The following is a 56629-nucleotide window of genomic DNA, read 5'->3' as shown; positions in this document are numbered from 1 at the left end:
GCCCGCACGCCGGCGACGGCCGGGATTTCCGGTGCGCCGCCGTCGAAACGGACCGGGATGAGCACCGGCTCGGCCGAGCCGATGGCGGCGTCGAACAGGGCCAGGCCCTGCTCGGGGGTGAGGCCGGTGATGCCGGCGGCGGTGATGCGGCGGCGGGCCTGGGCGGAGAGCTGGCCGCCGAGGCCGACATCCCAGAGGCCCCAGGCCATCGAGACCGCCGGCCGGCCACGGGCCCGCCGGTGCGCGGCGAGGGCGTCGAGGTAGCGGTTGGCCGCCGCGTAGTTGGCCTGCCCGGCCTTGCCGAAGACGCCGGCGACGGAGGAGAACAGCACGAACGCCGTCAGCGGCAGGTGTTCGGTCGCCTCGTGCAGGTTCCAGGCCCCGTCGGCCTTCGGCCGCAACACAGTGTCCATTGTGGACGCAGTTTGGGCCGCGAGCACGGTGTCATCGAGCACCGCCGCCGCGTGGATGACCGCTGTGACCGGCGGATCGCATTCCCGCACCAGTCTCGCCACGAACTCCCGGTCCGCCACATCACCGGCCACCACCCGGGCCGGCACGTCGACCTCGCCCGGACTTCGGCTCACCAGCACCAGATTCCGGACGCCGTGCTCGTTCACCAGGTGCCGGGCGATCAGCAGCCCGATCCCGCCGGCGCCCCCGGTGATCAACACCGTGCCCGCCGGGTCGATCGGCTTTGTGGTCGACGGCACCGCCCGGGTCACCCGCATCGCGTGCGGCACTCCGGCCCGAATGGCCAGCTGCGGTTCTCGGCTGCCGCCGACCACTGGCAACACCCGATCCAGTGGGAACTCGGAGTCCAGGTCGACCATCGTGACCCGTCCCGGGTATTCTGCCGCCGCCGACAATCCCAGCCCCCACACCGCCGCCGCAGCGAGGTTCGGATCCGCCGCCGTGGCGTTCCTCGTCACGAGCACCAGCCGACTGTCGGTCTGCTGCCACCGATGCAGTTCGTCCAGCGCCTTGCTGGTCAGCGTCCGGACGTCCCCGCCGGTGATCTCGACGAGCATGGTGTCCTCGACGGCCGGAGTGCGAGGAACTTCGGTCCAGTGTGGACGGTAGAGCATGGTCTGCTGGGCCGGCAGCGGCCGGGTGAGCATCGAGGCCACCACGGCGATCGGCTCCCCGGCATCGTCGAAGAGCTCGACCCGAACAGCGTCAGAACCCGTTGGCGTGCAGCGCACCCGGGCCCGGCGAACCGTCGCGTAGCGGTCCACACCGGCCCAGAGGAACGGCATCCGGGCGGCGCCCGGTCCCTCGGCCAGCGCGGCCGAGTGCATAGCGGCGTCGAGCAGGACGGGGAAGGCGTCGGCCTCGACCTCGGCGAAGATCTCGTCGCCGCGCCGCCACAACGCCGTCACGGCGCGGAAAGCCGGGCCGTAGCCGAGAAGGTCGTAGGCGATATCGACCGCGGCGGCGCCGGCTGGCGGCCATTCTCCTTGGTGTGAAACAGGTTTCGGGGTTAGGGAGCCGACGCGGCCGGTGGCGTGGCGGACCCACTCGTCGCCGGCGAGGGCGTAGATGTCGATCCGTCGGTCGTCGAGCACAACCTGGAGCTGGATCTCGTCCCGCACGCGCAGCGGCCGCTCGATGGTCAGCTCCTCGACGGCCGAGCCGGCCTGGAGGGCGACCTCGATGAACATTGTGCCCGGCACCAGGGATTCGCCGCCGATGAGGTGATCGTCGAGCCAGGGCTGGGCGCGCCGGCCGATCGACCCGCCGTGCGTGATCCGTGGCGAGTCCGGGGCCCGCAGCGCCGGCCCGAGCAGGGCGGCGGCCGGTCGATGGGGTTGCGGGTCAAGCCAGTAGCGCGTGCGCTGGAACGGATAGGTTGGCACGTCGGCCAATCGGGCGCCGCTGCCGCGGAAGACCGCCCGCCAGTCCACGGCGATGCCGGCGGTGTGCAGCGCGCCGACGGCGTTGAGCAGCCCCTCGCCCGACTGTGTCGTCGAGACCGCCGGCGCGGCTAGTCGGCTCAGCACGGCATCGGGCCCGATTTCCAGGTAGATCGAAGCGTCCACGGTGGACAGTGCGTCGGCGAACCGGACCGTGTCACGGGCGTGCCGCACCCAGTAGTCGGCGTCGATCTCCGACGCGCCCAGCGGAATCTCCGGCCGGTGATAGGTCAGTTTCTCGGCGACGGCCCGGAATTCGTCCAGCATCGGCTCGATCAGCGGCGAGTGGAAGGCGTGGCTGACGGTGAGCCGGGTGCTGCGGCGGAACCGGCCGGCGAGCGCCGTCACCGCGGCCTCCTCGCCGGACAGCACCAGCGAGCGCGGGCCGTTGATCGCCGCGATGGACACCGGCCCGGCCAGCAGCGGCGTCACCTCGGCCTCGGTCGCGTCCACGGCGATCATGGCTCCACCGGACGGCAACGCGGCCATCAGCCGTCCCCGCACCGCCACCAGGGTTCCCGCGTCGGCCAACGACATCACACCGGCGACGTGGGCGGCGGCGATCTCGCCGATCGAGTGCCCCACCAGGAAATCCGGCCGCACGCCCCACGATGCCAACAGTCGGCACAACGCCACCTCGAACGCGAACAGGGCGCCCTGGGCATGGTCGGTCCGGTCGAGTTGTCCGCCGGTGAACGCCGCCTCCCGCACGGTGTCGCCGACCGCCGCGCATGCCTCGTCGAAGGCCTCGGCGAACACCGGGAACAGCCGGGAGAGCTCCTGGCCCATGCCCGCTCGTTGGGCGCCCTGGCCGCTGAACAGGAATGCGACCTTGGCCCCGGCACTCACGGTCCGGCCGACAGTCGCGCCGTCGGCGATGGCCCGCAGCGCGGCGCGATCTCCGGCCATCGCGCGGTGATCCAACGCCGTGCGGGTCGCGAGGGTGAAGGAGACGTGTGTTGTGTCCTCAATGGACAGCAGGTCGGCGGCGATGGCCCGCAGCGCGGCCGGATCAGCGGCGCTGAGCAGCCACGGCACCGGCGGGAATTCCTTGCCCGGAGCCGGTTCCACAGCCGGCGGTTCCTCGATGATCACGTGCGCGTTGGTGCCGCCGATACCGAAGGACGACACGCCGGCCCGGCGGATCCGGCCCCCGGCCGGCCACGGCTGGGCCTCGGCCAGCAACGACACCGAGCCGGCCGTCCAATCGACGCGAGGCGTTGGATCATCGGCGTACAGCGAGGGCGGCAACTGTCCGTGCTGCAGGGCCTCGACCATCTTGATCACACCGGCGACCCCGGCGGCCGCCTGGGTGTGCCCGAAGTTCGACTTCACGGAACCGAGCCACAGTGGACGATCGCGTCGTTGGCCGTAGGTGGCGATCAGTGCCTCGGCCTCGATCGGATCGCCCAGCGGGGTGGCGGTGCCGTGCCCGTCGACGGCATCGACGTCCGAAGTGGACAGACCGGCGTCGGCCAGGGCCGTGCGGATCACCGCCCGTTGGGCCCGGCCGCTCGGCGCGGTCAGCCCGTTCGACGCCCCGTCCGAGTTCACGGCCGAGCCGCGCAGCAGCGCCAGCACCGGATGGCCGTTCCGCTCGGCGTCGGACAGCCGCTCCAGCAACAGGATTCCGACGCCCTCGGACCACGCGGTGCCGTCGGCGCCGGCCGCATAGGACCGACAGCGGCCGTCCGGCGACAGGCCGCGTTGCCGGCCGAAGGCCAGAAACGCGCGGGGAGTGGACATCACCGTCGCCCCGCCGGCCACCGCCAGCGAGCATTCGCCGGAACGCAGCGCCCGGGCCGCCCAGTGCAGGGCCACCAGCGACGACGAGCACGCGGTGTCGACGGTGACCGCTGGCCCGTTCAGGCCGTAGGTGTAGGAGATCCGCCCCGAGGCGACCGCGTGCGAAGAGCCGATGCCCAGCCGTGCCTCCAACTCGTGTGAATCGAACCGGCTGGCGTAGTCCTCGTTCATCACGCCGACGAACACGCCCGTGTCGCTGCCGCGCAGCGAGGCGGTGTCGATGCCGGCCCGCTCGAACAGCTCCCATGACGTCTCCAACAGCAGCCTCTGTTGCGGATCGGTGGCCAGCGCCTCGCGTGGCGAGATCCGGAACAGGCCCGCGTCGAATTCGGCGGCGTCGTACAGGAATCCGCCACGACGCGTGACGGAACCGCCGATGTGGTCGGGATCCGGGTCGTAGAGGTCAGGATCCCAGCCGCGGTCGGTGGGGAAGTCCCCGGTCGCGTCGACGCCGTCAGCCACCAGCCGCCAGAGGCCTTCGGGCGAACGGACCCCGCCCGGATAGCGGCAGGCCATGGCCACGATGGCGATCGGCTCATCGGCGACCGGCCGGCGACCCGCCGGCTCCGAATCCTGTTGCCCGGCACGGATGCGGTCGACCTCGGCGATCACCTCGCCCGGCGTCGGAAAGTCGTAGACCAGGGCATGCGGCAGCTCGACACCGGTCAGGTCGGCGATCCGGTGTCGCAATTGGACACTCGCCATCGACGTCAGCCCGAGCTCGACGAACGGGCGGTCGCGCCACCAGTCGCCGCCGTCGTGACCGCACAGCGCGACGATCTCGGCCCGCACCACGGCCGCGACATCGGACGCCGGCGTGAACAGCCGGCGCAGCGGTTTCCCCGATGCCGTACGGGGAATCGCCTCCGCCGACTCGAACGCCACCGGCACCTTGTGCGGGGACAGCCGCCGCAGGCAGAGTTGGCGCAGCTGCTCGGGATCGAAGCCGCCTTCGGCCGGCACGATGTGCGCCACCGGCACCTGGCCCAGCAGATCGTCCGGCCGCCCGACCACCAGCGCGTCCCGCACCGAGGGCGATTCCAGCAGCACGGCCTCGATCTCCAGCGGGTGCACGTTCTGCCCGCCGCAGATGATCATGTCGTCGATCCGGCCGCGCACGGTGAGCTTGCCGTCGGCCAACTCGCCGGCGTCGCCGGTGTGGTACCAACCGTCCACAACGGACGTTGTCGGCTGGTTGTGGTAGCAGAGCATCAAACCCGGGCTGCGGACCTGGATCTCGCCGTCCACGATCCGGACGTCCACGCCCGGCAGGGGAGTCAGGGCCTCCTCGCCCGGCCGCTGCACGGCGATCTTGCCGCCGGTCTCGGTGCTGCCGTAGCCGTCGAGCAACGGCACGTCGCCGAACAGCTTCCGCGCCGCGGCCCGCATCGCCGGGGTGGTCGCCGCCCCGGTGGACAGACACAGCCTCGGCGACCCGCCGTGGCGCAACTGGAGATACGTCGTCGGCACCCCGGCCAGCACCGAACCGGGATGCTCGGCCAGCAGCCGCCCCAGATCGCCGTCGGCGATGCGGATGTGCGCACCGAGCGTGATCGAACCGACGAACGCCAGTGACAGCGCGTAGGCGTGGTGCAGCGGCAGCGGCCACAGGATGGTGTCCTGTTCGGACAGTCCGAACGTGGTGGCGTAACAGGCCGCCGTTGACCACAACATCGCCCGCTGCGTGGTCAGCACACCCTTGGGCCGACCGGTCGTGCCGGATGTGTAGAGCAGCCAGGCCGGTTCGTCCACCCCGAGGTCGTCCCGCGGCGGCCCGAACGCCGGCCCCTCCTCCACGATCACCGTGCGCAAGTTCATGTGCCGGGCCAACTCGGCGTTGCGGGCCTCGGTCACGATGAGTGTCGCGCCCGAATCCCGGGCGATGTACGCCAGTTCCGCTTCCGTTGCCCGCACGCTCACCGGCACGGCGATCGCCGCGGACCGCAGCGTCGCCAGCAGGTACTCTGCGAACTCCACGCGGTTTCCGATGTGGAGCAGGACCCGTTCGCCTCGTTCGACGTCGAGGCGGCCGGTGTTGTGCGACAAATCCCCGTAGGTCACCGTGCGCCGGCCGTCGCTGAACGCCGGCCGGTCCGGATCGTGGCCACGCAACGAGGTCAACAGCGGTCTGAGCAGGTCCGCACGCATGCTCCCCATCGTCCAGGTGTACCCGATCGCGGTGGGACAGGTGCGGCGTTTCAAGGGATTTCCCTCGTGGCGCCGTGATCGCCGCCGGCCGGGCCGGCCGTCCTGCCTACCGTCACGTGGATCCGACCCTGTTCATAGGGAGAGGCATCCATGACCGCCGTTGCCAACACCCCGTCCGACCTCCACCTGTTCGCCGGCGACCGCATAGTCGTCGGCGACGCGGTGGACGCGCTGATCATGCGCGCCGGCTTCGGGGCCGAGGTGAATGGCATCCTCACCCGCTGCATGCTGCGCGCGCCGATCATCCGGTCGGCCGGCCGGCAGCGGGAATGGATCTTCCTCACCCAGCCCCGGACCACGCTGCGCCAGGCCACCTGGACCGACCTGGTGCGGATCCAGGTCGGCTGGCTGCACATCGGGGCCGAGATCCCGCTGCCCGGGCCCGAGGACTGGATCCAGCGGCCCGAGGTCGGCCAGCCGCTGCCGCCGTGGACCGCCGTCGTGTCCGCCGCCCGGTCCGCGTCCTCGGTCTGCGGCCTATGGTGAGCCTTCCTGGTACAGCTCGGTGAGCAGGGCGATCGCCGCGTGCGTGGCCGGATGCGGATCATGGCTGCGCCACACCAGGTTCACCGGCACCGGCGGGGCGTCGCGCAGCCGCCGGTAGACGATTCCGTCGCGCTGGTACTGGGTGACCGTCGACTGCGGCGTGATGCCCACGCTGCGGCCGGTCGCGATCGCCGCCAGCCAGTCGTCGACGTCGTTGATCGGCTCCAGCCGGGGCTGGCGGCCCGGCGGCCACAGGTCGAGCGTGGTCGTGCCGGTGCGGTGATCGACCATCACGACCCGCTCGCCGACCTCGGCCAGGGTGATCGACCGCCGCCTGGCCCACGGATCGTCGGCCGCCAGCACGCAGTAGCGGGGCTCGCTGCCCACCGTCGCGTGGGAGAAGCGGTGGTGGTCGACCGGCGTGCGGACGATGGCCAGGTCGCACAGGCCCTCGGCCAGGCCGGCGGTCGCCGTGTTCGTGCGGACCAGCAACAGGTCCACGCCCGGATGGCGGGCCGCCCACCGCCGTTGGAACTCGGCGGTGTGGCGGCCGACCGCCGACCAGGCGTGCCCGATGCGCAGCCGGGTGTGGCCCGTCGTCGCCTCGCGGACCAGGTTGTCGGCCTCAGCCAGCAGTTGCCGGGCCCGGGCCAGCACCTGCACGCCGGCGGTCGTCGGCGTGACCGAACGGCTGGTGCGGTGCAGCAGGCGGACGCCAAGCACCCGCTCCAGCGCCGACAGCGTGCGCGACACCGCCGCCTGGGACACGCCCAGCTCGATGGCCGCGTCGGTGAACGTGCCGGTGTCCACGATCGCGACCAGGCAGCGGAGTTGCCGCAGTTCGAGATCCATGACCCCAGCGTATAGATGGCGTGTCGGATGCATTTTGCGTATGCGACGGCCCGGCGCAGGCTGCCGTCATGGCTGAACGCGTCGGTGGGATGGCGATGATGGTGGGCGGCGCCCTGTCCACTCAGGTCGGCGCCGCGACGGCGGCGCTGGCGTTCCCGGTGATCGGGCCGGCCGGCGTGGTCGCCGTGCGGCAATGGGTGGCCGGCGCCCTGTTACTCGCGGCCGGTCGCCCGCGGTTGCGGTCCTTCACCGCGCGCGAGTGGCGGCCCGTGCTGGCCCTGGCGTTCGTGTTCGCGACGATGAACCTGTCGCTCTACACCGCGATCGACCGGATCGGCCTGGGGCTGGCCGTGACCCTGGAATTCCTCGGCCCGGTCGCCATCGCGCTGGCCGGCTCGCGGCGTCTGATCGACATCGGGTGCGCCCTGGTCGCCGCCCCCGCCGCCATGGTGCTCGCCCGCCCGCAGCCCAGTGCCGACTACCTCGGCATCGCGCTCGCGCTGCTCGCCGCCGCCTGCTGGGCGTGCTACATCCTGCTGAACCGGACCGTCGGCCAGCGGCTGCCCGGTGCTCAGGGCTCCGCCGCCGCGGCCCTAGTGTCCGGGCTCGTGTACGTGCCGATCGGCCTGGTCGCGCTGGTTCTGCACCCGCCGACCTGGAACTCCCTCGGCGAGGCCCTCGCCGCCGGCGTGCTGTCCTCCGCCGTGCCGTTCCTCGTCGACCTGGTCGCTCTGCGGCGCGTGCCGACCCAGTTCTTCGGGCTGTTCATGAGCGTCAACCCCGTGCTGGCCGCCCTGGTCGGGCTGGTCGTGCTCGGACAGCGGCTGGCGTGGATCGACTGGCTGGCCATCGCCGCCATCGCCGGGGCCATGGTGGTCGCTAGTCTGGGGCCATGGGCGTTCGGCACACGATCACGGGCTCGCCCGTCGGCGACCTGACGCTCGTCGCCGACGGGGCCGCGCTGATCGGGCTGTACTTCGCGGGGCACAGCCGCAATCCCCGGCTGCCCAGCCTCGGGCCGCGCGACGACTCCGGCTTCTGCGACGTGATCACCCAGCTCGACGAGTACTTCGCCGGCGCCCGCACCACGTTCTCGGTCGAACTGGCCCCTCGCGGCTCCGCGTTCGAACTCGCCGTGTGGCACCAGCTGCTGGAAATCCCTTACGGCGCAACCCGAACCTACGGTCAGCTCGCCGTGGCCCTCGGCGACCCCGGCGGCGCGCAGGCCGTCGGCAACGCCAACGGCTGGAACCCCATCAGCATCATCGTCCCGTGCCACCGCGTCGTCGGCGCCGACGGCCGGCTCACCGGCTACGCCGGCGGCCTGTCCCGCAAACGCTTCCTGCTGGCCCTGGAAGAACCACCCGCCGAAGACCTCGGACGCCTCTTCTAGCCTCGCCGCTCGTGCCCGGATCCGCCGTGTGTTCTCGGCCCGGCTGTTTGTCTCTGGATCTGCCGTGTGCCTCTTGGCGGCTGCTTGTCGCTAGGCCTGCTGCTTGTCGGCGCAGGTCGCCGCGAACTGGGCCGCCAGCTGCGCCGCGTGGTCGGCGTACTGCTCGTAGAACTGGCTCACCAGACCGGCATCGATGCGGTTCACGTCGTCCTGGCACACCGTCGTCAACACCGGGAACAGTGACCGGTGCAGCTCGTCCATCTCCTTCTCCGCCGCCGCCACCGTCTGCACGTACCCGCGATCTCCGTAGTACAGCACGCATCCCGCCGACAACGTCATCTCCCGGGCGATGTCCCCCATGTTCGCGAACCGCTGCCGCAACGCCGTCGGCAACACCGGGCTCTCCCCGTGCATCCGCACGATCTTCGCGATGTGCCGGGCCAGGTCGTGCATCCGCTCCAGCTCCGTCACCGCCCTCGCCGCCGCGATCGCCTCCCGCAGCTCCCGATGCGCCAGCCGCCGCCGGCCCACCAGCACCGCGATCGTCTCCTCCTGCCAGTCCACCAACCGACTGGCCGGCGTCGCCGCGCTCAGCACCCGCCATGCTCCCACCGGATCCGCCCCCAACAACGCCGCCGTCGCCTGCTCGATCGTGTCCGCCACAACCTCGCACGCATCGGTCAGCTCAACGTCCGGTACCTGCCGCATCCCCGCACCGTAGAACCGCCCCCGCCCCCCTTCCGTCTCCCTTACGCCATCCCTCCCGCCCAGCCCCCGGATCCTGACGGGGCGCTAGCGCAGGCCGGCGAGCTTCTCCTTGACACGGGCCGCTTCCTCGGGCAGCCGCTGCGCTTTGTACAGCTTGGCCGCGCGATCCCACGCCTGGCTGGCCTTGGCCTGGTCGATGGCGGCCGCCGCGTCGCCGAGATGGTCGAGCACCTTCGCCTCGTTCTTGGCGTCGCCGAGCTCAAGCGAGATCGCCTGCGACTGCTCGTACAGGCGAATCGCCTCGACAGCGTCGCCAGTGAGGTTGGCGATGAAGCCGAGGGTCAGCAGCGCGGCCGCCTCGCCGCTGCGGTCATTGCGGTCCCGGCATTGTTCAAGGGCCTTGGCCGAGTGGCCGTGAGCGTCCTTGAGCCGGCCGAGTTTCGCCGTGTACCAGCCGATTTCGTTGAGCGCATGGGAACCGCTGAATGCCTTGCCCAGCTTCTCGTACAGCTCCAACGCGCGCGTGGTGTGGGCCAGCGCCTCCGCGTTGTCGCCCCGCCGCTCACAGGCCCGGGCCACGGCCCGACAAGTATGGGCCTCGCCCAGTTCGTCCCGGCACTCCTGGGCCCAAGCGAGTCCTTCAAACCCATAGCGGTACGCCTCTTCGTGCCGGTTGAGGTCGGAACAGGCGCGGCTGCACCCCAGCCATGGCGGCCAGTGTGCCCGATCGGGTGAACCCGCTTGTCAGTGAGGTCGTCAGCGCTGCCAGAAACCGGTGTGGGGGGAGAGCTTGACGGTGGGCGGGGTATGCCAGTCGGCTGAGCGGATGGCGCGGAGGGCGGCGCGGCGGCGGGTAGGGTCCATGCGGTCGATGAACAGGACGCCGTCGAGGTGGTCGGTCTCGTGTTGGAGGCAGCGGGCGAGGTCGCCGGCGCCGACTATTTGCAAAGGGTCGCCGTGCATGGTCCAGCCCTTGGCGACGACGTTGAGGCGGCGCTTGGCGTCGAAGTAGAGGCCGGGTATGGACAGGCAGCCCTCGGGGCCGTCCTGCTCCTGCTCGTCGGGGAAGCGCAGGGTGGGGTTGACCAGGTGGCCTCGGTGCTCGCCCATGTGGAAGACGAAGACGCGGCGGAGGATTCCCAGCTGCGGGGCGGCGAGACCGGCGCCCTGCTGATCGTCGAGTGTCTCGTGGAGGTCCCGGACGAGCTTGTGCAGTTCCCGGTCGAAGTCGGTCACGGGGGTGGCGGGCTGGGTGAGGGCGGGGTCGCCGAACAGGCGCACGGGCAGCACAGTCATGGCGGGAGGGTAGAGCGGTTGCCGAGTAGTTTGCAAACAAGTATCTTTGCAAACTATGGACGATCATCCGGTGCGGGAGGCGCTGCTGGAGCTGCTGCGCACGCGTGACGAGATCACCTCGACGGACGCGGCGCGGGAGCTGGGTGGTAACACCGGGCTGTACTCGTTCCACCTGCGCAAACTGGCGGAGCAGGGCCTGGTGGAGGACGTGCCGGGCGCCACCGGCCGGGCCCGCCCCTGGCGGCTGGCCCGGGGCGAGGCGCCGGCGGAGCTGGGTGAGCTGAACCGGCGGCTGGAGGACGAGAGCTACCAGCGCTGGCGGGACAACCGGGCGCAGGCCCCGGCGGCCTGGCGCAAGGACGAGGCGTTCAGCGAGATCGTCTACCTCACGCCGGACGAGATGACGGCCATGGGCGACGCGATCCGGTCGGTGATCGCCCTGTTCCGCCACCGCGAGACGGTCCCGGCCGCGCGGCCGGCCGACGCGGCGCCGGTGGCGGTGGTGGCGCGGCTGTTCCCGATGCTCGAACCGGAGTGAGACCCCGGCCGGCCGGGATGTCATGCTAGGAGTGGACGGCGGCGGTCGCGGTGGCGGTGCCGTTGTCCACGCCGGGACCGGCGTTCGACGCGTTGACGCTGGTCCCGGGCCCTACGCTCAGCCCACCGCGAGCCCGGCCAGCGCGGCCGTGACGCCGAGGGTGGCGGATCCGAGCAGTGCGGTGACGACCCCGCGGCGCAGCAAGAGGAGCCATGCGGCGGCGAGCGCGAGCACGATCGCCTGCCACGGATGGTGCAGGGTCAACCCGAGCGGCACGGCCGAGCCGGCAATGGCCCCGATCGCCGCCGGCCCAGCACCGTCCAAAAAGGACTGAACGGCGGCGCTGGCCCGCAGGCGGTCGAAGCGGGGGCCGCCCACCACGACAAAGAGCAGCGACGGCGTGAAGGCGAGCAGGGCGGCGAGCAGTCCGCCGGCCAGCCCGCCGGCGGCGTAGCCGACGACGGCGACGGTCTGCACGACCGGCCCGGGGGTGATCTGCCCGAGGGCGACGGCGTTGAGGAACTGCGCGCCGGTCATCCAGTGATAGTGATCGACGGCGTCGGCCTGCATCAGTGGGATGATCACGAATCCGCCGCCGTACGACAGGGCTCCGACCTTCAACGCCACCCACGGCAGCCCGCCGGCGACGCCTCCCAACAGCGGCAACGCCATCGTCCGGACAGTGTTGTCACGCAAGGAGATCTCGGCCAAGCCGCAGCCGGCCAGCACGAGCACGACCCATGGTCCGACCAGGACGGTGGCTCCCGCGCCCAGGGTCGCGTAGACGATCCACCGGACTCGATTCCGGGCTCGGCGCCAGCTGGCCGGGACGAGGCCGGCGGCCGCGTGCACGGCCACCGCGGCGACCGCCGCGCCGGCTCCGGCCGCCGCCCCGGTCAGCCACAGCGGCGGCTGGCCGCTCAGGAACAGCGCGGCCAGGGCGAGAATCACGGCGAGACCGGGGCAGATGAAGCCGATCGCCCCCAGCAGCGCGCCCGGCACGCCCCGTAGCCGCCACGCGCAGAAGATCGCCAACTGGGTCGATGCCGGCCCCGGCAGCAGGTTGGTGGCGGCGATGCCGTCCTCGAACTCCTCGGCGCTGAGCCAGCCCCGTTCGGTGACACACAGCTTGCGCAGCAACAGGATGTGCGTGGGTGGGCCGCCGAAGCCGATGCAGCCGATCCGCCCCCACTGCACCAGGATGGTGCCGAGCCCGACGCGTCGATCCACGCGCAACAGTATAGAGCACTATGGCTTCAGTGACGACCAAAAACAATCCACCGGCTCAAACCTTGCTCAAGTCCGTAGAAACCGCGCCAGGACCGGGGAACACTCCTGTCACAGGCCGCGCGGCCCGGGGTCGGGGGACCACGCAGCGGCGGCCGCGGGAGGTGTTGGCCATGATGGACGCGGTGTTCTTGATTGCGCTGGCCGGTGTTGTGCTCGGCGCCCTCGCGTGGGCGCTGCGCGGCGGCCGACGCGGCAACCACTTCAACGGCTTCTTCTCCGGCGACTCGGGCGACACGTCGTCAGACCACCACAACGGGGGCTCCGGCGGTCACCACCATCACCACGACGGCGGTGGCCACCACGGGGGCGGCTTCGGCGACGGCGGTGGCGGCCACCACGGCTGACCCCCGCCTTCGCGCTGACCTGATCGTGTGATCGGGCGGGTGGGGGTGGGGCGGCATGGCGTTAGATGGGGGAATGGCGCGATTCCGGCTGGTGCCCGTGGCGGCGGTGCTGGTGCTGATCTCCGCGTGCGGCGGCGCGCCGTCGCCGGGGCCCGCGCCGACGAGCACGACACCGGTGGTGCCGCCGGGCTCGGCGCTGGTGGTGAAGATCGACAACGTGGCGGCGGCCCGGCCCCAGACCGGGCTGGACGCCGCCGACGTGGTGTACGTGGAGCCGGTCGAGGGTGGCCTGACCCGGATCGCGGCCGTGTACCTGGGCAAGCTGCCGTCGGTGATCGGGCCGGTGCGCAGCGCCCGTGAGACGGACATCGACATGCTGGGCCAGTACGGCAAGCCGACGCTGGCCTGCTCGGGCTCGGCCCCGGAACTGGTGCCGCTGCTGCGCAGCGCCGGCATGGAAACCGGTTGCCAGAGCGCGGTTCCGGCGGCGTACTTCCGCGACAGCAAGCGGGCCGCGCCGCACGACCTGTACGTGCACCCGGACCAGTTGCCCAAGGGCGTCGGGCCGATCACCCAGGAGCTGACCGGCGCGGCCCCGGCCGGTGGCACGCCCGCGGCCAAGCAGCACGAGCAGGTGGCGTCGGTCGGCTTCGACTTCGAGTGGTCGGACCAGAAGTGGCTGATCTCCATGGACGGCACGCCGCTGACCACCACCGACGGCGGCCGACTGAGCGCGGCCACCGTCGTCGTGCAGCACGTGACGACCCGTGCCGGCACGGTTCCCGGTGACGTGGCGGGAAATCCGTCGCCGGTGGCCGTCACGGTCGGCAGCGGTCAGGCGACCGTGCTCCGCGACGGCCAGACCTTCCAGGCCACCTGGTCCCGAACCAGCCGCAGTGAGGCAACGATCTTCGCCGACGCGGCCGGCCACGCGGTGCCGATGGCCACCGGTCCACTGTGGATACTGCTCGCGCCGGCCGGATCCTGACATTCGGTCTGTCGGAGAACGCGACTCGCCGGGGTTTCAGGTGAGGCGGTTGACGGCGGACAGGACGGCGGCGGTGCCGTCCTCGTCGGCCAGTTTGGCCGACACGGCCTTGGCATTGGCGCGAAGGCGGGGGTCGGTCACGGCGGTGGTGATGGCCGCGGCGAGGGACTCGGCGGTCATCTTGCGCCGGGACAAGGTGCCGGCGCTGACGCCGAGCTCGTGCAGCCGCCGAGCCCAGAACCGTTGGTCGCCGGCGACATTCGGGATGGCGACTACCGGCACTCCGGCCCGCAGACCGGCGCCGGTGGTGCCCGCGCCGCAGCTGTGCACGACGGCCCCGACGTGGTCGAACAGCCAGTCGTGCGGGACCTCGCCGATGGTCATCACGTCGTCGGCGGTGACGGCGAGATTGGCCCAGCCGGCCTGCACGATGCCGCGAACCTTGGCCCGCCGCAAGGCATCGGCGATGATCCCGGACACCCGTTCGCTCTCCCCGCCGGGCATGGGCAGGCTGCCGAAGCCCACGTACACCGGCGGCGGACCGGCGGCCAGGAACCGCACCAACTCCTCGGGCGGCTCCCACCCCAGCGGCCGCGGCGGCCACCAGAAACCGACAACGTCCAGCCCGGGCCGCCAATCCGCCGGCCGAGGCGCGACGAGTGGCGAATACCCGTGCAGGATGGGCCATTCCGCCTCGGTGCGACGCCGACGTAACGCCTTGGCCGTGACCTTGGGCAGACCCAGTTGCCGTCGGAACGCGGCGACCGGCTTGCCGTAGACGTGATCGACGGCGGCCGCCCCGAACCGGCCGGCCAGGCGGTTGAGCGCCGGTCCCGCCGACCACCCGCCCAGGATGGACGGGGGATACGCCGCCGTGGTGGACATCGGCTGGAGTCGCACGCCGAGGCTCGGGATGCCGCGGGCCTCGGCCAGTGGGTGCCCGGCGAGTTCGGCGAACGGTGACAGCAGCAGGATGTCCGCCGGCTCGTCGGCCAGGGTCGCCAGCAGCGCCTCGCCGGACTCCTGGATTCCCTTGGGGGACAAGAACTGTTTCAACGCCGCGAGCGGATCGGGCACGTCGTTCTCGGCGACGCCCTCGTCGATGCTGAGATCGTGCGGGCGGAAGCGAAGTCCGCTCTCGGTGACGAGATCGCGAAAGATGGTGAACGCGGTCAGCACGACATCGTGCCCCGCATCTTGCAGTCGGGTTCCGATCGCGATCATCGGCGCGGTGTCCCCCCGCGAGCCGACGGCCGTGATCACAACTTTGGCCATGATCTACCCCCTTCTTGTTGCCCTGTCGAACAGAGCCACCAGTTCCTCTCCGTAGGCGTCCATGTCGAAACTCGGGTCGCGGGCGATGTCCAGCACCGCGCCGTTGATCGCGCCGGTGATCGCCATCGCGGTCCTGGCCACGTCGAACTCGGCGAACTCGCCGCTGTCCTGCCCTTGGCGCAGGATGGTCTTCAGGTCCAGTTTCGCGATGCCGGCCAACAGTTCCGGTGGCATTTCCAGACGGTCCATGAGCTGGCCGTCGGCCGTGCGGTAGCTCAGCGCGATGTCCAGCACCGCCGCGAACTGCGTGCGGTGCGACCGGATGAAGTCGGCGTTGGCGAGGATGTAGGCCCGCAGCTTGCCGGTCGCGGTCGGTTCCATCTCCACGGCCGGCACGACCGAGTCGATCGCCTCCGACCACGCGTGGCTGAGGATCTCCCGGACCAGTTCGTCCTTGTTGGCGAAGTGGTACAGCACCACGCTCATGGCCACGCCGACTCGGTCCGCGATCTTGCGGATCGAGGTCTGGGCGTAGCCGATCTCGGCGATGACCTCGATCGCGGCGAGAATGATCTGGGTCCGCCGGGCGTGTTCGGTGAAGGTCCGGTCGTTCGATCGCACGATCTAAGATTAGATCGGTCGATCGAACAGTGTCAACGGGCAGTAAAGGCGGCGATGTGGCCGTCGGGACGGACGAGCAGCGGCTCCCGTGCCTCTGGATCGAGGACGACCCGGATCGGCCACGGACTGTCGACTTCCCGAGGCTCGGCAGTGAAGAGGGTGAACCACTCGCCGACGGCGTCGAGCGTGGAACGGCCGTCGGGCAGCATGCGGTGCGGCATGCGGCTGCCGGGTTCGGTGCTGGGCACGTAGTCGGTGCCGGGCTCGGCCGAGGAGCCATAGGTGACGCCGAGAACCAGGCCGAGCTGCGCGAAGTACCTTTCCGACCAAGGAAGTTCGACCTCGTCCGGCGCTACATCCCCGGCCTGGAGCTGTTCCTGCCGCCGCTCCTGGGCGCTGCGCATGAGCTGGGTGTTGGCCACCGCCTGGCGCAGGGTCGTCTGGGCCACCGGCTGTCGTTCGGACTCGTACGAATCCAGCAGGTCGGGGGAGGCCCAGCCCCGCAGCGCGCCGGCCAACTTCCAGCACAGGTTGTGCACGGCCGCGATGCCGGTGTTCATGCCCAGCCCGCCGGCCCCGGGAACGGTGTGCGCGGCGTCGCCGGCGAGAAAGACTCGACCGCGCCGGAAGTGCTTGGCGACAAAGGCGTTCACCGTCCAGTGCTGCACCCGCAGCACCGTGGCGCCGACATCCGCGCCGATCGCCTTCGTCACGCGCCCGGCGTAGTCGGTGTCCTCGGTGGCGCCGCTGATCCACGCCCAGCCGCCCTCGGGATAGACCGGCGCGAACATGCCGTTGGCGGTGAAGTAGACGCCGGCCGGCTGATCGGCCGACCACTGGCGGAGGTCGGCGTCGAAGACGACCGTGGTCATCCTGGCCAGGGCGCCGGGACCGACCGTCTCGACGCCGAGTTGTTGCCGCACAGTGGAATTCGCGCCGTCGGCGGCGATCACGTACCGCGCCCGGACGGTCGGGCCGTCGACGAAGGCGGCGACCACGTCATCGTCCTGTTCGGACAGTTCCGCGCACTCGGCCCCGAATCGGATCGGCCCGTCGGCGGCGGCGACCAGGGTGGGCTCCAACCGGTCCTGCGAGGTGACCACGCCGAACTCGGGGCTGTCCGGGATCGGCCCGTTCACGCCGATCATGGCCGCGGTGGCGAAGTCCCGGTTCAGCAGCGTGTCCCGGAACCGGACCCGGCCGAACTCCGGCGCGAAGGCGCGGTCCCGGACCGTGTCGGCGATCCCGAGGCGCCGGAAGATCTCCATGGTGCGCACGTTGACCAGCCGTGAGCGGGGGAACGGCGACAGCTCGCGGTGCTTCTCCACCAGCAGCGTGCGCACACCCCAGCGGTCCAGCAGGGCCCTGGCGGTGAGCCCGACCGGCCCGCCGCCGACGATCAGCACCTCCGCCTCGGCCATGCCCTCCAACCTTGCCCATCCGGCGGCTGCGGGCAACGTCCGACAGGGCACCTGATCAGGCGGAACCGTGAAATAATCATACGTGCTACGGTTATTTCATGCGAGCCATTCAGTATGACCGCTTCGGCGATTACGACGTGCTCGGCCCGGCCGCCGCGCCCGAGCCGGCCGCGAGCGACGGCCAGGCCGTGGTTCGGGTGACCGTGGCCGGCGTCAGCCCGTCCGACAACGCCGCCCGGCTGGGCAAGCTTCTGACCGGCGCGGTCCGGCCGTTCCCGGTGATCCCCGGGTCCAGCGGCGCCTGATCGAGGGCGGCCCGTTCGGCCGCGTCCTGCTGTCCGTCTGAAAAGGAGTGTCGTCGATGCCTTCCGTCGAACGCGTCGTACATCGCCTGGACGTCCCCAGTGGACAGTCGTATGCCGAACTGCGGCAACGGTTCGAGGAGGCGGTGCCGGCCTATGACGTGCAGCTGTTCGCCGGCCTCGTCGCCGACCGGGTCGAGTGGAGCGCCATCGTCGAGGCGACCGATCGCCTTGCCACGTATGGGTTTCTGCGCTACTGGACCGTCGAGGCCGGTCCGGTGATGAGCCTGGCCGGCAACACCCTGGCCTGTGTCAGCTACCTGGTGGGCAACCACACCATCGCGCAGCGCATGTATCGCCATGATCCCGGCGTCATGCTCTACGCCCCGCTGCGGGTGGCCATCCACGAGGACGCCGACCGTCGGGCTTGGCTGTCCCTCGACCGTCCGAGCGACCAGTTCGGCAGCTTCGGGCTCCCGGACGTCGCCGCCGTCGGCGGCGAGCTCGACGGCAAGGTCGCAGCCCTGCTGCGTCACCTCGACCTGCCGGCGCCGCCGGAGTTGGGCTGAGGCGCAGGTCACTTGCGTGAGTGAACAGGTCTGTCTAGTCTCGGTGCAGTTGTACAGACCTGTCTACTCACCCCGGAGGGTGTCGTGAGCTCTCAGACCATCGCGCGGACCAGACGGGTCGACGACACCGTCGCCCGGTCGGGGACCAGGCCGGGCGGCGCCACCGCCCAGTTGCTGCTGCTGGCCTCGATGGTGATCGCGCTGCTGGCGGCGTCCAGCGCACCCACTCCGATCTACGCCATCTACCAGGCCGAATGGGGCTTCTCGCCGATCACTACGACCATCGTGTTCGGCATCTACGCGGTGTCCGTGCTGGCGGCGCTGCTCACCCTGGGCAAGCTGTCCGACCACGTCGGCCGCAAGCCCGTGCTGTTGGTGGCGCTGGGCGTGCAGGCCCTGACGATGATCATCTTCGCCACCGCCGGCGGCGTGCCGGCGCTGCTGGCCGGGCGGGTCGTGCAGGGCATCGCCACCGGTGCGGCCATCGGCGCGATCGGCGCGATGATGCTGGACGTCGACGCCAAACGCGGCCAGCTCACCAACGCCCTGGTCCCGGGTATCGGCACGGCCACCGGCGCGTTGTTGTCGGCGCTGCTGGTGACGTTCCTGCCGGCGCCCACCCATCTCGTCTACTACGTGCTGATGGTCGTCTTCCTGGCCCAGGCCGTGGGCGTGTTGTTCCTGCGCGAGACGGTGACTCGGGCGCCGGGCGCGCTGGCCAGCCTCAAGCCGGAGGTCATCCTGCCACGCACGGTCCGTGCACACGTGTTGGCCGCGGCCCCGGTGCTCTTCGCCGTCTGGGCGTTGGCCGGCCTGTACGGCGCGCTCGGTCCGGCCCTGGTCGGCAAGCTGGTGGGCGGCAACAACGCGGTGCTGGCCGGCGTGCTGCTGGTGGCCTTCGCCGGCGTGGCTAGCGGCGCGGTCCTGGCACTGCGCAACCTCGGCCCGGTCGCGGTGATGCTGACCGGCGCCGGCACGCTGTTCGTGGGCGTGGCCGTAACGCTGGTGGCGTTAGGTGTCGGTTCGCTGACGCTGTTCTTCGTGGGCACGGTCATCGCCGGCATCGGCTTCGGCGGCGGCTTCCAGGGCGGCATCCGCATCGTCGTCCCGCAGGTCGCCCCGCACGAGCGGGCCGGTGTGCTGTCCTTGCTGTACGTGGTGTCCTACCTGGGCATGGGCGTGCCCGCGGTGGCGGCCGGATTCCTCGTCGTCGACGGCCCCGGCCTGATCGGCGCGACGCGGATCTACGGCGTCGCGGTGATGGTGCTCTCGGTGCTGGCCCTGGCCGCGCTGGTCCGGGCGCAGCGGCGGTAAACTGAACAGACCTGTCTGTTGTGAGGGAGTGGATGTCAATGGCGACGGCCACGGGCAAGCTGTCCGCTCGGGAGCGCCTGCTGGCGGCGGCCGACGAGCTGTTCTACAACGAGGGCGTGCACACGGTCGGCATCGACCGGGTCATCGAGCACGCCGGCGTGGCCAAGGCCTCGCTGTACAACACGTTCGGCAGCAAGGACGAGCTGATCCGCGCCTACCTCCGGGGGCGGCACGACCGGATCGCCGGCCACATCATGGCGGCGGTCGACGACGCCCGGACGCCGCGGGAGAAGGTGCTGGCCGTCTTCGAGGGGCAGAACGCCGCGTACGCCGAATCCGGTTACCAGGGCTGCGCCTTCCATCGCGCCAGCGCCGAATCCCGGCCCGGTGACCGGATCGACCTGGCCACCAAGGACTATCGGGTCTGGATGCGGGGCCTGTTCACCGAGCTGGCCGAGCTGGCCGGCGCCCCGGACCCCGACGCGCTCGCGGCCCAGCTGCACCTGGTCTTCGACGGCAACGGCGTGGCCACCCGCAACGACCGCGGCCCGGGCAGCACCAAGATCGCCAGGGCCACCGCCGAGATTCTGCTCGACGCCGCGTTGGCGTGAACTACTCGAAATACCGGCGCGGGACGTCCACCAGCATGGTGTCGATCTGCTCCTGGGTGACGCCCCGCGCCAGCACCCATGGGATCACGTCGTCGTGCAGGTGCGTGTAGTTCCACTGCGGCAGCGCGATTTCCCTTACCCCGGCGGCGATCCAGTCGATGTAGCAGGAAGCGTCCTGGGACAACACCATCCGGTCCGCGTAACCGCGCCGAACCATCTCCACCAGAGTCTCGGCCCTGGCCTCGAACGTCGTCTCCAGGTTGATGCCGAAGCGGTCCATGCCCAGTGTGAAACCGGCGTCGGCCAGCTCGGCCAGATGATCGCAGTCGGTGGTGTCGCCGCTGTGCCCCAAGACGATTCGGCTCGGATCCACCCCCTCCTCGTCGCACATGACTCGCTTCACGTGCTGCCCGGTCCTGGCGCCGGGATGGGTGTGGACGGTGATCGGCACGCCCGTCTCCAGATGGGCCTTGGCCACCGCCCGCATCACCCGCTCCACACCGGGCGTGAGGCCGGGCTCGTCGATCGCGCACTTGAGCAGGCCGGCTCGGATTCCCGTGTCGGCCACGCCTTCCCGGATCTCCGTGACGAACATGTCGGCCATCGGATCCGGTTCCCGGTACCAGAAGTAGGTCGGCACGTCGCGGTAGGTGTAGACGCCCGTGGCCGCCACGATGTTCAGCGGCACCTGCTCGGCGATCCGCTTGATCCGCGGCAGGTAGCGGCCCAGGCCGATCACCGTCGGGTCGACGATCGTCCGCACTCCCGTGTCGTGCAAGGCTTTCAGCTTGGCGACCGCGTCCGCGACCCGCTGATCCTCGTCGCCCCACTCGCTCGGGAAGTTGGCCTGCACGTCTGCCGTGAGCACGAAGATGTGCTCGTGCATGAGGGTGACGCCGAGCTCCGCGCTGTCGACCGGGCCGCGGACGGTCTGCACCTGAGACATCGTCTCTCCTGTCTGGCTGGGACTGACCGCGTCCCAGCCTGCCAGCCGGACGGCGTCTCAGCACCCCGTCGCCACCAGCCACACCCCTTCCGCGTTGGCCCCCGGGACCGCGTTGTAGTTCCACCACTTCGCCATCCACAGCCGGCCCCCGTAGGCCACCACCGCGCCCCCGTCATACGCGGTGTCCCGCTGCCACTGCGCCACTGGGCACGTGGTCTGCGGTTGGGTCTGTCTCACCGGTGGATTGCTTGCCGCCTGTTGGCTACTGGTCGCCGGCCGGTTCGTGATCACCGTTGGCGCAACGTCTTTCGTCGTCGTTCCCGCCACGGTCGTCGTCGCCGAGGTTGTCTCCGTAGTCGACTCCTCGACCGGCGCGGCCGTCCTCGTCGTCGGCACCGGCTCCGCCACCGGATCAGGCTCCGACACGTTCGTCGCCAGGAAGATCAGCACCGAGCAGCCCAAGGCCCCGGCGGTGGCCGTCCACACCAGCACCCGGTCCAGTCGCCGGCCGTCGCCGCCCGGAGGCATGGGATCGAACGGGTCCATCGGGGGCGGAGCATACGCCCAGTGGATCATCCCCCGCCAGACCAGATCCGCAGCATTGGACCCGAAATCGGCACTTGCCGCACGGGGTTCGCCGGGGCGATCTCAGCTGTGGCCTTCGTGGTCGCTATCGACCGACTGCCGCTGTCCCGTCCAGTTCCCGGATCAGAGCCCGGGCCTCCTCCCGGCACACCGCACTCCACCGGGCCAGGTGACAGGCCGCCCGCCTTCGCACATGCCACCGCACGGCGTCGTCATTCGCCACAGCCCGTACCACCACCGCAGCCCGATCCCGGCAGTCCCGCCACAGCGCCACCGCTCCCTCGGCACACCGCATCCGCACCACCGCCCCGTGCCGCTCCTCGTCGGCCATCGCCAGCAGCTCCAACGCCGCCTCCTCCTGCCGGCACTCGCCGATCTCCAGCAGAACCTTCCGGCGTAGCAACGGCTTCTCGGTGTCGAGCATCGTATTGAGCAGCTCCAGCACCTCACCCCGCCGATTCGGCGAGATCTCGCTCAACACACTCGCCGCCCTCGCCCTTGCCCCCACCGGCAACCGCGTGTCCGTTGCCATCCCCCACAACAACTCCACCGCCCGCTTCCGCCCTTTTCGCCCCCTCTCACCCAAACTCTTCCCCGCCCGCCACCTCAACGCCGGCCGCTCCCTCGAATCCCCCGCAATACCCTCGAACAGCTCCGCCGCCCTAACCGAATCCTCAACCTGGTAATCCCTCAGCTCCGTCGCCGCATACCATCGCACCGACATCCCCGTCCCCTCGTCATCACGCATTGCCCGCAACCCCGCCAGCCCGTCGTACGCCCCCAACGCCAACAACGCCTCCGCCCGCTTACGCTCACCCCCCGCCTCCGCAATCTCCCTCAACACCACCACTAACCCCGGCGGCGTCCTCGGACTAGCCGCCACCAACACCTCCACCGCCCTCCGCCTCACCCTCAGCGCCAATCCCTCATCCACAGCCATCCGCTCCACCTCACGCCGCACCTCCCGCCCGCGCAACGTCCCCAGCCGTATCAATGCCTCCTTCCCTCGCCACGACCCCGGCGCCTCCAGCAACGCCGTAGCCTCCGCATTCGCCCTCATGTCCAACCGCGCCAACGCGGCCGCCGCCTCCACCCGCTCCTCCTTCGGAAACTCCGGCGCAGTCATCACCTCCCGAATCTCGGCCACAACCTCCGCCGCCAACGGAAGGTCATCCCAGACGTCAGGCTCAGGTAGCCGCTCCTTGATCGGCAATGCCCGGTCGGCCAGCAACGTGCGCTCGACGCGGGTACGCAGATCCCGCCGCAAGTGTCCGATCAGGGCCCTCCGCTGCCCGCCGGCGCCGCGGGCCAACGCGGCGCTGGCTATGAGGCCGTAGGGAGGTGCTGTCGTGGTATCGCGAATCGGCCACCGAGCCCAATAGGCTGCTTGTGCGCGTTCGTCCGCGGTACGGTCAGGTTCGTCGGCCATGCGACAGACGAACGCGAACAGGCGTGTGACGACGCACCGGTTGATAGCTGCGTAATGGCTGGCGCTCAAACAGCGGTCGTATACCGCCAAGCTCTGGTCGTCGACCAGATCGGTCAGGTGCTCGGCGGCTCGATCCCAGTCGACGGCGCCGACGGTTACGCACTCGGTCAGCACCTCGGCGAGATGGCCAGGGCGACGAAAGTCGGCCGCGAGCTGACACTCGAGCTCGGCTGTCGCTTCACCTTGGTGTGTGGGGAACGTGGTGAACAGATGCATCGCACTTTCCCAGCGTTTGTTCGCGGTCACGTCCGGATGGGACAGCAAAGCACACAGTGCCGGCCCAGTGGCCACACCGAGAGCCGCGAGCTTCCCCACCAGCTGTGGCCAGAGGAAGCTGGCGAAACCTCCGGCAGGAGACAGCGCCTCGGCCGCGATGTCCTGAACCGCCGTTTGATCGATTGTGGCCAGCATGCCTTGTCCGGCAAGTCGGTCGACAGGCGTGTCGGCATGTTCGATCAGGATACGCAGCGCCGTCTTCGTCTCGGCGGTATCGCTGAACCCTAGTAGCTCCAGCGCGTCTAGGATCGCTCGGATGCGGGCGATGCTGGCCTCCGGTGCTTGCGCCAGTGTGAACAGTGTCCGCACTACCTGTTCTCGTAGGCCGATTCCCACGATCGACAGCTGCATCGCGACATAGCGGAAGTCGAACACCATGGTGTGCACCGAATGAAGCATGACGCACAGCTCGCGGATCGCGTCGGCGTGAAAGCGAGGCCCCAGGCCGATCAGTCCGTTCAGCGCGCACATGCGCTCATGGAAGGACCTGTTGTCATCGCGGAGAGCTATCAGCATGGCGTCGGCGATCATTTCGCGATCGGCGTGGGATGCCGCGAAACCTTGTGCCTGGAAGAACCACGGGACCGGTTTGCTGCGAGCCTGAATGATGCTGAGCAGTGCAGCAAGCGCGTGACTGCGGAACTGTGGCCCCAGCTTCGCCAGCAGCCGCCAGGCTTCCAGGCATGCCTCGGTGCCGAGCTCGGTCTCCGCGATGCCCGCCAAGCGTCGAGTCACCTCGGCGTGAAGTTCGGGGCCTACGTCGATCAACGCTGATGCGGCCCGACACCTGGTCGTTGCCGGGGCACTGCCATCGGACAGGTGAGCCCGCAGTCGTCCCACGGCTGAGGCGCGGTGCTGCCCTCCCAGTTTGGAGAGGCGGCCGAGGAGCATCACATACGCGTCCAGATCGGATTCGACCTCGTTGAGCAGCATCCATAGTTGGTTGGCCAGCTCGGGTTCGCGGGTCGCGCCGCATTCCCGCAAGGCATCGAGTGCCGAGATCACTTGAATGGTGGGTACAGTAGGATCGACCACCTGCGCCTGAAGCCTGGGTACGGCGCACTCGCGAAAACTCGGGCCGAACCCGGCCAGCTTCACGGCGCAATTCGTCGTGTCTATCGCGTGCATCACGGGCTCGAGCAGCATGGCCTGCACACTCTCGCCGGCGATCTGACGGTACTGCGGTCCCAGCCTGGCCAGCACCTCTGCGGCTGTCAGGCGATAGGTGTAGGCGCGGTGACGATCATGTATGACCATCGTGAGCGCCTCGGCCGTTTCGAGCAGAAACTCCGGGCCGAGCGCAGCCAGGCCGAGTGCGGCGTCGTCACGACTGGAGAGGTTGTGCATGGGGTCGTGGAGGACCAGGCGGTAGGCCTCGGCGGCTCGTGCGTGGAATTCGGTGCCGATTTCTACCAAGCCGGTGGCGGCCTCGACCACGATGGAGGGGGCGGTGTTGCGGTCGTCTAGCCATCGCATCAAGGAAGCTACGGCGAAGGCGCGGGCTTCGGGGCCGAAGGCGGCGAGGATGACGGCGGCGGTGCGGTAGTCCTCGCCGGTGCCGGTGTTGTCGGCGAGAACCGAGCGGAGGCCGCGTTCGGCGGTGGTGCGTTCGGAGGCGCCGGTGTCGGAAAGGGCTTCGGCAGCGGTGAGGCGGTTTTCGATGGCGACCTGGGGATCGTCGATGAGGGAGCGGAGGAACCGAAGGGCCGAGGGCTGGTGATGGCCGCGGACGCGGACGGCGAGGGCGGCAGCGGCGGAGGTGCGGGAGGAGAGGGGGAGAGTCTGGTCCCGCATGAGGGCGGCGAGCCAGTCGGCGAGGGCGGGGTGCTGGGTGGCGCGGCAGGTGTGGGCGAGGATGTCGTCGGCGAGGTAGTGGGTGGTGGCGGCCCAACCCCTAACTGTGGCAAGGAAAGCGTCGATGGCGGGGCCGGTGGCGGGCATGCGTTTGGCAAGGAGGCGGGCGGCCAGGAGATGTTGGTCGGCGCCGCGGGCGTGGAGGGATTGCAGCAGGGGATCGGCCTGGTCGGGGTGCAGGCGGGTGTAGTGCAGGGCGACGGAGCGGGCGTAGCGGCCGCTTTCCTTGGGGGAGGCGGCATAGAGCAGGCGGACGAAGTCGTCGTGGTCGGCGGTGAATGTGGTGGGCAGACTGCGGGCCTTGGCGGTGGCGGCGAGGTGTTCGGCGAAACTGTGGTGCAGGAACGTCATGTCTTCGCCGCGACGAACGAGGGGGCCGGCGGCGACGAGGAACTCGGTGAGGCGTTCGGGCCAGCCTAGGGGCAGGGCAGTGGAGACTTTGGCGCGTATCCACTCGCGGGCGGCGGTCACCAGCGAGGTGTCGGACTCGACGCGGACGACGCCGAGGTGCTCCAGCAGAGGAACCCGGAAGGGCTCGAAGGTCTGGTCGGCGGGGCGAATCGAGCGCAGGTAAGAGGTGTACGCCTCGTACAGCTCATACTCGTTGTCCGGCAACGGAAGATCGACGTGGGTCTGGAAGACGATGGCGGCAATGGTGGCCAGCAGGGGAACGCGTACGAGGTCGTCGAGGTGGGCGGCGCGGATCTGGCGTAGGAAGCGTTCGGCCAGTTCGGATCCGTCGGTGGCGAACCAGTTCTCGGCGAACCGGCGCAGGGCCTCCTCGTCGAAAGGCTGGAGTTCGTAGCGCACAGCGCCAATCCGTTGCAGCGGGGCGAGCACGGTGCCCTCGATCGGCCGGGTGGTGAGCACGACTCGATAAGTGGATTCGGCGGCACACGAGGCGAGGACCTTAGCTAGGCGGTCACGGTCATCGCCGTCGGCGACCTCGTCGAGGCCGTCGACCAGCAGCAGCCACCGGCAGTTCCGGACGCGTTCGGACAGTGCGGCGGCTGAAACCGGCTTGCGGAGGAACGAGCCGTAGTCAGCGCGGACGCTGTCGGCCAGGGCATCGGCGAACGGCAGGTGGAGTCGGGCGGCCAGGGCACGCGCGGTCAAACGCAGTGGCACCAAGGGTTCGGTCAGGGCGGCCTCGCCGGTGCCGAGCCAATGCGCGGCAGCGTCGGCGGCGAGGCGAAGCGACAACGTGGATTTGCCTTGCCCGGCGCCGCCGGTGACGACCAGGTGATCGGCATCGTCGAGCGCCTGGCGCACAGTGCGGACCGGCGGCCGGATGGCGATCCGCGTCGGCGGCGGGCCCGGAACCTCGACGAGTTGGCCGTGGCCGTCCAGGATCGGCGTCGGCTGCGGCGGCTCGGACCGTGACGTGTCCACGCCGGTGCCGAGGTCCTGCCGGACGTAGACGTCGGCGAGGGCGGGGCGGCTGGCGCCGGGCAGGCGTTGCGGAAGGTCCTGGGCGGCCTGCACCTGGGCCCGCAGCAGGGAATCGATCTCGGGCGCGTGATCGACCGGGTTGGTGGCGTTGATGTAGACGCTGCCGTGCACGACGTTGGCCACGCTGGAGCCGTGCACGTCGCCCACGATGCGGTTGGCCAGCCGATCATCGTTGTCCGACACTCGGCGATGGTGCACCCGGCGGCCGCGGCAGACCGGCCAGCGGGCCGGGGAGCAACCCGAAAGGACCAATCAGCCCCTGATATCAGGGATTCCGTGCCGGACCTGGGTGACGGCGGCGTCGATGACCCGGCGGTTGGCCAGTTCGTCGGCGCCGAGCAGGGGGCTGGCGGCGGTGACGACGCCCTGGATGAGACGGGCCCGCAGCTCGGGGTGGTCGACGCCGAGATCGGTGAGGGCCTCGACGAGCGGGGCGAACAGACGGGAGTGCTCGGCCATGACGCGTTCCTGGGCGGCCGGGCCGAGGGCGTGGCCGGCGAGCACGACCAGGGCGGTGTGCCGGCCGTCGGTGAGCATGCGCAGCTGGGCGCGCACGAAGGCGGAAATGCGGTCGGCGGGGGAGGAATGGCGCCGGACCTCGGCGTCGAGCTCGGCGATCCAGCGCGGCAGCTCGTCCTCGACCATGGCCGCGACGAGGTCGTCCCGCGAGCGGAAGTATTCGTAGAGGCTGGGCCGGGACAGGCCGACCTGCGCGGCGAGGGCGGACAGCGTCAGCGCGTCGGGCCCCTGCTCGGCGACCAGGACCCGGGCGGCCTCGAGCAGCGTGCGCAGCCGCTGCGCGCGGTGTTCGGCGACGGTGGGGGCGCTGATCTTCGGCACGACCCCGAGTCTACCCGGTGTTGCCGACGTCACGTCGGAAAAGCGGGCACGGGTTCCCGACGTCGTGTTGGAATAGTTCCCGACAAGGTGTCGGAAAGAGGTGTGGGATGGGGTTTCTCGCCTGGCGGGAGATGCGCCACGCGCCGGTCAGGTTCGGCCTGATCGCCGGCCTGGTGGCGCTGACGGCGTTCCTGGTGTTCGTCCTGACCGGACTGACGGTCGGCCTGGGCGCGGCCGATGTGTCGGGCCTGCAACGGTTGTCGGCCGACGGCATCGTGTACGCGAAGGGCTCGGCCGACGATCTGTCACGGAGCCGGCTGCCGGCGACCGATGAGCAGCTGATCGCCGGCGTGCCGGGGGTGACCGACGTGCGGCCGATCGGATTCACCATGGCGGCGCTGACCAAGGGGCAGGCCAGCGTGCCGACGGCACTGCTGGCGATGAACGGCGTCGACGGCGGCGTGGTGCTGGACAATCAGGCCCGGGGTAAGGGGATTGACGTCGGCGACACCGTCACGGTCCAGCCGGGCGACGTGCCGCTGAGGATCGCCGGCTACGCCGACCTGGGCAGTATCCAGCATTCGGCCGTGGCCTACCTGCCGTTGGCCGACTGGCAGCGCCTGCACAACACCGAAGGCGTCAGCGCCTACGCAGTGTCCACATCGGACGATGCCGCGCTGGCGGCGATCGCCCGCGTGGCAACGGACACCGACCCCGTGACGAAGGCGGTGGCGATCGACGCGGTTCCGGGCTACCAGGCGGAAACCGGGACGATCGGCCTGATCCGGTCCTTCCTGTACGCCGGTGCGGCGCTGCTGATCGGCGTGGTGTTCTGGATCCTGACGCTCCAGAAGGAGGGCCCGCTCGCCGTCCTGCGGGCGACCGGGGCGTCCCGACGGCTGCTGATCGGCGCGTACGTCACCCAGGTGCTGGCCACCGCCGTCGCGGGCGTCCTCGTCGGCGCCTTGGCCGGCGTGGCGATGGGGCTGGCCATGCCGCCGGCGGTGTTCGTGCTGCCGCCGAGCGAGGTGGTAACGGCTGGCGCGTTACTACTGGTCGTGGCGCTGGTCGGGGCGGCGGCCTCGGTCCGCCGGCTGTTCACCGTGGACCCGTTGTTGAGCCTGGGAAGGACCGCCTGATGGTGACCGCCGCATTGCACGACATCCGCCACGGCTACGGCGACGTCAATGTGCTCCATGGCGTCGACCTCGAACTGATGGCCGGCGAACTGGTCGCGTTGCTGGGCCCGAGCGGTTCCGGGAAAACCACCCTGCTGGCGATCGCCGGCGGTTTGCTCACCCCGACCGCCGGCACCGTGCGAATCAACGAAGCGCCACTGTATGTGCACGGAAAGGTGGACCGCAAGGCCGCCGCTGACACCGCGTACATTCTCCAGGCGTCGTCGCTGATCGGTTTTCTCACGGTCATGGACAATCTTCTCGTTCGTGACATCACAGCCGGCAAACGCACCTCCAGCGCCGACCGGAAAAGGGCTCGTGAACTGCTTGATGCCGTCGATCTCGCCCCCAAGGCCGGCCGTTATCCGGCGCAGCTGTCCGGCGGCGAACGCCAGCGTGCCGCGGTCGCGGCGGCCCTCTACACCCAGGCTCCCGTCATTCTCGCCGACGAACCGACAGCGGCGCTGGACCGCGAACGGGGCCGGGCCGTGATGGCCCTGCTGGCCGAGCACGCCCATCGGCGCGAGGCCGCGGTGCTGGCCTGCACCCACGACGAGCGGGCCCTCGACCTGGCCGATCGGGTGCTGCGCATCGAGGACGGGCGGATCGGCTGAATCCGGATTGTTCGGCTTCGCTGCTGATTTGCCAGACAAACGCCTCCTGTTCGACGATCGTGGACGACGAACAGTGGGGGGTGTCAGCGCATGCCACGAAGCGAGCGGCCGCTCGACCCGGGCGACACGCCGCTGCTGCGGTTCGCGGCCGACCTCCGGCGGCTGCGGGAAAGCGCCGGGAGCCCGGTCTATCGAGAACTCAGCGTCAAAGCCCACTATTCGGTGGCGGTCCTGTCGGAGGCGGCCGGCGGACGAAAACTGCCGTCTCTGGCCGTGACCATCGCCTATGTGGACGCCTGTGGCGGCGACACCCAGGAATGGGAGCGTCGATGGCGTGACGTGGCGGACACGCAGGAAGTCCCCTCGATCGAGGACCACGGCCTGGCGCCCTATCCGGGTTTGTCGGCGTTTCAGGTCGAGGACGCCGGTCGATTCCACGGCCGCGGCGCGCTGCTGGCCCATTTGTCGAACCAGATCCTGAATCGGCGTCTGGTCGTCGTGTTCGGCGCTTCGGGAGCCGGAAAGTCCTCGCTGCTGCGGGCCGGTCTCGCGGCGGCGAGCCTTCGGGACGGCGTCGACGGCCTTGGCCCGCAGCGCACGGTCGTTTTCACGCCCGGCGCGCACCCCGTTGAGGAGTGCGCGCTGTGGCTGGCCGACCTCGTCGATGCCACGGCGACCACCCTCCGGGCCGAGCTGCGCGCGGATCCCACCGCCCTGCACCTGTGGCTGCGGCAGGCCGTCGTCGAGGACACGCGGGAAGTGCTCGTCATCGTCGACCAGTTCGAGGAGGTCTTCACCCTCTGCGCCGACGAGGACGAGCGGCTGGCGTTCATCACCGCCCTGATGCACCTCGCCACCGTCCCGACCAGCGTCGTCCGCCTGGTGCTCGGCGTCCGGGCCGACTTCTTCGGCCACTGCCTGCAATACCCGCAGCTGCGCCAGGTTCTCGGCGAGGGGCCCGTGCTCGTCGGCGCCATGACCGCCGACGAGCTGCGGCTGGCCATCACCAAGCCCGCCGTCGATCTCGGCTACGCCGTCGAGACCGCGCTGGTCACTCGGCTCGTGTCCGAGGCCACCAACCAACCCGGCGTGCTGCCGCTGATGTCGCATGCCCTGCTGGAGACGTGGCGGCGTCGGCAGGGCATGACCCTCACCGCCGCCGGCTACGACGCTGCCGGCGGCATCAGCCACGCCATCGGCCGCACCGCCGAGACCGTCTACACTGGACTGGAGCCGCTCCAGCAATCCGTTGCCCGCCAGGTCTTTCTGCGTCTCACCGCCCTCGGCGACGGCACCGAGGACACCCGCCGCCACGTCACCAGGGCCGAGCTCGACCACGTCGAGGGCCTCTCCGAAGTCCTCGCCGCCCTGGTCGACGCCCGCCTCATCACCGTCGACCAGGACGGCGTCGACATCGCCCACGAGGCCCTCATCAGCCACTGGCCCCGGCTGCGGGAGTGGCTCACCGAGGACCGCGACAGCCTCCGCACCCAACGCCAACTCACCGAGGCCGCGGAGATCTGGGACTCCCTCAACCGCGACGATGGAGCTCTCTATCGGGGCGCTCGCCTGGAGATGACCCGCGAGTGGGTCAAGTCCAGCAGGCCGTCCCTGTCCCATCGCGAGCAGGCCTACTTCAACCGCAGCGTCGAGGTCTGCGTGCTGGAAGCCATGGCCGCCAAACGCCGAACCCGACGCCTCAAGCAGTTGGTGGCGCTGCTGGTCGTGCTCCTGGTGGCCCTGACGGGAACGACGACATACTCGCTGATCACGCAGCAGACCGTGGCCGACCAGCGGGATCGGGCGACCGTCCAGAACCTTGTCGACCAGCTTCCCGCCATAGGACGGGACAACCCGGACCTCGCGAGCGAATTGGCGCTCGCCCTGTACCGGCTCGATCCCACCGCTCGGACGCGTGGGTTGGTGCTGGCCGGTCAGGCCAACACCAGTCAGCTTCTGATGGCGCCCGAGGACTTGGCGTCGACGGCCCAACAGGGCCAGCCCCTGAACGCGACCTCGACGCTGTATGTGCACCAGGTCATGGGCGGCGCGATCGAGGTGGCGCCGGTGAAATCCGGAGACTCCTGGGCGCACCTGCCGGTGCCGGCGATCGGTGATCTTGCGCACTACCCCGTGCCGGGTGCGTTCGCACTGTCGGGGGACGGATTGCGCCTCGCGGTGGTCCGTCAGGGCGTCGACTACGACAACACGGTGGATCTGTGGGACATCGCCGACCGTGATCACCCGAAACTGGTGCGGACCTATCTGACCGACACCGAGGTCGTCGCGGCCTTCACCCCGGACAGCAGGACACTGGTGATCAGCTATGCCGGCACCGAGTCCACCGGCACCGATGGCAACGGCAAGACCACCACCAGCAATATCGACGCGCGCACATGGCTGTGGGACATCGCCGATCCGAACGCCACCCAGCCGGTCGCCGTGCTGCCGGAAACCATGCGGGCGCTGACGTTCTCCGCGGACGGCGGCACGATGATCACGCCGCCGATCGCCATCGTTTACCAGTCCAGTGACGTGATCACGAGTACTGCCGGGCCGTGGCAGATCTGGGACCTCGACGCCGTGCGGGCCGGAAAGCCGACGCAGCCGCTGAAGACAAAGGCCTTCCCGCTCAACTCACAGGTCAGCGTGTCCCCTGACGGTCGACAGTTCGCGGTCATCTCCACCACCGACGGCGCCAGTGTTCTGACGCTCTGGCAGCGCGGCGCGCACAGCGACCTGACGAAGGTGGATGAACTGCCGCTGGGCACGTACGCCGATGGCCCGGTGTTCAGCCCCGACGGCCGGCATGTCGCCGGCCTGGAGGGCGACATGGCGGTCGTGTGGGATGTCGGAAACCCGGCGGCGCCGGCTGAGTTCGCACGGATGCCGGGTGTGACCACATCGTCCAGGTTGTTCGCGTTCACCGCGGACGGGCGGCTCACCAACATCGAATCGGCGGACGTGCTGACCCGAGGGCTGGACCCGGAGGCCGCCGCGGCGAAGATCTGCGCTGCGGTGAAGAAGTCGACCGTGCCGAAGGAGAAGTGGCCGGCGTGGGGTTCGTTCTTCCCGTCGATGGACGTGCCGGAGCCCTGTTCGCGCTGAGGCTAGCCCTCCCAGTCCCAGGAAAGGCGGGGCGCATCCATCGGCCCCGGCGAGGTCGCAGCATTGGAAACTGCGAGGCCGCAGGGAGCGGCCGAAACGGGAGGCAGGAACCATGGTGGCTGGTGGCACGATCACGCCGGCGGAGGGGCTGACGCTCACCCGGATCGGGTACGGCGCGATGCAGCTGGCGGGGCCGAACGTGTTCGGGCCGCCGAGGGATCGGGGCGAGGCGGTGGCGGTGCTGCGGGCGGTGGTGGAGGCCGGCGTGACGCACATCGACACGGCGGACTTCTACGGCCCGGCGGTGACGAACGAGCTGATCAGGGAGGCGCTGCACCCGTACCCGGGGCAGCTGCACATCGTGACGAAGGTGGGGGCCAGGCGAGGGGCGGACGGGGCGTGGCTGCCGTCGCTGCACCCGGCGGACCTGAAGGCGCAGGTGCACGACAACCTGCGCAACCTGGGCCTGGACGTGCTGGACGTGGTGAACCTGAGGGTGGCGGGCCACGACGTCTCCGACGACGAGCCGGTCTCGGAGCAGTTCGGGGCGCTGGCGGAGCTGCGGGAGCAGGGCCTGATCCGGCACCTCGGCCTCAGCGGCGTCAACACCCGGCAGTTCGACGAGGCGCAGGCGATCGCCCCGGTGGTGACGGTGCAGAACCTCTACAACATCGCCAACCGCACCCACGAGGACCTGTTGGCCCGCTGCGAGAAGGAGAACATCGCCTTCGTGCCGTTCTTCCCGCTCGGCGGTTTCAGCCCGCTCCAGTCGGACGCGCTGACGGCGGTGGCGGACAAGGTCGGGGCCTCGCGCCAGCAGGTGGCGCTGGCCTGGCTGTTGCGGCGGTCCCCGGCGATCGCGCTGATCCCGGGCACGTCCTCGGTGGCGCACCTGCGGGACAACCTGGCCGTGGCCGATCTTCAGCTGCCGGCCGACGCGGTGGCCGAGCTCGACGCGATCGGGGCCTGACGTGACCACGGTGGGCTTTGTGGGACTGGGTGACCAGGGCGCGCCGATCGCGCGGGCCGTCGCCGAGGGCGGCTTCGAGCTGCACGTGTGGGCCCGGCGGCCGGCGTCGCTGGCCGTGCTGGAGGGTGTTTCCGTTGTGGCGCACGAATCCCTGACCGATCTGGGCGCATGCGACATCGTGGCGCTGTGCCTGCGGGAGGATCCGGACGCGTTCGAGGTGGCGGTCGACGGCGGCCTGTTGGCGGCGATGCGGCCGGGGTCGGTGCTGGTGCAGCACGCCACCGGATTGCCGCAGCGGGCCCGGGAATTGGCCGGGCACGCGGCCCGGCACGGGGTCGAGTTCGTCGACGCCCCGGTCAGCGGCGGCCACGCCGCGGCCGTGGCCAAGCAGCTCACCACGATCGTCGGCGGTGTGGACACCGTGGTCGAGCGGTGCCGGCCGGTGTTCGAGACGTTCTCCAAGCAGATCGTCCACATGGGACAGATCGGGACCGGCCAGTTCGGCAAGCTGTTCAACAACACACTGATGATGATGAACCACAAGAACGTCATCGACGTGCTGGCGCTGGCCGTGGACCTGGAGCTGCCGCTGCCGCGGCTGTTGGACGTGCTGCGCTCCGGCTCGGCGTCCAGCACGGCGCTGATGGCCTTCGGGCCGGCGATCACCATGGACAACGCCGAACACCTGCGCACCCTGGAGCTGATCGACATGGATCTGTTCGCCGGCGCGGTGGAGTCGTTGGGGGACAAGGCGAAGGAGGTCGTCCGGCAGGCCGTCGCGGGGGCCGAGGGCCTGCCGGAACTAACCAGGGTGATCGGTTAGCGCTGCACGGTGAACTGGTCGACGGCCGTGCCGTCCTCGGTCAGCGACCGAACCGTCATCCGGGCCGGTGTGGTTCCCTTGGCGGGGGCGACATCCACGGCGACCAGGCAGTAGCCGGTGTAGCGGACACGGGACCAGGTGACCTTGACGGTCTTGTCGTGACCGCCCTCATCGGACACCTTCATCGGCTGCGTGCCGTCGTTGCTGGTCTCGTGGCCCATGTACGTGTCGGTGCCGGGGAAGGAGTAGATGCCGCCGCCCCCGCCGCCGGCCACCACGTAGGTGGTGCCGTCCTTGGCCGGGGTCACGGTGTCCCCGGAGGGGAGCTTGCGGGTGGCCTTGCCGGCGCGGATCGGGTCGGTGCGCTCGTAGATGTGGTTGTGCCCGTTGAGGACCAGGTCCACTGTGTACTGATCGAACAGCGGGCCCCACTTCTGCTGCGCGCCGAGCTCGGCGCCGTTGTCCTGGCACGTCGAGTAGACGCACTGGTGGAAGTAGACGACGATGAAGTCCAGCGTCGGGTCGGCGCGCATCGCGGCCAGCGTCGACTTCAGCCAGGCCAGCTGCTTTCCCTTGGTGTAGTCCAGGTTGGCCGGCGTGTTGTAGCAGATGTCGTTGCCGTCCAGGCTGATCAGGCCGACGTTCTGGTACCGCCACGAGTAGATGCCGGTCGACCCGCTCCAGGCGTTGTCCGGCATGGTGAACCGGGCCCGGACGCCGCCGTAGCCGTCGGCGGCGTACCACGGCTCCATCTCGTGGTTGCCGACCGCGATCATCCACGGGATCTGGGCGGCCGCCGGCTCGTTCTGCCGGAAGAACCCGTCCCACACCCGGGCGTCGTACTTGTTGTCGGTGCCGCCGTCGCCGTCGGTGTTGGCGTAGCTGAGATCGCCCATGTGCAGGTGGAAGGCGGGGGACAGGCCGGAGATCAGGTTGGCGGTGGCGATCGCGTTGTAGCCGACGCCCTGGTCGCCGAAGGCGGTGAAGCCGAAGCCGGCGCCACGGCCGGCGGCCGGCGCGGTGCGGAAGGTGGCCACGCCGTCCAGCCGGCCGGCCGGGTCGTAACCCTGGTGGCCCACCACGTAGTAGTAGGTGGTGTCCGGCACCAGGCGGTCCAGGCGGGCGTGCAGGTATTGCTGCACCACGGTTTTCGGCTTGACCAGCGGCTCGTCCTCGACCGGGTGCTGCCAGGACAGCTGGCTGGTCAGGGTGCGGACCTCGGCGGCGATGGGGGAGCCGAGGTCGGTGGGGCTGGTGCCGATCCGGATGAACGGCCCGGTCACGGCCGCCGGCGCCTGCCACGACACGACGACCTGTTGGGACGGGTCCGCGCCGAAGGCCAGGTGCCGGCCGAACGGCCGTAGCGCCGATCCGGAGACCCTCTCGGTGGCCGCGCTCGCCATGGGCAGCGCCCCGCCCACCGCCAGCGCCGCCCCGCCCACCACGCCGGCGCGGAACAGCGCCCGACGCGTGTAGCGAGCCGTGTAGCGCTCATGTTGCTCGGCCAACGTCAGGTTGCGTCCAGGTGTGTTCCGCATGAACGAAAAAGTTAGGAAACTTTCCTATTTAGTGTCAAGGGTCACACCGGCGGCGTCAACCGCCTGGAGCAGGCCGGAACCGGTGCCGAAAAAGTCACGGTCCTCTGTTGGCGGTGAATCGGATCGCGGAGAAAGTCCTTGTCGGGTGCTTGACAGGCTGAGTCTTATTACGCAACTGTGGTGGGATGGGCGAGTGGCACAAGACCGCGTGCAGCCTCTGCTACGTCAACTGCGGCATCGAGGTGCAGACCGAGGGCAGGGCGATCACGCGCGTGCGCGGGGATCGGGAGAACCCGCGGTCGCGGGGGTACCTGTGCCAGAAGGCGCAACGGCTGACGTGGTACGGGGACCACGGGGACCGGCTGATGACGCCGCTGCGGCGGCGGGAAGACGGCACGCATGAGCCGGTGAGCTGGGAGAGCGCTCTCCGAGAGATCGCGGCGAAGCTGGCGGCGGTCCGGGACGAGGACCTGGCGGCGGGGCGGCCGGGGTCGATGGCGTACGTGGGCGGCGGCGGGCAGGGCAACCACTCGGGTGGGGGCTACGGCCTCGCGCTGCGGAGGTGGATGAACTCCAGCCGGTTCTTCGGGGCGCTGTCGCAGGAGAAGACCGGCGACTTCTGGGTCAACGGCAAGATGTTCGGCGGCCAGACCACCCACACCGCCGAGGGTGTGGAGGAATGCGACCTGCTGCTGGTGATCGGCTGCAACCCCTGGCTGGCCAACGGGTTCACCCGGGCCCGCAGCGCGGTGAACGACATCAAGAACGACCCGGCCCGCCGGATGATCGTGATCGACCCGCGCCGCACGGAGACGGCTGAGGTGGCGGACGTGCACCTGCCGCTGCGCCCGGGCACGGACGCCTACCTGCTCGGCGCGATGCTGGCGCTGATCATCGAGCGGGGCGGGGTGGACGCCGAGTTCCTCAACGCCCGCACCGAAGGCTTCGCGCAGGTGAAGGCGACGCTGGAGAAGATCACGGTGGGCCAGTGGATCGCGCACGCGGAGGTCGAGCGGGCCGACGTCGACCGGGCGGTGGACCTGATCCTGGCGGCCGAGGCCATGACGGTCCGGGTGGAGCTGGGCATCCAGCAGGGCCGAAACTCCACATTGAACAGTTACCTGGAGAAGCTGCTCTACCTGCTCACCGGCAACTTCGGCCGGCCCGGCACCAACGCCCTGCACACCTGGCTGATGCCGCTGTGGAGCGAATCCCGGGGCGAGCGCTCGGAGATCACCGGCTTCGAGTACATCGGCGGCATGCTGCCGCTGAACACCCTGGCCGAGGAGATCCTGGCCGACCACCCGAACCGGGCCCGGGTGCTGTGGGTGGAGTCCTCGAACCCGGCCAACACGGCGGCGGACACGGCGGGCATCGAGCGGGCGATCCGCGCGGCCGAGTTGTCGGTGGTGATCGACGTGGCCTTCACCGAGACGGCGGCGCTGGCCGACTACGTGCTGCCGGCGGCCTCCCAGCACGAGAAGTGGGAGTTCACGTTCTTCGACTTCGAGTTCCCCGTCAACTACTTCCACCTGCGGCCGCCGCTGTTCGAGCCGCTGCCGGGCACGCTGGTGGAGGCCGAGATCTACGCCCGGCTGTTCGAGGAGCTCGGCCTGCTGCCGGAGCAGTCCACAATGGACGATCTGGCCGCGCTGCCGAGAACGGAGCTGATCAAGGCGGCGGGCCCGGTGTTGCAGGAAAATCCGGCGATCGCGCCGTTGTTGCTGTATCGGACGCTCGGGCCGAGCTTGCCCAACGGCGCGGCGTCTGCGGCGGTGCTGTGGCCGGGCTGCCTGACACTGGCCAAACGGATGCCCGTTGCCGTGCAACGAGCTTTGGACACCGACCTGGAAGGGCCGGCGCTGGCGTCGGAGCTGTTCGACCGGATCCTGGCCAGCCCCAGCGGACTGGCCTTCAGCAAGCACGAGTACGACGAGGTCTGGCAGCTGATGCGGCACGACCGCGTGCACCTGGCCGTGCCGGAACTGCTGACCTGGCTGGAAAGTCTCGACCCGGAGCGGGACCGCCCCGACCCGGAGTACCCGCTGTCGTTGAGCAACGGCCAACGCCGGCGACACAACGCCAACCAGATCCTGCGCCCGCCGAGCTGGCGCCGCACCGACCCGGACGGCGCACTGCACGTCCGGACCGACGACCTGGCGGCGATCGACGCCGCCGAGGGCGACTGGGTGGCGATCGTCAGCCGGGTCGGCCGGATCGTGGTCCGGGCGGAGATCGACGACTCGCTGCGCAAGGGCCAACTGGCGCTGCCACACGGGTTCGGCATGTCCGTGCCGGACGGCCGTGGCGGGCGGGTCGTGCACGGCCCGCGGATCAATGTGATCACCGACGCTCAGGACCGGGACCCGATCGCCGGCACCCCGCACCACAAGGACATGCCGGTACGGCTGGAGCGGGCCACCGCCGCCGAGACCGAGGCGGCGGAGCGGGACGCGGAAGTGGTGCACGCCCTCATCTCCGCCGGCTCCTGAGCATTCACCTGTCCTGCACGGTGACCCCCATGGACCGAGCGGTGCCGGCGACGATGCGCATGGCCACATCGAGGTCCGTCGTGTTCAGGTCGGGCAGCTTGCGCTGGGCGACCGCCCGCAGCTGAGCAACACTCAGCTGGCCGGCTGAGCGGTGCCCGGGCCGATCGGATCCCTTGCCAACCAGGGCCTTGCGGATCAAGTGCGAGGTCGGCGGCGTCTTCAGGCGTAGCTCGAACGACCGGTCGTCGGCGACACTGATCACCACCGGCACGACGTCGCCACGCTGGTCGGCGGTCGCCTTGTCGTAACTTCGCTTGACCTCGACCAGGTTGACGCCGGTCTGGCCGAGCATCTTGCCGAGGTCGGCCATGGCGGCGTTGCCCGCCTCCAGGTGCAGGGTGATCTTTTTCTTCACGGATGCCATGGCGGCGGACGCTAGGGGCTGACGTAGCTGGAGAGTCAACGCGAATTGCGCGAGCCCGGCTCTTGTGTCAGCATTGTGTCGACCCTTTGATACAAAGTTGGGGTGGACATGAACCACATCCTGCTGCTCGTCGGCGTCACCGTGGTGTTCGCCGCGGTGGTGCTGCTGGTGCTCTGGCCGACCGTCCGCAGTGGACCGCGGCTGCTGCGCAACTGGGGTGTGGCCGAGTCCACCCCGGAACAGGGCCGCATCGCCCGGCTCTACCTGCTCCACCGGCGTGTGCTCTACGTGGTGCTCATCATCGTGGCCGGCCTGATCGGCGGGCTCACCGACGAGAGTCAACGCCAAGCGGCGTTTCCCAGCGCGTACTTCCCCTACATCGGGTGGCTGCTGGCGGCGCTGCTGCTGGGCGAGCTGATCGCGATGCTGCGGCCGGTCAACGGCCCGGTTCGGGTGGCCACGTTGGAGCGTCGCACCATCCGTGACGTGCTGCCGATGTGGATGATCATCGTGCACCTGGCCACGGTCGTGCTCTCGGTGGCCGGCATCCTGTGGGCCGACGTGGACGACCGCACGGGGGCCGGCCTTCCGCCGGTCTGGGGCCAGGTGCTGCTGGTGATCGCCAGCGCGGCGGCGGTGTACGCCGTGGCCTGGCTGACGGTGGCCCGCCCGGCCGCGGGCGACGCTGTGGTCGACCGGGCGCTCCGGCTGCGCAGCGCCCGGGTCGTGATCGGCATCGGCACGATGTTCGCGGCCACCATGCTGGCCGGCGCGCTCTACATGATCGGCAGGTGGCACCAGACGGCAGCCACCGTTGGCGCCGTTGCGCTGCTGTACGGACTGGTCATGTGGGGCGTGATGGCCAGTGCCTTCGCGTTCTGGAGCGGGTTGCGCGGACAGGTGCCGGCGCGCAATGGCTGACCTGGTCCAGATCGCGGTGGAGCCGGACAACGGCGTCGCCCCATGGCGGCAGGTGCGGGACCAGATCGCGGCCCGGATCGGCTCGGGCGAGTTGCCCGTCGGGGCGAAGCTGCCGACGATCCGGCAGCTCGCCCGGGACCTGGGCCTGGCCGCCGGCACGGTGGCCAGGGCCTATCGGGAGCTGGAGGCGGCCGGCGTGTTGCAGACCGCCCGCCGGCAGGGAACCGTTGTGGCGCAACGGGTCGTGCCGGACGAGGCAGCGCGGCAATTGCGGGCGGCGGCCGCGGGTTTCGTGACCAGCGCCCAGGCCCTGGGCTTCGGCGAGGAAGCGGCGTTGGCCGCCGTGCGAGCGCAGTATCAGTCGACGCAGGGGATGTCGCCGCCCATCACCGCGCCGCCCTGAGGGCCTTCGGTCGGGATGGGCACGGAGGTCGGCGTCGACGCCGTCGCGCCGCCGGAAAGCGTTGCCGGCCATGTGAAGTCGGCGCCGAGATAGAGGGCGACGTGGTGCGCGGCGGCGGCGCTGCTGGCCACCAGCTTGGCGTTGCCGAGCAGCGCCGCCAACGCGGTGGCGTCCTCCTTGGCGGCGCTGCCGTAGTAGACCGTGGTGGTGGCCTGCCTGGCGGTGGGGGTGACCTCGCCGGCCTTGAAGCCGTTGGCGGCCAACGCGTCCGACAGCTTCTTGCCGGTGCCGTCGGGCGCGCCGGCGTTGCGGATGTCCACAGTGGAGCCCTGGCCCTTGATCGCCGGTGGCGCCGAGGTCGTGGTGGTCGGGGCCGGGGCGCCGGTGGTGGCGGCCGGGGGAGCGAACAGGGTGTGCACGACCGCCCGCACGGTGGGAACGTCGATGTTGTTGATGTCCTGGCCGTTGGCGTCCTTGCCGTAACCCAGGATCGGCAGCGTGTGGAACTCGATGTTGCCCGAGGTCAGCGCGGTGGCCTGCTGGGCGAAGGCGAGCAGGTCCCAGTCCTTGTCCATCACCACGTCCTTGGACGCGACGGTGAGCAGGTCCTGCATCTTGCCCAGGCTGCCGAACACGCCCTGGCCCTTGAGCTTGGTGGTGACGGAGGCCAGGAAGGCCTGCTGCCGGTGGGTGCGGTCGAGGTCGTTGTTGGGCAGGTTGTCCCGCTGCCGCACGAAGGCCAGCGCCTGCGCGCCGTCCAGATGTTGCCGCCCCTGCTTGAAGTTGGCCCCGGCGTTGGTGTCGGAGGTGGCGTGGTTGAGGCAGACGTCGATGCCGCCGAGCTGGGTGGCCAGGTCGTAGAAGCCGGCCAGGCTGATCTCGGCGAAGTGGTCGATGGGGATGTCCAGCAGGTGCTCGATGTTGGCGATGGTGGCCGCGCGGCCGGCCTCCCGGCTGTCCCGCTCCAGCTGGGGGCCGCGCTCGCCCTTGGCGTAGAGCTCCTCCTGCTTCTGCGCCTTGGCCAGGCCGTAGGCCTCCTTGATCTTGCCGGTGCGCTCGCCGTACAGAGTGTCCACAAAGGTCACTTCGTCGTCGCGGGGCACCGACACCGCCGTCGCCTTGCTGCCGTCGTTGGGCACGTGCACGACGATCATCGTGTTGGTGTTGTAGCCGCCGCGCGAGCCGTCGCCGGCGTGCAGGGCGGCCTCCACGGCCGGCGGCAGCGGGTTGCCGTCCAGGTCGAGGCGGGTGGTCAGGCCCATGACCAGGATGTTCTGCGCCCCGTCCTTGGACTTCGGGCTGTCCGGGTTGATCGCCGAGGACGACCCGAGGCCCTGCAGCTGCTCGTAGGTGCCGTACGCGACGCCGAAGGTGGCCAACACCGCGACCGATGCGGTGGCCGCCACCACCTTGCCGGCCAGCACGGCCGCACGCTTCCCCATGGCGTCCCTACGCCGAAGTGGCGTCCCGGGTTGCACGTGTGGCCGGAGTCATAGCTCAGAGCCGAGGCGGCCCGCACCAGTTCGGTGGCTACGGTGTCTTGGCGGCCAGCAGATGCCGCGCGGCGTCGACCAACACCCGCCCGTGCAAGGCGAACAGCGCCCCCAGGTCGACGGAATCGCCGCCGATCTCGACCGCCACGAAGAAGCCGTCCACCGCCGCCATGGCGTACACCGCCAACAGCTCGTTCTCACGGTCGCCGAGCTCCGGCGCGTACTCCCGCACCAACTCCCGGATCCGCGTCAGGGTCTTGGCCCGCACCTCCAGGAACACCCGCCGGGCGCTGGCTTCCCGGGGCCGCCGCTCCAGGGTCAGCATGAGGCCCAGGCGGAGGAAGTCGGGGGTCTCGACCAGGGCCCTGCCGATGCGCACGACCAGGTCGACGATGTCGTCGCCCTCGAGCTCGAAGGCCGTCATCCACTCGGCGAAGCTGCGCTCGATCACCGCGGCGATGAGCTCGTCCTTGTCCTTGAAGTGCCAGTAGATGGAGCTGGCCGGCAGCCCGGCCCGGGTGCTGACCTGGGCGATGCTGGTCCCGTCGTAGCCGCGTTCGCCGGCCACCTCGGCCGCCGCGTCCAGGATGCGCCGCCGCGACTCCTCGCCGTTGGCCCGCCGCCTGCGTCCCTCGGTCACCGCGACCACCTCCTTGACAACGCAGCTTACTGTAGCGACCATTCCAGTAATTACCGTAGTGATCGCTACAGGAACGAGGTCCGGTGTCCCACTACGACGTCGCCGTCGTCGGTTACGGCCCGACCGGCGTCACCGCCGCCAACCTGCTCGGCGCGCTCGGCGTGTCGACGCTGGTCGTCGAGCGCGATCCCGAGGTCTACGGCCGCGCCCGGGCGATCTCCACCGACGAGGAGATAGTCCGGATCTGGCAACGGATCGGGCTGGCCGACGAGCTCACCCGCGACATGGTGCCCGACCTGCCGATCAGCTTCGTCGACCAGCGCGGCCGCTCGTTCTACGACGCCGCGTTCACTTCTCGCGGCCACGGCTACCCGCCGCAGCTGTTCATCTACCAGCCCGCCCTGGAAACCACGCTCCGCCAGGGCGTGAAACGACATCCGAACGTCACCGTGCGGCTCGGCGCCGCCTGCCAGGCGATTCGCCAGCGTCCCGACGCCGTCGAGTTGGACCTGTCCGACGGCGCCGAGACCGCGCGGTACGTGATCGCCGCCGACGGCGGCTCCAGCCCGATCCGCGGCCAGTTGGGCGTCCGCTTCGACGGCCGCACCTACGAGGACCGCTGGGTGGTCGTCGACACCAAGGTCAAGCGGGACTGGCCCGGCCACGACCGGCTCCGGTTCCACTGCGACCCGGCCCGCCCGGCCGTCGACTGTCCGACCCCGCTCGGCCACCACCGCTGGGAATTCCCCGTGTTGCCAGGGGAAAGCGAGCAGCAGCTGACCCAGGACGTCTGGCGGCTGCTGGCCCGCTACGGTATCACCGACGAGCACGTCGACATCCTGCGGGCCGTCGTCTACAGCCACCACGTGCGGGTGGCCGAACGCTGGCGCGTGGGCCGGGTGTTCCTGGCCGGCGACGCCGCGCACGCGATGCCGCCGTGGATCGGCCAGGGCATGGCTGCCGGGGTTCGGGACGTGGCCAACCTCTGCTGGAAGCTGGCCGGCGTGCTGAGCGGGGAGCTGTCCGACAGCGTTCTCGACTCGTACGAGGTCGAACGGAAACCGCACGTCCGGGCGACCATGAACCGGGCAGCACAGGTCGGCCGGCTGATCACCGAACGCCGGCCGGCCGTCACCAGGACCCGGGACGCGCTGCTTCACCGCTTCGGCCGCAGCACCTGGTCGCAGCGGCTCGTGATGAGCCGGAGCTGGGTCCCGGAGGCCCACTACACCAAGGGTTTTGTCGAACGCGGCCGGGCCGCCGGCCGCAAGATCCCGCAGCCGTGGGTGCTCGACGCCCGTGGCGACCGCCGCCGCCTCGACGATGTCATCGGGCCGGGTTGGGCGGTCCTCAGCCTCCGTGACGAAGCTGGCGCGGTCACCGTGCTGCCGCCCGGCTCCGCCGCCCGAGCCGGCTGCGTCGTCGACATCGCTGGCACGCTCATCGCCTGGCTCCGCCGGCACCGCGCCGAGACGATCACCCTCCGCCCGGACGGCTTCGTCCACTCCTCCCGGAAGCGAACCCCATGAACGAACGTGTTGTGCAAGCCGGCCGCCACCGGATCTTCCTGACCGAGACCGGCGCCGGCCCGGCCGTCCTGCTGCTGCACGGCGGCGGTCCGGGCGCCTCCGGCATGCCGACCTACAGCGCCAACATCGACGCCCTGGCCAAGCAGTTCCGGGTGATCGTGCCCGATCTGCCCGGCTACGGCCGCTCCAGCAAGACCATCGACCAGAGCGACCCGTTCGGTTCGCTGGCCGAGGCCGTGCGCGGCGTGCTCGACGCGCTGAGCCTGGAATCCGCCAGCCTGGTCGGCAATTCCTACGGCGGCTCGGCCGCGCTGCGGCTGGCCCTGGACACTCCGTCCCGTGTGGACCGACTCGTTCTGATGGGGCCGGGCGGCATCGGCACCGCCAAGTCGTTGCCCACCCGGGGCTTGCGTCGGCTGCTCGGCTACTACCCCGAGCCCAGTCGGGAGAAGCTCGCCACCTTCATCCGTGAGTACCTGGTGTTCGACGGTTCTTCGGTGTCGGACGCGATGCTGGACGAGCGGTACCGCGCCAGCCTCGACCCCGAGGTGATCGCCAATCCGCCGCTGCGCCGGCCGTCCAGCCTGAAGACGTTGCGGCGCATGGACTTCACGCTCGACCGCCGGCTGCGCACGCTCGACGTGCCGACGCTTGTGTTGTGGGGCGTCAAGGATCGGGTCAACCGTCCGTCCGGTGGGACGACATTGGCCCGGACCATGCCCAACTGCGACCTGATGCTGTTCGGCAACACCGGCCACTGGGTGCAATGGGAGTGCGCCGACCGGTTCAACAGCATGGTCGCCGAGTTCATCGGGAGCGCCGCGTGAACGACGTCTTCGGCAATGTGCACCTGGGGTACGTGGTCGTCGAGACGCGGAAGTTCGCCGACTGGCGGCGATTCGGCGTCGACGCCATCGGCATGCCGGTCGAGCACCTGGATCACGGGACCATGCGGTTCCGGCTCGACGACCGCGAATGCCGGTTCCTGCTGCACTACGGCCCGGCCGAGGACGCCGTGGCCATCGGCTGGCACATCGACGACCACGAGACGTTCGACCGGATCCTGGCCCGGGTCGTCGACCGGGGCGTGCCGGTCACCGAGGGCACCGCCGAGGAGGCCGCCCACCGCGGCGTCGAACGCCTCTGGCGCTTCCCCGGGCCCAAGGGCCTGGCCCAGGAGATCTTCACCACGCCGGTCGTGAACCCCGTACCGGTCAAGGGTTTTGTCACCGGCGAGGGCGGCATGGGCCACATCGCCGTCACCTCGGTCGAGCCGCACAAGGTGCGTGGCTACTACAACACGGTGTTCGACGCCCGGCTCACCGACTACGTCGACGAGACCATCAGCGGCGTCAAGCTCAAGATCCGCTTCCTGCGGGTGAACAGCCGGCACCACTCCGTCGCCGTCGCGGCCATCGGCGGCCTGCGGCTGGACCCCATCCGCACCCGGATCCAGCACCTCAACATCCAGGTCGCCGACCTCGACGACATGACCCAGGCCTACCTTCGGGTTCACCAACTGGGCTTCGGCATGGCCCTGTCGGTCGGCCAGCACACCAACGACCGCGAGCTCTCCTTCTACGCCCGCAGCCCGTCCGGCTTCGAGTGGGAGGTCGGCTGGAACCCGGTCGCCATCGACGAGTCCACCTGGGAGCCCGCCACCTACCAGGGCATCAGCATCTGGGGCCACACGCCCGTCGGCCAGACCGTGCTGGACCGCCTGGCCCAGTTCAAGCGCGCCGCCCAGTCCCTGCGGGCACGAGAGGAAACCGTCCCCGCCCTCAGTGGCCCCGGCATCCCCGACGACTGACCACGCCAGCCCCGTACTGGCGCGGCCTTTCCTGGCGTTAGGTGGGGTCCGCTGGGCGCATCGACCACAGTTCTGGGAACGGCAGGTCGGTAAGTGAGGCCGCCAGCCAGTCCGCGGCGGGTTTGCCGTAGTAGCCGGGGCGGTTGCCGAAGGTGCGGCGGGTGGCCAGCAGGTGCAGGTGGCGGTATTCGGCGTAGCCCTCGGCGACGGCCAGCAACGCGTCGGCGAGGGCGGCCAGGTCGGGGTGGTCGCCGGCGAGCGCGCGGCCCCAGGAGAGCTCGGTCGAGGGCCCGTCGGAGACGTCGAAACCACGGCCCCGCAACACATCCAGCACGGCATCGTAGACGCCGGGCTCGCGCAGGGTGTCGAGCAGGTCCCGGTGCTGCTCCGGCATGGCGGCGACGGGCTCGGCCAGGGCGGCCGACTTGAGGCCGAGCAGGTAGGAGAGCTCGCGAAACTTCCACGACTGTAAGGAGGACGACTTGCCGTGGGTGCTGGACATGCCCTGCTTGATCGGCAGGAAGTCGTGCGCCTTCATCCAGGTCAGCGACTGCCAGGAGGCGTTGAGGCCGGTGAAATGGCTGTCGGCGCGGCGAAGGGTGGAGGTGGCGGTTACTAGGTCGCCGGTGCGGAGGTGGTCGATGGCGTAACGGAGTTCCTGGGCGATGAGGGAGAAGTACAGCTCCTGGACCTGGCACACGACCAGGAACGAGAGCTCGCCCTCGGTGCCGCTGACCGGCTGCTGAAGGGAATGCAGTTCGCGGGCGCGTAGATACGAGTTGTAGGCGGTCACTTGAGGAACTCCAGGGCGTTGCCGCCGAGGATCTTGGCCTTGTCGGCCTCGCTGAGGAAGTCGGACTTCTGCACCACCCGACCGACCGGCCGTTCGCCCAGCGGATACGGATAGTCGCTGCCCAGCATGACGTTGTCCACGCCCAGGGTGTCGACCAGCAGCCGCAGCGCGGCCGGCTCGAACACGACGCTGTCCACTCTGAATCGACCGACGTAGCCCGACGGCGGCAGCGAGGAGGTGCCGAGAATGTCGTGCCGCTGGTGCCACGCGTTCTCCAGCCGCCCCAACCAGAACGCGAACGAACCGCCGCCGTGGGCGAAGCAGATCCGCAGGCTGTCGGGCACCCGGTCGAACACGCCGCCGAGCACCATCGCCACCAGCGACAGGTGGGTCTCGGCCGGCATGCCGGTGATCCACTGCGCCATCCACCGGTTCAGCCGGGGCGAGGACGGCATGTCCCACGGGTGCACGAAAACCGGCACACCCCGAGTGGCGCAGTGGTGCAGGAACTCGACGATGCCGGCGTCGTCCAGGTCGCGGTCGCCGACGTGGTTGCCGATCTCCACGCCGCGATGCCCGTTGTCCAGGCACCGATCCAGCTCCCGGCAGGCCAGATCCGCGACCTGCAGGGGAACTTGGCAGAACGGGATGAGCCGGCCGTTGGACGGCTCGGTCAGTGCCAGCGAGGCGTCGTTGAACACCGACGAGATGCGCAGCGCCTCGCGCGGGGACCGCTCGTAGGAGAAGAACACCGGCGTCGGCGACACGACCTGAGCGTCCACGCCGTCGGATCCCATGTCCGCCAGGCGTTCCGCCTGGTCCCAGCTGTTGGCCTGGATGCGCCGGAACTCCCGCGACCCGACCATGATCGTGGCCTCGCGCTCGCTGTCCACCCGCAGCCACGGGGCGTCGTCCCAGCCCAGCGCCGGCCACCGCGCCGGCACATTGTGGGTGTGGATGTCGATGACGGTCATCGGGCGGACTTCCCAGGGTGCACGACGCCGCAGTTGGCGCACTTGCGGAGGTTCTCGTCGGCGTAGAACTGCTCGAACACCGGCGGCAGGTCGGCCACGATGTCCCGCACCTGGAGCTCGATCTCGTGCACGAGCGCGTTGCAGTCCAGGCAGTACCACTGGAACTTCTCCAGCGTGCCCTCCTCGCGGATGCGCTCCAGCACGATGCCGACCGAGCCGGGGTTGGGGCGCTGCGGCGAGTGCGGGGTGTTCCTGGGCAGCAGCCACATCTCGCCCTCGCGGACATGCTGGGTGACCACGCCCTCGTCGGTCTGGAGGTTGATGTGCATGTCCCCGCGGAACTGGAAGAACCATTCCTCGTACGGGTCGACGTGGAAGTCGGTGCGCTCGTTGGGGCCGCCGACCACCTGCACGATGAAGTCGCCCTGCGGGGCCCACATCTCCCTGTTGCTCACCGGCGGCGTGAGCAGATGCTGGTTCTCCTCGACCCACCGGGCGAAGTTGAACGCCGGGTTCAGCGTGGTCATTGCTGGCCGCCTTTCAGCAGGGCAACTGCCTGGATCTCGATGAGCAGGTGCGGGTGGGGGAGCTGGTGCACGGCCACGGTGGTGCGGGCCGGGCCGTTCTCGTCGAAGAACCGGCCGTAGACCTCGTTGTAGCCGACGAAGTCGTTCATGGTCACCAGGTAGCTGGTGACCTGTACGACGTCGGACAGTTCGGCCCCGACCGACCCGAGGATGTCCCGGATGTTCTCGATCACCGCCGTGGTCTGTTCGCGGATGTCGAGCGTGGTGGCGCCGAAGGCGTCCACCTCGGCCCCGGCGATGGTGTTGTCGGCGCGGCGGCTGCTGGTGCCGGACACGAAGGCGAAGCCGCCGGCGATCCGGACGTGCGGGAACCGCCCGCGCGGGGTGGCCTTGCCGGCCACTGTCTTGGCGTTCACAGTTTCACGCACACATTCGTCGGCTCGGTGTAGAAGTGGAGGGAGTGAAGGCCGCCTTCGCGGCCGATGCCGGACAGGCCGGAGCCGCCGAACGGGGAACGCAGGTCCCGCAGGTACCAGGTGTTGAGCCAGGACATGCCGACCCGCATCGCCCCGGCGACCCGGTGCCCGCGTTGGAGGTCGGTCGTCCAGACGGCGGCGGCCAGACCGTACGGGCTGTCGTTGGCCAGGCGGATCGCCTCCCGTTCGGTGTCGAACGGCATCAGGGCGGCGACCGGGCCGAAGATCTCCTCCTGCACGATCCGCGCCGAGTTGGCGACCCCGGTCCACAGCGCCGGCTCAACCCACGCTCCGCCGGCCAGCTCCCGGCCGACGTCGGGAATCCCGCCCCCGGTGAGGAGTTGCGCGCCCTCCTGCTCGGCGATCGCGTAGTAGGACAGCACCTTCTCCCGGTGCCCCTGGGAGATCAGCGGACCGGTGGTCGTGCGTGGGTCGTCGGGACGGCCGAAGCGCAGCTCCTGGGCCCGCTTGACCAGCCCGGCGGCGACCTGGTCGAAGATCCCGCGCTGCACGTAGATCCGTTCCGTGCACAGGCAGACCTGTCCGGTGTTGGTGAACACCGACCGGGCCAGGCCGTCCACGGTGGAGTCGATGTCGGCGTCCTCGAACACGATCGCCGCGTTCTTGCCGCCGAGCTCGAACGAGACCGGCAGCACCCGCGGCGCGACCGCCTTCATGATCGCGGCGCCGGTGCGGGACTCGCCGGTGAAGGTGATGCCGTCGACGTCCGGGTGCGTGGTCAGGAACTCGCCGGCCGATCCGGGGCCGAAGCCGTGCACCACGTTGAACGCGCCGGCCGGGGCCCCGGCCTCGGTGATGATCTCGGCCAGCACGGTGGCGCTGGCCGGCGTCTCCTCCGACGGCTTGACCACCACGGCGTTGCCGGTGGCCAGCGCCGGCGCGACCTTCCAGGTCAGCAGCAACAGCGGCAGGTTCCAGGGCACGATCACCCCGACCACGCCCAGCGGGCGGCGAACCGCGTAGTTCAGGGCCGTCTCGGTGAGGAAGGAGTCGACGCCCAGCCCGGCCACCAGGTCGGCGGCGGCGCGGAAGTTGGCCGCCGCCCGCGTGACGTCGAGCTCGCGGGCCAGCGGCAGCGGCTTGCCGGTGTCGGCGACCTCGGCGGCCAGCAGGTCGTCGAACCGGGCCTCGATCCGGTCGGCGATGCGGCGCAGCAGCGCGACCCGGTCGGCCGCGGTGAACCGGCCCCACGCGCCGTCCAGCGCGGCCCGGGCGGCGCGGACCGCGCGGTCCACCACCTCGCGATCGGCCGCCTGGACGCGGGCCACGAGCGAGCCGTCCACCGGGTTGACGTCGTCGAACTCCTCGCCGCCGTCCACGAAACTTCCCCCGACGAAGTTCTGCAACAGGCGTGTCATGGCATTGATCGTGGCCGCCGGGAGCTATGCCTGACCAATGCTTGAACCAGCCGGAGATATGCTCGTATCGACATAACCGCGGATCTCCGCGCCGACTGCCTCCAGATGCCCCACGAACGCGTCCAGGCTCGGGCTGCGGCCACGGCCGGCGGCCAGGGTGAGGCCGACCAGCCGGTGCACGTTGGGCAGCTCCACCGGCAGCACCGCCAGCGCCGGGTCGTCGCGGGCCAGCAAGGCGGGAAGCGTGGCGATCATGTCCGCGTCGATCAGCAGCGTGCGCAGCGTCGGCAGGGAGGTGCACTCCACCCGGTTGGTCGGAATCCCCAGGCCCTGCTGGAAGAACACCTGCTCCACCTCGCCCCGCAGCGAGGTCTGCGACACCGGCAGCACCCACGGGTAGTCGATCAGGTCGGCCAGCTCCGCACCGACCAGTTCAGTTGCCGGATGCCCGGCGCGGACCACCACCCGGACCGGCTCGTGGTAGAGCCGGATCCGGCGGGTCCGCTCGTCGGCGTCGGGCGTCAGCCGGCCCACCACCACGTCGATGTCGCCGGTCAGCAGGCCCTCGGTCAGCCGGTCCGGGGTGGCCTCCCGGACCACCACCGTCACGTACGGGAACTGCCGCTTGAGCCGGGCGATCGCCGTCGGCAGCAGCACGTTCGCGCCGCTGAGGTGGTTGCCCACCACCACCGTGCCGACCATGCCCGCGCTCAGCTCGGCCACGTGCCGCCCGGCCTGCCGGATCTGCGCGACGATCGCCCGCGCGTCGTCCACGAACGCCCGCCCGTAGGCGTTCGCCGCCACCCCGCGCGGCCCCCGGTTGAACAGCTCCACCCCGAGGATCTGCTCCAGCTCCCGCAGCCCCCGGGTCACCACCGGCTGCGTCACCCGCAGCCGCTCGGCCGCCCCCACGATGCTGCCCTGCTCGGCCACGGTGATCACCAGGACCAGGTGCCGCACCTTGAGACGGCCGTCCAGCAGGCGGTTGATGTCCATGGCCCCATCTTCGGCCCACCGGCGTCAGCGGGCCCACCTCGGCCTCGATCACCGCCGCGGCCGACGGCTCCACCAGGGCCACCACTGCGGCCTTGGTGGCGGAGCCCGGCATCGGCCGTGAGTCACCAGGTGAGTCTGGTGTCGTCCTGGAAGACCTCGCCCGACGGGCCGTCTTCGTCCACAGTGGCCAGTCGGATGACGACGGCTGCGCCCTGCTCGGGGGCGCCGGCGCCGCGGTGGCCGTTGAAGTCGGTGGCAACGTGGCCGGGGGCGGCGCCGTTGGTCTTCAGTGTGGTCGAGGTCGCGAGTGCCCATCGGGACGGTGCAGCCCCGGGCGCGCTGCTCGGCCGCATCGCCGGCCGCTAGGGTGGGCCGGTGGCGATCAAGCTCGTCGTAGTCGACGACCAGGCGTCGGTCCGCGAGGCGCTGGCGGTGATGCTGGGGCTGGCCGAGGACGTGGACGTGGTGGGCACGGCGACCAACGGCGAGGAAGCGGTCGCGGTCGTGGGGGAGCAGCGCCCGGATGTGGTGCTGATGGACCTGCACATGCCGAAGATGGGCGGCGTGGCGGCGACGGCGAAGATCCATGAGCTGGCGCCGGACGTGCATGTGGTGGTGCTGACCACTTTCGAGGACGACGAGTCGATCCTGGCCGCGCTCAAGGCCGGGGCCGCGGGCTACCTGACCAAGGAGGCGGACCGGGCAACGCTGTTGCAGGCGGTGCGCAGCGCGAGCCACGGGCAGTCCGTGCTGGACCCGCGAGTACAGCGGCGGCTGCTGGCCCTGGCCACGGCCCGGCCGACCCCGAGCGAGACACCGTTCGGTCTGACCGCCCGCGAGCTGGAGATCCTCGGCCTGATCGGCGAGGGGCTGCGCAACCCGGAGATCGCCAAACGGCTGGTGATCAGCGAGGCCACGGTGAAGACCCACATCAACAACCTGTTCGCCAAGGCCGGTTTCCACTCCCGCACCGACGCCGTGCGCTACGTGCTGGGCAACCGGGTGGAGACCGGTCTCCACCCGGGGCCGTAGCCCGAAGATACGGCGGCGGTGCCAAGACCCTGACCAGCGATTTTCCTAGTCTGATCGAGAAACTGATCGGAAGGAAATATCGTGAGTGCGCCGTTGGAGATCCTGCTCGTCATCGCCCTCGTCGGCTACCTGCTGATCCGCCGCCTGCTCGGTGAGCCGGCCCAGGCCAAGCGCATGCTGGTGCTGCCGGCGGTGCTCACCGTGATCGGCCTGTCCAGCGCCAAGGATGTGCTGCACGACCCGGTTCAGTTGGGCTTCCTCGTCGTGACCACGCTGATCGGCGTCGGCCTCGGCGCGCTGCGGGGCCTGAGCGTGCGAGTGTATGTGCGCGACGGCATCGTGAACATGCGCTACACCGCCATCTCCATCGTGCTGTGGGTGGTGAACATCGCGGCCAAGCTCGGCGGCAATTTCGTGCTGGGCATGGTCGACCCGCACGCCGACAGCGGCAACACCCTGATGCTCACCCTCGGCGCCGGCCTGCTGGTGGAGGGGCTCGTGGTGATGGCCAAGGCGATGCGCACCGACGGCCAGGTGATCTGGCAGCAGGGCAAGGACGGCGCCCCGCACCGGACCTCGCAGTTGCTCAACGACCTCCAGTCCCGCATCGGCCGGCGCTGACCGCTACCCTGGCCGGCGATGGCGATGATCGATCGGGAACAGTGGCTGCTCGAGGTCGCGGTCCGGCCGGTGCTCACCCTCGGCTGCATTCTGGTGACGGCCCTGGAGTTCCCCGACCACGAGGTGATCGCGCGGCCGTTCACCACCGGGCTGCTCGTGGTCGTGTCGATTTTGGGGCTGGCCACCATCTTCCCGTGGCGCCGCCTTCCACAGTGGACACAGCTGGGGCTGCTCGGCCTCTACGCCCTGACCGCCTCGCTGCTGCTGCCGCTGGCCCAGCCCACGCTGGCCCCGATGTTCGCCTTCCTCGCCGCCTCGGCCACCGGCAAGCTGGCCGGCCGCAAGCCGGCCGTCGCCATCGCCGTGCTCACCTCGGTCAGCTCGGCCCTGGCGGTCGCCGCGGTCAACGGTATCGCCCCGTCCCCGACCCAGTGGCCGTGGTGGGAAGGCTTCGTCACCGGGCTCCCGGCGTACGTCAGCATCGCCCGCACCGACCGGCTGGCCGCGCTGGCCAACGCCAAACGGGCCGCCTCCGAAGCCATGCGGGCAGCGGAATCCGAGGCCCGGGAGGCGACGCTGCTGGAGCGCGGCCGGATCGCCCGCGAACTGCACGACGTGCTCGGCCACTCGCTGACCGGCATCGCGCTCCAGCTCGACATGGCCGACGCGCTCAACGAGAACGACCGCCGGGACGAGGCCACGCAAGCGATTCGGCACGCCCGCAAGCTGGCCGTGGACAGCATCGTCGACATGCGCGGGGCGGTCGAGGCCCTGCGCGAGGACACGGTGCCGTTGAGCCGAATCCTGCGGGGCATCGCCGACAACGCCGGCGCTTCGCTGACCGTGCAAGGCGAAGAGCGAGCCGTCCCGGCCGAGGTCGCGCACGCCGTCCACCGCACCGCCCAGGAGGCCCTGACCAACGCCGCCAAGCACGCCCCTGGGGCCACGGTCACGATGGAGTTGGTGTACGGCCAGGATTCCGTGGCCCTGACCGTCGTGAATGGACAGTCCAACGTGCCGGTGCCGGCCGGCATCGGCGGCGGCACCGGCCTGGGCCTGGCCGCCATGCGGGACCGGGCCGTGGCGCTCGGCGGCGCCCTCGACGCCGGCCCCGCCGACGGCGGCTGGACCGTGCGGCTGACGATCTAGAACCGTCGCACGAACTGCCGCTGCCACCACGTTTCGACCGCCCGCGGCGAATAGTGCTCACGCACATAGGCCACCGCGTCCTTGCCCGGCACGCCGTCCAGCACCGCCAGGCAGGCCAACGCCGTTCCCGTCCGACCGTGCCCGCCGCTACAGGCCACCTCCACCCGCTCGCGGCCGGCCCGCTCCAACAGCTCCTCCAACACCGGTCGGAACCCCTTGCGGTCACTGGGCAACCAGAAGTCCGGCCAGCGGATCCACTTGCTCTCCCATGCCATCGGGCCCGGATCGGCGCCTTGCAGGTAGAGCCCGAACTCCGCGGTCGGCCCCGGCGGCAGCGGGTTCCGCAGGCCACGCCCGCGAATGAGCCGACCCGACGGCAGCCGGCACACCCGGGGCGTGTCCTGCGCCCACATCAGCCGATCACCGCGTACGAGCTCAAGCTGCCGGCCCCGATCGCCGTTACTCCGCTCAGCCCGGTTCCCCGCTGCCCCTGTGAGTTGTCGCCCCAGCTCCACACCGTGCCGTCCGACTTGAGGGCCAGCCCGTGGTGGTAGCCGGCGGCGATCGCAGTGGCCCCGGTCAGCCCGACCACCTGGTGCGGCGTCGGGTTCAGGATGGTGGGCTCGCCGGTGCCGAGCGCCCCGGCCATGTTGCCGCCCCAGGCCCACACCGTGCCGTCCGCGGCCAGCGCGTAGCCGGTGTCGGCCGAGTTGCCGACGGCCAGCCCGACGATCGCCGGCAGGCCCGGCACCTGGTTGGGCGGGGTGTTGGCCGGGAGATTCGGCGCGCCACGCTGATCCCAGACGTCCTGGCTGCCCCAGGCCCACACGGTGCCGTCGGACCTGCGGGCGAACATGGCCCCGCCCTGCCCGTTGTCGCCGGTGCCGCTGATGGCGGTCACGTCCGACAGCCCGACCACCTCCTGCGGGAAGGCGCCGGGTGTGGGGCCGCCGAGATCGGCCAGCGGGCCCCAGCCGTAGACCTTGCCGCCGCCGACCAGGTAGCCGGCCTGGTTGCTCGCGGCGATCGCGGTCGCCATGCCCGGACCGGCGATCTGTCGCGGCGTCGCCAGCCACTCGTCCGCGGCGGCGCTGACCTGGTGGTGGCTGTTGTCTCCCCACCCCCACACCGAGCCGTCTCGACCGAGCGCGTATCCGGTGGCGTCGCCGTAGGCGATCGCGGACGCCGGCGGCAGCTGCCACAGGCGCATGGGAACGGGACTCTGGTCCCGGATGATGAGCGGGCTGGCCGCCTGGGCGAAGGTCCGGCCCCACGCCCAGACCGCCCCGTCCGAGTCCAGCGCCGCGCCGTTGTCCGTGCCGCCGGTGATGGCGGTGACGTCCGACAGGCCGAACACCTGGCCGGGGCGGCTCTCCCCGGCCCCGGAGGTGCCGGTGCCCAGCTTGCCCCGGTCGTTCCCGCCCCAGCTGACCGGGCAGTGCGCGGAACAAGCCGGCGACGCCGACGCGAAGTAGCCGTCCAGATCTATCTCCAGCGTCACGTGGCCCACGTGGTTGTAGACGCTGAACTTGCCGGTGCTGTCGAGGCCGGCGATCGCCATGTTCGGCACGTCCTCGGAGGGCCCCAGGTTCAGCGTGGACGCGGACGGCCGCTGCGTGCCGGCCGGCCACACGGTGACGTAGGTGTCGCTGGTGGCGCCGCTGGCGGTGACGTTCACGACGGCCGCCGTCGCGGTCGGCGGCACCTGCTTGGCCGCTTCGACCGTGAGCGTGCCGTTGTTCTCGACGTCCGCCCCGACCAGCCCGCGGCCGGCGTAGGGGAAGAAGGCCTGGCCGCGGCCGGGGGTGTAGTAGCCGACGAGGTCGGCGATCAGATCCACGGCGCCGACGTGGTTGTACAGGTCGACCTTGCGGCTGGGCGGCAGCGCGATGGTCACCAGGTTGGCCCGGGTCTGACCGGGCGTCAGGTTCATCGCGCTGGCCGAGGGCCGGGGCAGTCCGTCCGGCCACGCCGTGACGTAGGTGTCGCCGGTGGTGTCGGTGGCGGTCAGGTTGAACACCGCCGTCGTCGCGCCTGCCGGAACCGCCGGCGACAGGTCCAGCACCGTGGTCCCGTTCGGGCCGACCGGGCCGCCCGTGGTGCGCGTGTCCAGCATCCGCTGCGGGCCCATGGCGGTGAAGTACTCGCCGGCGCCGGCGGCGTAGTAGCCGGCCAGGTCCATGATCAGATCGGTGTCGGCCGACGCGTACAGGTCCAGCTTGCGACTGGCCGGCACCGGCACGGTGGCCAGGTTGGCCGCGGTCCTGCCGGCGTCCACCACCAGCGCGGCGGTGTCCGGAAGGGCGTGGCCGTCGGGGAACTGCTGGCCGTCCGGCCACACCAGCACGCCGGTCGTGCGGCCGTGCTCGACGGCGGTCAGGTTGACCACCACCGCGGTGGCCTGCGCGGGCACCACCGAGGAGAGGTCCACCATCAGGTTGTTGGCCGAGTTCTTCTGCACGCCGGTGCCGTCGCGGGTGTCGAGCACCCGTGTCGGCGAGAGCGGCGTGAAGCCGGAGCCGGCCGGGGCCACGCCCGGTGTCGCGGCGGCCGGGACGGCCGTTCCCACCACGAGGACGGCAGCCAGCACTATGGCACGTCTGAACATGCACCCACCCCTGATCCGGGGTGGCGTCCGTTGCCGCCGGTGATCGCCCGGATCCCGGCGCTCACCCTAGCCGACAGGCGGGCTAACCTGGGGGGACTTGTCACCTGTGCGCTGGAGACCGAGACCCGATGCCTGACCGTGCCGTCATCGACGCGTTGTTCCCCGCCGACCTGCCGGAGCCGGCGTACTGGGAGCAGCGCTACCCGCAGCGGCAGCTTCCGGACGGCGCGCAGGTGACCCGGGTCGGCCCGTCGCCGACCGGCTGGCTGCACATCGGCGCGCTGTACGTGGGCGCGATCAACCGGGACATCGCGCACCGCACCGGCGGCAAGTACCTGCTGCGCATCGAGGACACCGACCAGGCCCGCGAGGTCGAGGGCGCGGTCGAGCAGTTCGACCGGGCCTTCGGCTACTTCGGCGTGACTCCCGACGAGAAGGAGGGCCAGGGCGACTACGGCCCGTACTTCCAGTCGCAGCGGGAGCAGCAGTACCTGACCTACGCGCGCGAGCTGCTGCGCGAGGGCAAGGCGTACCTGTGCTTCGCCACCGAGGAGGAGCTGGCCGACATCCGCCGCCGGCAGGAGGCCAGCAAGATCCCGCCCGGCTACTACGGCGGCTGGGCCATCTGGCGCGACCGGGACGACGCCGACGTGCAGGCCAAGCTGGCCGAGGGCGCGCCGTACGTGGTGCGGTTCCGCTCGCCGGGCCAGGTCGACGGCCGGGCCGTGTTCACCGACGCCATCCGCGGCCG

51 protein-coding genes (2 of these 51 only partly in view) are annotated in these 56629 nt (G+C 70.4%); 25 read left to right on the top strand and 26 right to left on the bottom strand.

Annotated elements, in window-relative coordinates:
• Positions 1-5870: the 5' portion of an SDR family NAD(P)-dependent oxidoreductase gene (locus tag ACIG5F_RS19285; protein WP_396519136.1), read on the bottom strand. 274 nt of this gene lie to the left of the window's left edge; only the first 5870 of its 6144 coding nucleotides appear in the window; the start codon lies at positions 5868-5870; the stop codon falls past the left edge of the window.
• A 150-nt stretch (positions 5871-6020) separates the two neighbouring features.
• On the opposite strand from ACIG5F_RS19285, the gene ACIG5F_RS19280 reads away from it, so the two are divergent.
• Complete coding sequence (locus ACIG5F_RS19280) at positions 6021-6416, top strand: hypothetical protein (protein ID WP_396519134.1); 396 nt, start codon at positions 6021-6023, stop codon at positions 6414-6416.
• Here ACIG5F_RS19280 and ACIG5F_RS19275 read toward each other — a convergent pair.
• Positions 6408-7268, bottom strand: coding sequence for a LysR family transcriptional regulator (locus ACIG5F_RS19275; protein ID WP_396519132.1), 861 nt, complete (start codon positions 7266-7268; stop codon positions 6408-6410). The genes ACIG5F_RS19280 and ACIG5F_RS19275 overlap by 9 nt on opposite strands.
• A 68-nt stretch (positions 7269-7336) precedes the next feature.
• Between ACIG5F_RS19275 and ACIG5F_RS19270 the strand changes: the two genes are divergently transcribed.
• Both ACIG5F_RS19270 and ACIG5F_RS19265 read left to right on the top strand, forming a co-directional pair.
• The gene (locus ACIG5F_RS19270; RefSeq protein ID WP_396519130.1) at positions 7337-8206 is read left to right on the top strand and encodes an EamA family transporter; all 870 of its coding nucleotides are present in this window, start codon (positions 7337-7339) and stop codon (positions 8204-8206) included.
• Positions 8161-8661: a methylated-DNA--[protein]-cysteine S-methyltransferase gene (locus ACIG5F_RS19265; protein WP_396519128.1), complete on the top strand. Its 501-nt coding sequence runs from the start codon at positions 8161-8163 to the stop codon at positions 8659-8661. Before ACIG5F_RS19270 ends, ACIG5F_RS19265 begins: the two co-directional genes overlap by 46 nt.
• 90 nt (positions 8662-8751) lie before the next feature.
• Here ACIG5F_RS19265 and ACIG5F_RS19260 read toward each other — a convergent pair whose 3' ends face one another.
• The 3 genes from ACIG5F_RS19260 to def form a co-directional block, all read right to left on the bottom strand.
• Positions 8752-9369: a phosphate signaling complex PhoU family protein gene (locus tag ACIG5F_RS19260; RefSeq protein WP_396519126.1), complete on the bottom strand. Its 618-nt coding sequence runs from the start codon at positions 9367-9369 to the stop codon at positions 8752-8754.
• 84 nt (positions 9370-9453) lie between these two features.
• A complete protein-coding gene (locus ACIG5F_RS19255) occupies positions 9454-9948 on the bottom strand; it encodes a hypothetical protein (RefSeq protein WP_396519124.1) in 495 nt (164 codons plus the stop codon).
• Positions 9949-10125: 177 nt separating this feature from the next.
• Entirely contained in the window at positions 10126-10665 is a 540-nt protein-coding gene (gene def, locus ACIG5F_RS19250; protein ID WP_396519122.1) for a peptide deformylase, read from the bottom strand.
• A 55-nt stretch (positions 10666-10720) separates the two neighbouring features.
• Here def and ACIG5F_RS19245 point away from each other — a divergent pair, with 55 nt between their 5' ends.
• Positions 10721-11203 carry a helix-turn-helix domain-containing protein gene (locus ACIG5F_RS19245; RefSeq protein WP_396519120.1) on the top strand — a complete coding sequence of 161 codons (483 nt, stop codon included), beginning with the start codon at positions 10721-10723 and terminating at the stop codon, positions 11201-11203.
• A gap of 117 nt (positions 11204-11320) precedes the next feature.
• On the opposite strand, the gene ACIG5F_RS19240 is transcribed toward ACIG5F_RS19245, so the two are convergent.
• Entirely contained in the window at positions 11321-12433 is a 1113-nt protein-coding gene (locus ACIG5F_RS19240) for a chromate transporter (protein WP_396519118.1), read from the bottom strand.
• A gap of 170 nt (positions 12434-12603) precedes the next feature.
• Here ACIG5F_RS19240 and ACIG5F_RS19235 point away from each other — a divergent pair, with 170 nt between their 5' ends.
• Entirely contained in the window at positions 12604-12837 is a 234-nt protein-coding gene (locus ACIG5F_RS19235) for a hypothetical protein (protein ID WP_396519116.1), read from the top strand.
• Positions 12838-12910: 73 nt separating this feature from the next.
• Complete coding sequence (locus ACIG5F_RS19230) at positions 12911-13825, top strand: DUF3048 domain-containing protein (protein ID WP_396519114.1); 915 nt, start codon at positions 12911-12913, stop codon at positions 13823-13825.
• 36 nt (positions 13826-13861) lie between these two features.
• Here the strand turns inward: ACIG5F_RS19230 and ACIG5F_RS19225 are convergent, their stop codons facing one another.
• Genes ACIG5F_RS19225 through ACIG5F_RS19215 form a run of 3 tightly spaced genes read right to left on the bottom strand, consistent with a single transcriptional unit; the run spans position 13862 to position 17142 of the window.
• Entirely contained in the window at positions 13862-15100 is a 1239-nt protein-coding gene (locus tag ACIG5F_RS19225; protein ID WP_396519113.1) for a glycosyltransferase, read from the bottom strand.
• Positions 15101-15103: 3 nt separating this feature from the next.
• Positions 15104-15721: a TetR/AcrR family transcriptional regulator gene (locus tag ACIG5F_RS19220; protein ID WP_396519111.1), complete on the bottom strand. Its 618-nt coding sequence runs from the start codon at positions 15719-15721 to the stop codon at positions 15104-15106.
• A gap of 32 nt (positions 15722-15753) precedes the next feature.
• Positions 15754-17142 (bottom strand): FAD-dependent monooxygenase, encoded by a 1389-nt coding sequence (locus ACIG5F_RS19215; protein WP_396519109.1) that lies wholly within the window; start codon positions 17140-17142, stop codon positions 15754-15756.
• A gap of 98 nt (positions 17143-17240) precedes the next feature.
• Between ACIG5F_RS19215 and ACIG5F_RS19210 the strand changes: the two genes are divergently transcribed.
• The 4 genes from ACIG5F_RS19210 (at position 17241) to ACIG5F_RS19195 (ending at position 19938) form a co-directional block, all read left to right on the top strand.
• Positions 17241-17447: a hypothetical protein gene (locus tag ACIG5F_RS19210; protein ID WP_396519107.1), complete on the top strand. Its 207-nt coding sequence runs from the start codon at positions 17241-17243 to the stop codon at positions 17445-17447.
• A 56-nt stretch (positions 17448-17503) separates the two neighbouring features.
• Positions 17504-18013 carry a DUF302 domain-containing protein gene (locus tag ACIG5F_RS19205; RefSeq protein WP_396519105.1) on the top strand — a complete coding sequence of 170 codons (510 nt, stop codon included), beginning with the start codon at positions 17504-17506 and terminating at the stop codon, positions 18011-18013.
• 84 nt (positions 18014-18097) lie between these two features.
• Complete coding sequence (locus tag ACIG5F_RS19200) at positions 18098-19327, top strand: MFS transporter (protein ID WP_396519103.1); 1230 nt, start codon at positions 18098-18100, stop codon at positions 19325-19327.
• 38 nt (positions 19328-19365) lie between these two features.
• Positions 19366-19938, top strand: coding sequence for a TetR/AcrR family transcriptional regulator (locus ACIG5F_RS19195; protein WP_396519101.1), 573 nt, complete (start codon positions 19366-19368; stop codon positions 19936-19938).
• Position 19939: 1 nt separating this feature from the next.
• Here ACIG5F_RS19195 and ACIG5F_RS19190 read toward each other — a convergent pair whose 3' ends face one another.
• The 4 genes from ACIG5F_RS19190 to ACIG5F_RS19175 form a co-directional block, all read right to left on the bottom strand.
• Positions 19940-20884: a phosphotriesterase gene (locus ACIG5F_RS19190; RefSeq protein ID WP_396519099.1), complete on the bottom strand. Its 945-nt coding sequence runs from the start codon at positions 20882-20884 to the stop codon at positions 19940-19942.
• Positions 20885-20941: 57 nt separating this feature from the next.
• The gene (locus ACIG5F_RS19185) at positions 20942-21430 is read right to left on the bottom strand and encodes a carbohydrate-binding protein (RefSeq protein WP_396519097.1); all 489 of its coding nucleotides are present in this window, start codon (positions 21428-21430) and stop codon (positions 20942-20944) included.
• A gap of 124 nt (positions 21431-21554) precedes the next feature.
• Complete coding sequence (locus ACIG5F_RS19180; RefSeq protein ID WP_396519095.1) at positions 21555-26723, bottom strand: NACHT domain-containing protein; 5169 nt, start codon at positions 26721-26723, stop codon at positions 21555-21557.
• A gap of 69 nt (positions 26724-26792) precedes the next feature.
• A complete protein-coding gene (locus ACIG5F_RS19175; protein WP_396519093.1) occupies positions 26793-27380 on the bottom strand; it encodes a TetR/AcrR family transcriptional regulator in 588 nt (195 codons plus the stop codon).
• Between the two features lie 107 nt (positions 27381-27487).
• On the opposite strand from ACIG5F_RS19175, the gene ACIG5F_RS19170 reads away from it, so the two are divergent.
• From ACIG5F_RS19170 to ACIG5F_RS19150, 5 genes are all read left to right on the top strand, one after another.
• Positions 27488-28519, top strand: coding sequence for an ABC transporter permease (locus ACIG5F_RS19170; protein WP_396519091.1), 1032 nt, complete (start codon positions 27488-27490; stop codon positions 28517-28519).
• Positions 28519-29172 (top strand): ABC transporter ATP-binding protein, encoded by a 654-nt coding sequence (locus ACIG5F_RS19165; protein ID WP_396519089.1) that lies wholly within the window; start codon positions 28519-28521, stop codon positions 29170-29172. The genes ACIG5F_RS19170 and ACIG5F_RS19165 overlap by 1 nt, the downstream gene beginning before the upstream one ends.
• 90 nt (positions 29173-29262) lie before the next feature.
• Positions 29263-32280 (top strand): hypothetical protein, encoded by a 3018-nt coding sequence (locus tag ACIG5F_RS19160; RefSeq protein WP_396519087.1) that lies wholly within the window; start codon positions 29263-29265, stop codon positions 32278-32280.
• 112 nt (positions 32281-32392) lie between these two features.
• Entirely contained in the window at positions 32393-33250 is an 858-nt protein-coding gene (locus tag ACIG5F_RS19155; protein ID WP_396519085.1) for an oxidoreductase, read from the top strand.
• Position 33251: 1 nt separating this feature from the next.
• Positions 33252-34073: an NAD(P)-dependent oxidoreductase gene (locus ACIG5F_RS19150; RefSeq protein WP_396519083.1), complete on the top strand. Its 822-nt coding sequence runs from the start codon at positions 33252-33254 to the stop codon at positions 34071-34073.
• On the opposite strand, the gene ACIG5F_RS19145 is transcribed toward ACIG5F_RS19150, so the two are convergent.
• Complete coding sequence (locus tag ACIG5F_RS19145) at positions 34070-35611, bottom strand: purple acid phosphatase family protein (RefSeq protein WP_396519081.1); 1542 nt, start codon at positions 35609-35611, stop codon at positions 34070-34072. The genes ACIG5F_RS19150 and ACIG5F_RS19145 overlap by 4 nt on opposite strands.
• A gap of 185 nt (positions 35612-35796) precedes the next feature.
• On the opposite strand from ACIG5F_RS19145, the gene ACIG5F_RS19140 reads away from it, so the two are divergent.
• Entirely contained in the window at positions 35797-38103 is a 2307-nt protein-coding gene (locus ACIG5F_RS19140; RefSeq protein WP_396519079.1) for a molybdopterin-dependent oxidoreductase, read from the top strand.
• 4 nt (positions 38104-38107) lie between these two features.
• On the opposite strand, the gene ACIG5F_RS19135 is transcribed toward ACIG5F_RS19140, so the two are convergent.
• Positions 38108-38527 (bottom strand): uL11 family ribosomal protein, encoded by a 420-nt coding sequence (locus ACIG5F_RS19135; RefSeq protein WP_396519077.1) that lies wholly within the window; start codon positions 38525-38527, stop codon positions 38108-38110.
• A gap of 108 nt (positions 38528-38635) precedes the next feature.
• Here ACIG5F_RS19135 and ACIG5F_RS19130 point away from each other — a divergent pair, with 108 nt between their 5' ends.
• On the top strand, positions 38636-39448 hold the full coding sequence (locus ACIG5F_RS19130) for a hypothetical protein (protein ID WP_396519075.1): 813 nt from the start codon (positions 38636-38638) through the stop codon (positions 39446-39448).
• A complete protein-coding gene (locus tag ACIG5F_RS19125) occupies positions 39441-39851 on the top strand; it encodes a GntR family transcriptional regulator (protein WP_396519073.1) in 411 nt (136 codons plus the stop codon). Before ACIG5F_RS19130 ends, ACIG5F_RS19125 begins: the two co-directional genes overlap by 8 nt.
• Here ACIG5F_RS19125 and ACIG5F_RS19120 read toward each other — a convergent pair.
• On the bottom strand, positions 39806-41293 hold the full coding sequence (locus ACIG5F_RS19120) for an LCP family protein (RefSeq protein ID WP_396519071.1): 1488 nt from the start codon (positions 41291-41293) through the stop codon (positions 39806-39808). The two genes, ACIG5F_RS19125 and ACIG5F_RS19120, sit on opposite strands and share 46 nt — an antisense overlap.
• 88 nt (positions 41294-41381) lie before the next feature.
• Complete coding sequence (locus tag ACIG5F_RS19115; protein ID WP_396519069.1) at positions 41382-41984, bottom strand: TetR/AcrR family transcriptional regulator; 603 nt, start codon at positions 41982-41984, stop codon at positions 41382-41384.
• An 83-nt stretch (positions 41985-42067) separates the two neighbouring features.
• Between ACIG5F_RS19115 and ACIG5F_RS19110 the strand changes: the two genes are divergently transcribed.
• The 3 genes from ACIG5F_RS19110 to ACIG5F_RS19100 are packed head-to-tail and all read left to right on the top strand — an operon-like array spanning position 42068 to position 45323.
• Positions 42068-43513 carry a bifunctional 3-(3-hydroxy-phenyl)propionate/3-hydroxycinnamic acid hydroxylase gene (locus tag ACIG5F_RS19110; RefSeq protein WP_396519067.1) on the top strand — a complete coding sequence of 482 codons (1446 nt, stop codon included), beginning with the start codon at positions 42068-42070 and terminating at the stop codon, positions 43511-43513.
• Positions 43510-44340: an alpha/beta fold hydrolase gene (locus ACIG5F_RS19105; protein ID WP_396519065.1), complete on the top strand. Its 831-nt coding sequence runs from the start codon at positions 43510-43512 to the stop codon at positions 44338-44340. Before ACIG5F_RS19110 ends, ACIG5F_RS19105 begins: the two co-directional genes overlap by 4 nt.
• Positions 44337-45323: a VOC family protein gene (locus tag ACIG5F_RS19100; protein ID WP_396519063.1), complete on the top strand. Its 987-nt coding sequence runs from the start codon at positions 44337-44339 to the stop codon at positions 45321-45323. Before ACIG5F_RS19105 ends, ACIG5F_RS19100 begins: the two co-directional genes overlap by 4 nt.
• Positions 45324-45360: 37 nt before the next feature.
• On the opposite strand, the gene ACIG5F_RS19095 is transcribed toward ACIG5F_RS19100, so the two are convergent.
• The 7 genes from ACIG5F_RS19095 to ACIG5F_RS19065 form a co-directional block, all read right to left on the bottom strand.
• Complete coding sequence (locus ACIG5F_RS19095) at positions 45361-46116, bottom strand: tryptophan 2,3-dioxygenase family protein (RefSeq protein WP_396519061.1); 756 nt, start codon at positions 46114-46116, stop codon at positions 45361-45363.
• Positions 46113-47090, bottom strand: a complete 978-nt coding sequence (locus ACIG5F_RS19090; RefSeq protein WP_396519059.1) for an amidohydrolase family protein — start codon at positions 47088-47090, stop codon at positions 46113-46115. Before ACIG5F_RS19090 ends, ACIG5F_RS19095 begins: the two co-directional genes overlap by 4 nt.
• The gene (locus ACIG5F_RS19085; RefSeq protein ID WP_396519057.1) at positions 47087-47617 is read right to left on the bottom strand and encodes a 3-hydroxyanthranilate 3,4-dioxygenase; all 531 of its coding nucleotides are present in this window, start codon (positions 47615-47617) and stop codon (positions 47087-47089) included. The genes ACIG5F_RS19090 and ACIG5F_RS19085 overlap by 4 nt, the downstream gene beginning before the upstream one ends.
• The gene (locus ACIG5F_RS19080; RefSeq protein WP_396519055.1) at positions 47614-48033 is read right to left on the bottom strand and encodes a RidA family protein; all 420 of its coding nucleotides are present in this window, start codon (positions 48031-48033) and stop codon (positions 47614-47616) included. Before ACIG5F_RS19080 ends, ACIG5F_RS19085 begins: the two co-directional genes overlap by 4 nt.
• The gene (locus ACIG5F_RS19075; protein WP_396519053.1) at positions 48030-49472 is read right to left on the bottom strand and encodes a 2-hydroxymuconic semialdehyde dehydrogenase; all 1443 of its coding nucleotides are present in this window, start codon (positions 49470-49472) and stop codon (positions 48030-48032) included. Before ACIG5F_RS19075 ends, ACIG5F_RS19080 begins: the two co-directional genes overlap by 4 nt.
• Positions 49473-49496: 24 nt before the next feature.
• Positions 49497-50468, bottom strand: coding sequence for a LysR substrate-binding domain-containing protein (locus ACIG5F_RS19070; protein WP_396519051.1), 972 nt, complete (start codon positions 50466-50468; stop codon positions 49497-49499).
• Between the two features lie 122 nt (positions 50469-50590).
• Positions 50591-50821, bottom strand: coding sequence for a hypothetical protein (locus tag ACIG5F_RS19065; RefSeq protein WP_396519050.1), 231 nt, complete (start codon positions 50819-50821; stop codon positions 50591-50593).
• Between the two features lie 22 nt (positions 50822-50843).
• On the opposite strand from ACIG5F_RS19065, the gene ACIG5F_RS19060 reads away from it, so the two are divergent.
• The 3 genes from ACIG5F_RS19060 (at position 50844) to ACIG5F_RS19050 (ending at position 53270) form a co-directional block, all read left to right on the top strand.
• Positions 50844-51500, top strand: a complete 657-nt coding sequence (locus ACIG5F_RS19060) for a response regulator (protein WP_396519048.1) — start codon at positions 50844-50846, stop codon at positions 51498-51500.
• Positions 51501-51581: 81 nt separating this feature from the next.
• Entirely contained in the window at positions 51582-52121 is a 540-nt protein-coding gene (locus tag ACIG5F_RS19055; protein WP_396519046.1) for a DUF1453 domain-containing protein, read from the top strand.
• Positions 52122-52139: 18 nt separating this feature from the next.
• Positions 52140-53270: a sensor histidine kinase gene (locus tag ACIG5F_RS19050; RefSeq protein WP_396519044.1), complete on the top strand. Its 1131-nt coding sequence runs from the start codon at positions 52140-52142 to the stop codon at positions 53268-53270.
• Here the strand turns inward: ACIG5F_RS19050 and ACIG5F_RS19045 are convergent.
• Together ACIG5F_RS19045 and ACIG5F_RS19040 are read right to left on the bottom strand one after the other, a co-directional pair.
• A complete protein-coding gene (locus ACIG5F_RS19045) occupies positions 53267-53683 on the bottom strand; it encodes a protein-tyrosine phosphatase family protein (RefSeq protein ID WP_396519042.1) in 417 nt (138 codons plus the stop codon). The genes ACIG5F_RS19050 and ACIG5F_RS19045 overlap by 4 nt on opposite strands.
• Positions 53683-55878: an RCC1 domain-containing protein gene (locus ACIG5F_RS19040; RefSeq protein ID WP_396519040.1), complete on the bottom strand. Its 2196-nt coding sequence runs from the start codon at positions 55876-55878 to the stop codon at positions 53683-53685. Before ACIG5F_RS19040 ends, ACIG5F_RS19045 begins: the two co-directional genes overlap by 1 nt.
• Before the next feature lie 128 nt (positions 55879-56006).
• Between ACIG5F_RS19040 and ACIG5F_RS19035 the strand changes: the two genes are divergently transcribed.
• On the top strand, positions 56007-56629 hold the start of the coding sequence (locus ACIG5F_RS19035) for a glutamate--tRNA ligase (protein ID WP_396519039.1). 1018 nt of this gene lie beyond the right edge of the window; 623 of the gene's 1641 nt are visible here — the first part of the coding sequence; it begins with the start codon at positions 56007-56009; the stop codon falls past the right edge of the window.

Source organism: Kutzneria sp. NPDC052558 (assembly GCF_044547355.1).
Classification (GTDB): Bacteria; Actinomycetota; Actinomycetes; order Mycobacteriales; family Pseudonocardiaceae; genus Kutzneria.
Note: the sequence above shows the minus strand (reverse complement) of the source record. Positions and strands in the feature narration are given on the sequence as shown.

Coding starts and splice junctions, on each gene's coding strand:
- ACIG5F_RS19045 (WP_396519042.1), bottom strand. CDS start 53,683: ATGTGGGCGCAGGACACGCCCCGGGTGTGCCGGCTGCCGTCGGGTCGG.
- ACIG5F_RS19135 (WP_396519077.1), bottom strand. CDS start 38,527: ATGGCATCCGTGAAGAAAAAGATCACCCTGCACCTGGAGGCGGGCAAC.
- ACIG5F_RS19120 (WP_396519071.1), bottom strand. CDS start 41,293: ATGGGGAAGCGTGCGGCCGTGCTGGCCGGCAAGGTGGTGGCGGCCACC.
- ACIG5F_RS19185 (WP_396519097.1), bottom strand. CDS start 21,430: ATGGACCCGTTCGATCCCATGCCTCCGGGCGGCGACGGCCGGCGACTG.
- ACIG5F_RS19165 (WP_396519089.1), top strand. CDS start 28,519: ATGGTGACCGCCGCATTGCACGACATCCGCCACGGCTACGGCGACGTC.
- ACIG5F_RS19040 (WP_396519040.1), bottom strand. CDS start 55,878: ATGTTCAGACGTGCCATAGTGCTGGCTGCCGTCCTCGTGGTGGGAACG.
- ACIG5F_RS19280 (WP_396519134.1), top strand. CDS start 6,021: ATGACCGCCGTTGCCAACACCCCGTCCGACCTCCACCTGTTCGCCGGC.
- ACIG5F_RS19265 (WP_396519128.1), top strand. CDS start 8,161: ATGGGCGTTCGGCACACGATCACGGGCTCGCCCGTCGGCGACCTGACG.
- ACIG5F_RS19140 (WP_396519079.1), top strand. CDS start 35,797: ATGGGCGAGTGGCACAAGACCGCGTGCAGCCTCTGCTACGTCAACTGC.
- ACIG5F_RS19210 (WP_396519107.1), top strand. CDS start 17,241: ATGCGAGCCATTCAGTATGACCGCTTCGGCGATTACGACGTGCTCGGC.
- def (WP_396519122.1), bottom strand. CDS start 10,665: ATGACTGTGCTGCCCGTGCGCCTGTTCGGCGACCCCGCCCTCACCCAG.
- ACIG5F_RS19245 (WP_396519120.1), top strand. CDS start 10,721: ATGGACGATCATCCGGTGCGGGAGGCGCTGCTGGAGCTGCTGCGCACG.
- ACIG5F_RS19155 (WP_396519085.1), top strand. CDS start 32,393: ATGGTGGCTGGTGGCACGATCACGCCGGCGGAGGGGCTGACGCTCACC.
- ACIG5F_RS19090 (WP_396519059.1), bottom strand. CDS start 47,090: ATGACCGTCATCGACATCCACACCCACAATGTGCCGGCGCGGTGGCCG.
- ACIG5F_RS19225 (WP_396519113.1), bottom strand. CDS start 15,100: ATGGCCAAAGTTGTGATCACGGCCGTCGGCTCGCGGGGGGACACCGCG.
- ACIG5F_RS19070 (WP_396519051.1), bottom strand. CDS start 50,468: ATGGACATCAACCGCCTGCTGGACGGCCGTCTCAAGGTGCGGCACCTG.
- ACIG5F_RS19085 (WP_396519057.1), bottom strand. CDS start 47,617: ATGACCACGCTGAACCCGGCGTTCAACTTCGCCCGGTGGGTCGAGGAG.
- ACIG5F_RS19075 (WP_396519053.1), bottom strand. CDS start 49,472: ATGACACGCCTGTTGCAGAACTTCGTCGGGGGAAGTTTCGTGGACGGC.
- ACIG5F_RS19195 (WP_396519101.1), top strand. CDS start 19,366: ATGGCGACGGCCACGGGCAAGCTGTCCGCTCGGGAGCGCCTGCTGGCG.
- ACIG5F_RS19065 (WP_396519050.1), bottom strand. CDS start 50,821: ATGCGGCCGAGCAGCGCGCCCGGGGCTGCACCGTCCCGATGGGCACTC.
- ACIG5F_RS19270 (WP_396519130.1), top strand. CDS start 7,337: ATGGCTGAACGCGTCGGTGGGATGGCGATGATGGTGGGCGGCGCCCTG.
- ACIG5F_RS19215 (WP_396519109.1), bottom strand. CDS start 17,142: ATGGCCGAGGCGGAGGTGCTGATCGTCGGCGGCGGGCCGGTCGGGCTC.
- ACIG5F_RS19190 (WP_396519099.1), bottom strand. CDS start 20,884: ATGTCTCAGGTGCAGACCGTCCGCGGCCCGGTCGACAGCGCGGAGCTC.
- ACIG5F_RS19260 (WP_396519126.1), bottom strand. CDS start 9,369: ATGCGGCAGGTACCGGACGTTGAGCTGACCGATGCGTGCGAGGTTGTG.
- ACIG5F_RS19105 (WP_396519065.1), top strand. CDS start 43,510: ATGAACGAACGTGTTGTGCAAGCCGGCCGCCACCGGATCTTCCTGACC.
- ACIG5F_RS19125 (WP_396519073.1), top strand. CDS start 39,441: ATGGCTGACCTGGTCCAGATCGCGGTGGAGCCGGACAACGGCGTCGCC.
- ACIG5F_RS19275 (WP_396519132.1), bottom strand. CDS start 7,268: ATGGATCTCGAACTGCGGCAACTCCGCTGCCTGGTCGCGATCGTGGAC.
- ACIG5F_RS19130 (WP_396519075.1), top strand. CDS start 38,636: ATGAACCACATCCTGCTGCTCGTCGGCGTCACCGTGGTGTTCGCCGCG.
- ACIG5F_RS19160 (WP_396519087.1), top strand. CDS start 29,263: ATGCCACGAAGCGAGCGGCCGCTCGACCCGGGCGACACGCCGCTGCTG.
- ACIG5F_RS19205 (WP_396519105.1), top strand. CDS start 17,504: ATGCCTTCCGTCGAACGCGTCGTACATCGCCTGGACGTCCCCAGTGGA.
- ACIG5F_RS19230 (WP_396519114.1), top strand. CDS start 12,911: ATGGCGCGATTCCGGCTGGTGCCCGTGGCGGCGGTGCTGGTGCTGATC.
- ACIG5F_RS19050 (WP_396519044.1), top strand. CDS start 52,140: ATGGCGATGATCGATCGGGAACAGTGGCTGCTCGAGGTCGCGGTCCGG.
- ACIG5F_RS19145 (WP_396519081.1), bottom strand. CDS start 35,611: ATGCGGAACACACCTGGACGCAACCTGACGTTGGCCGAGCAACATGAG.
- ACIG5F_RS19170 (WP_396519091.1), top strand. CDS start 27,488: ATGGGGTTTCTCGCCTGGCGGGAGATGCGCCACGCGCCGGTCAGGTTC.
- ACIG5F_RS19235 (WP_396519116.1), top strand. CDS start 12,604: ATGATGGACGCGGTGTTCTTGATTGCGCTGGCCGGTGTTGTGCTCGGC.